The following is a 54,065-nucleotide window of genomic DNA, read 5'->3' as shown; positions in this document are numbered from 1 at the left end:
TGGTCATGAGTTCCCGCAGGGCCGCCGTACCGGTCCGCGCCGGCACGACGAACAGGCTCCCGCGGAGACCGCCCGGCCGCCCGCACTGGACCTCCTGGGCGGCGGCCTCGATCTCGCACCGGCCGAGCAGGTAGTCGGCGAGCGAGGGGCCGGGGCCCAGCCGGAAGAGCAGGTCCAGGGTGGGCGACTGGATGTCCGTGTCGATCACCCCCACCCGGCGTCCCTCGCCCGCGAGGAGCAGGGCCAGGTTCGCCAGTACCGAGGACTTTCCGGTACCGCCGCGGTACGAGTGCACCACGATGGTCAGGGTCATCAGGCCACGACCTGGCGATCGGCGCCGCCCGCGTGCGGCCCCCGCGCCGCGCGTGGCCGGTGCAGGGCCAGCATGGTGACGTCGTCGTGCTGTTCGGCTGTTCCCGTGTGTTCGCGTACGGCCGTGTCCATCCGGTCGACCACCTCCCTGCCGCTGACCGGGGGGCCGGACAGCAGCTCCAGCATCCGCTCGTCGCCGAGGAAGCTGCCGCTGGGGCAGCGCGCCTCGGGCACTCCGTCGGTGAACACGAAGAGCGTGTCACCCGGGTTCAACTGGGCGTAGCCGAGCGTGTACACACAGTCCGGGAGCACCCCGACGGCGGGGCCGGTGACCTCCAGGGTGCGCGGCTCTCCCCCGTCCGCGTCCAGCAGCAGAGGCGGATTGTGGCCGCCGTTGATGTAGACGAGGGATCCGGTGAGCGGGTCGAGCACCCCGAAGAAGAGGGTGGCGAAGTAGCCCTGCCGCAGGTGGTTGCGGGTCAGGTAGCCGTTGGTCGCGGTGACCGCGTTGAGCAGCGGTGTGGCACCCACCACGGGGATGCGCCGGCTGTTGCCGGTGCGGCCGGCGGCCACCAGGTGCTGGAGGCCGCTGTTCTCGGCGGTGTGCCGCAGCAGGGAGCGGATGAGCGCCATGAAGAGCGCGGCTCCGACCCCCTTGTCGCAGACGTCGGCGACGACGAAGGCCAGGCGCCGGCCGCGGGAGAGCTCGAAGACGTCGTAGAAGTCCCCGGCGACCTGCCGGGCGGGCCGGAAGCACACGTCGATCTCCCAGCCTTCGGGGACCGGCAGCGATTCCGGCAGGAACCCGGCCTGGATCTCGCGCCCGATCTCCAGTTCCTTCTCGTAGCCCATCAGTTCGGCGCGGGCGTCGGCTTCGCGCAGGGTGCGGCCGAGTCCGGCACGCTCCGAGCAGCTGTGCAGCCGGGCCCCGACGAGGGCGGGCAGGAAGGGCGGTACGAGGTAGTCGTGGCCGATCCGGACGTGTTCCTCCAGGGCGGCGAACTCCGTCACGGTCCAGACGACCACGATGGGTGCCCCGCCCCAGCGGCGCAGTCTGCGTACGACGGTCCGTACGGACTCCCCGTCGGCCTGGGCCGGGGCGAGCAGTACGTCCGCTTCGGGCAGCTCCTCCAGTGGGCCGGCCAGTAGGTCGGCCAGCGTGCGCGGGACGAGTTCCGCGCCCATCTCCTCCAGCGCTCCAAGGAGTTCGAGGGGTGGTGGCGGATACTCGTCGAGGATGATCACGGTCGTGGAGGGCATGGGTCCGTCCCCTCAGCCATCACAGTCAGCGTGCTGATGTTGCGGCCGTCCCTGCGTACGTAGTCGAACTCGTCCACGCTGGTCAGTGCGAGGTGGATGCCGAGTCCGCCGATCCGCCGCCGCTCGGGAGCGGTGTGCGGCTCGGGCGGCAGTCGCCCCTGGACGGGGTCGAAGGCCGGTGCGCGGTCCTCTATGGAGATCTGCACCCGGCCCGGCCCGGAGCGGCCCCGGACGGTGATCCGTCCGTCGCCGCCCCGGTACCCGTGCATCACGATGTTGGTGGCCAGCTCGTCCACGGCCAGCCGGATCCGGTACGAGGCGCCCTTGCCCAGGCCCGCCCCGCCGGCCAGCCGCAGGACCAGCGCGGCGATGTCGCCCAATGCCCCCAGGGTGGCGGGTACTTCCAGCTCGGCGGACATCCTCGCCGTCTTGACCGCCTCGTCCATCGGACTCAGTCGTCGGTGAGCACGATGCTGCGGTCGAGACCGGCCGTCCGGATGGTCCGGGAGACGGGCTCGATGGCGCCGACCACCTTGATGGTGACGTGCTCCCCCACCTTCTGCTGGGCGAAGACCAGGGAGCGCAGTCCGGCGCTGGCCATGTAGCCGACCCCGGCCATGCGGATCTCGACGGTGCTGGTGCCGTGACCGGCGGCCTTCTCGATGGTCTGGTGGAAGTCCGGCGCGGTCTTGGCGTCCAGTTCGCCTTCCAGCTCGATCACGGTGGTGTCGCCCTCGATGCTCAGGGACACGGAAAGCGGCATGTCAGGTCTCCTTCGGTACGTGGGCTGGAGCGCGGGCTAGAGCTCGGTGTCGGGCGTACGGCCGACCAGGATCACGACCGAGCGCGGGCCGATCAGGTACTTGCCGGCGTTCTCCAGTTCGAGTTCGGCACCGGGGGTGCGGATGTCGTACGGGGCCTCGGCCCCGGTGTCCGCGAACAGGTGCCAGCTGCGGCCGCCCGGGAGGGCGGGCAGTTCGAGGTCGTGCGCTTCCCAGTGGGAGTTCATGGCCGCGTACACCACGTCGTCGTCACCGGTGCCGCAGCGGGCCACCGCCAGCAGCCGGCTCTCCGCCGACCAGTCGGGCTGCCAGGCCCGCTCCCCGTGCCAGCTGATGTCGGGCAGCCCGAGGGTGTCGCGGAGCTGTCCGGTGGGGTGGGAGGTGGAGCGCAGTTCGCGGTGGCGCTTGCGGAAGGCGATCATCTCCCGCGTGAACCGGAGCAGTTCGGAGTTCTCGTCGACCTGGCTCCAGTCGAACCAGGACAGTTCGTTGTCCTGGCAGTACGTGTTGTTGTTGCCCTGCTGGGTGCGCGCCACCTCGTCGCCGGACAGCAGCATCGGGATGCCCTGACTGGTGAAGAGGATGGCCAGGGCGTTCTTCATCTGGCGCAGCCGCAGAGCGTTGACCCCGGGATCCTCGGTCGGCCCCTCGGCCCCGCAGTTCCAGCTCGCGTTGTCGTTGCCGCCGTCGTTGTTGCCCTCGCCGTTGGCCTCGTTGTGCTTGTCGTTGTACGAGACCAGGTCGGCCAGGCTGAAACCGTCGTGCGCGGTGAGGAAGTTGACCGACGCCGACGTCCCGCGGCTGGAGTACAGGTCGGGCGAGCCGGCGAGCCGGGTGGCGAGCTCCCCGGTGACCCCGGGGTCACCCTTGAGGAAGCTGCGCACGGTGTCGCGGTACTTGCCGTTCCACTCCGCCCAGCGGCCGTACGCCGGGAAGTTGCCGACCTCGTAGAGGCCGCCGGCGTCCCAGGCCTCGGCGATGAGCTTGGTGTGCCGCAGCACCGGGTCGTAGGCGAGCAGTTCCAGCAGCGGCGGGTTGGGCAGCGGGGTGCCGTCCGCGGAGCGGCCGAGGATGGCCGCGAGGTCGAACCGGAACCCGTCGATGTGGTAGTCGGCTACCCAGTGGCGCAGGCAGTCGAGCACGAAGTTGCGCACGACGGGGTGGTTGCAGTTGACGGTGTTGCCGGTGCCGCTGAAGTTGAAGTAGTACCCCTCGGGCGTGAGCATGTAGTACGTGGCGTTGTCGAGCCCCTTGAAGGAGATGGTGGGGCCCTGCTCGTTGCCCTCGGCCGTGTGGTTGAAGACGACGTCGAGGATGACCTCGATGCCGGCCGCGTGCAGGTCCTTGATCAGGGTGCGGAACTCGTCGCCCTGCATGCCGTACCGTCCGGTGGCCGCGTAGCCGGCCTTGGGGGCGAAGAAGGAGACGGTGTTGTAGCCCCAGTAGTCGAAGAGCTGCTCGCCCGTCTCCGGGTTGGTGCGCGGGTTGTCGCTCTCGTCGAACTCGAACACCGGCAGCAGTTCGATGCAGTTGATCCCGAGCTCCTTCAGGTACGGGATCTTCTCCCGCAGCCCCGCGAAGGTGCCGGGGGCGGTGACCTGCGAGGAGGGGTGCCGGGTGAAGCCGCGCACGTGGGTCTCGTACACGACGAGGTCCTCGGCGGGGATCCCCAGCGGAGTGTCGTCGCCCCAGTCGAAGTCCTGGAGGCAGACGCGGGAGCGGTACTGGTAGCCGCGGCTGCGGTCCGGCTCCACGCCCCACACGTCCCGTCCGGCGATCAGCCGGGCGTACGGGTCGGAGAGCACCTGGCGGGCGTCGAAGCGGTGCCCGGTGACGGGGTCGTAGGGTCCGTCGGCCCGGTACCCGTACTCGATGTTCTCGTGGTCGAGGCCGAAGACCGTCATGGCGAAGACGCTGCCGGTGCGGAATTCCTGGGGGAACTCCAGCTCGGCCATCGGCTCGGGCTCTCCGCGCTTGTAGATGACCAGGGTCATGGAGGTGGCCTGGTCGGAGAAGACGGAGAAGCTGACCCCGCCGGGGACCACGTTGGCCCCGAAGGGGAACGGTTTGCCGGCGCGGACGCGGTACCCGCCCACCTCGTGGGTCGGGTACGCGTCGACGCGCAGCACCTGTTCGGACGAGGACTCGCTCATCGCGCGGCCCTGACGGCGGGCTTCGCGGCGGTCTTGGCGGCTTTGGCGGCGGCCGCCTCGGCCTCGCCGGTGGAGAAGAAGTCGAGGAATCCGGTGGCCGACATGACGAACCGGACTTCCTCGCTCACCCCGTAGAGGGTGACGGCGACCCCGGCGTGCTGGGCCTCGCGGTAGACGACGAGCAGCGTGCGCAGCCCGGCGCTGGAGACGTAGGTGACGGCCGTCAGGTCGATGCGCAGCGGCCGGCCCTCGCGAACCAGCGGCAGCAGTGTCTGCAGCAGCGATCCGGAGGTCTCACTGTTGATCTCGCCGATGGCGACGAGCACGGTGCCCGTCTTGTTGCGGCGTTCCTTCACGTTCAGGGTCATTGCTTTCCCCTCTGAGTGGGGCGCCCCCGTTGAGCGCTACTGGGCGGTCGGGCGCAGCCGGACCTTGACCTTGACCCGGCCCTGGACGTCGGGCAGCCGGACGGTGAGTCCGTCGGCGTCGAAGTCCGTGTACGGCTTCTCGTCGATCTCGACGGACGCGATCCGCACCGAGCCGGCGGGGAGCAGGTCGGGCGAGACGCGCAGCACGCGATCGGGCAGGTTCGTCGGGTCGGGCTGGAAGTGGAAGTCCATCTCCCGGCCGTTGATGAGCAGGTTGTTGTAGACGGCGGACAGGTAGCAGAGCTCCGCCGAGTGGTACATGGACATCGAGTGGCTGCCCTTGAGCCGCTCGGTCCCCAGCAGGTACGGCGTACCGCTGGCGAGCACGTTGAAGTAGACGGCGCCCTCGTCGTGGTCGAGGAAGAAGGTGTTGTAGAAGGCCTGGGCCTGCCGGGCCTCGCGCAGGTTGGCGTCGCCGCCGACGGTGCCGTTCAGGATGAGGTAGGCGAGGATCGCCTGCTCCTGCTGCCACCAGGCCTTGCGGTCGTGCCAGGCGAAACGATACGTCTCCTCGTCCCCCGACTTGACGCGCTCGACCACGTCGTACCAGCCGCCGCGCTGCACGTCGCTGCCGACGGCCGGCATGATCTCGCCGATCTTGCGGGCGAGCTCCTCGTAGGCCGGCTTGGCCTTCAGCGAGTTCATCCGCATCAGGTTCCAGGCGATCTTGAGGTTGTGTCCGACGACGGCACGGTTCTGCTGCCAGCTGTGCGCGGTGTCGTGGGACCAGTCGCGGAAGAAGCGCTCCTGGACGAAGGGGCTGTTCTTGTAGTCCGGGAACTTGTCCGCGATCGTGTCGAAGGTGTACTCGAGGAAGTCCGCGTAGCGCTGCTCCCCGGTCGCCAGGTACAGGTTGATCAGGTACGCGGGCGCGTGGTCGCCGACCGAGTTCCAGTTCTTGCGCTCCGCGTTCTCCCCGAGGGACTCGTGGTCGGCGCTGAAGAGGATCGGGTCGATGTGCGAGTAGTAGCCGCCCTGCTCCGGGTCCTTGAAGAACTTGTCGAACAGCCGGATGGTGGCGTCGGCGTCGTTCTTGATCCGGATGTCGCCGGTGACCCGGTAGGTCTGGATCGGGCCGGCCAGCGCGTAGATCTGCTCGTACATCGGGATCGCGTCGTAGTCGTCGGAGAACTCCGAGGTGAACAGCTTGCGTTCGCTGTCCCCGTCGACGCTGATGCCGTGGTACCAGAAGACCACGTCCTCCTCGCTGTCCACGACGCGCATGTGCTTGCGCAGGTACTCGGTGCCGCGCTCGGCGACCTCCAGGTACTCGTCCTTGCCGGTCAGCAGGTAGGCGGAGGCCATGCCGTAGACCAGGCGGGAGATCGTGTCGGTCTCCTGGACGTGGCTGGCGGTCTTGTCACCGCCGAGCCGGATCTCGGTGCGGTACTCGGTGAAGTCCACCGGCCCGTCGCCGAACTGCGCCCGCTTGTAGAAGTCGGCCAGCGACTCGATCTGCTTGATCCACCAGCTGGGCTCCTCGAAGCGGTAGTCCTCGGCCCCGCGGCCCAGGAACACCAGGCGCTTGGCCTCGAAGCGGCCGCCCCGCTCGGGGTAGTGCACCCCGTAGACGTAGAGGAACCGTCCCGGCGAGAGCATCTCGTCGATGTGCCCGGAGGCGTCGATGTACGGCTCGTCCAGGTTGCGGACCAGCTCGGCGCTGGGGTCCCCGGCCAGGGAGACGTCGAACTCGCGGCCGTCCGAGGTCTTCAGCCGCAGCAGCCTGGACCCGGAGTCGAAGCGGCCGACGTAGCCGGCGATCGTGTCGGAGAAGGAGAAGCTCACGGCGTCCGCCATGTCATACACCGTCCTTGTCGTGGTGGGAGCCCATCGGCGAACGGTCGTCCTCGTGGCCGTGCTCGTCCTCGTGGCCCTGCTCGTCCTCGAATCCCTGGCTGACCTCGACGATCACCCCGTCGGGATCGCGGACCCACACGGTCCGCCACCCGCAGATGAAGTCGTCGAAGTCCAGTGGCCCCAGGGTCACTTCGGCCGCGTCGCCGAGCGTGGCCAGAAAGGCGTCCACGCTGTCGGTCTGGAAGGCGAGGTGGCGCATCCGGCCCGGCGCCGCCGGACCGTCGTGGTACTCCCGGGCGGGCGGCTCGGTGCCCGCCGCGAAGAGCTCCAGGTACACGTCCCCCTGGCGGAGGAAGATGATCCGGGCGTCCCCGAGGTCGACCACCCGGGCCCGGGTGAAGCCGAAGTACCGGGTGTAGAAGTCCTCGGTGGTCTTCTGGTCGGCGCAGTTCAGTCCCACGTGCGACCAGACCATCGGGGCCATCAGGCCGTGCCCCGCGCGCCCGGTGCGCCCCCTGTGCCGCGGGCGCCCCGCGCACCCCGGTCGGCGGCGATCAGCTCGATGATCCGGCGGGCGAACAGGTGGTGGTGGGCCCCGGTGCGTCCGGTGACCAGGTCGCCGTCGACCACCACGTCCTCGTCCACGTACTCGCCGCCCATGTTCCGGACGTCGCCGATGAGGTTGTTGTGACAGACGACCTTGCGGCCGCGCACCTTGTCCGGGATCGAGGCGGCCAGCCACATGCCGTGGCAGATGATCCCCTTGAGGACCGTGGGCTCCTCGAAGGCGCGGCGCAGCAGATCCGTCGCCGGCGCCAGGACGTCCACGTCCTCCGTGTACCGCAGCCGGTCGGCCACCATGCCCGAGGGCACGATGATCGCCGCGTACCGGCGCAGTTCCTCGTCGCTCAGCCCCTCCAGGGACTGTGTCGCGGTGAACGGCGCCCGGTACTCGTGCCCGGAGAAGGTGATGGAGTCGTTGCCCCACAGCCGGGTCAGGAAGTCGACCTCGGCGCCCTCCTCCGCGAACCGGCGGCCGTAGTAGAAGATCTCCGGCTCGTAGAAGTCGCTCTCGACCAGGACCGCGATCCGGGTTCCGGTCAGCGCACCCTCGCGCAGGACCACGTCAGACACGGGACACCCCCTTCAGGAAGTCCGCCGCGCGCTCGGCGATCATCGCGATGGCGGTGTGGCAGTTGCCCGACGGGACGGCGGGCATCACGCTCGCGTCGACGACGCGCAGGTTCCGTACGCCGTGCACCCGCAGCTCGGGGTCGACGACGGAGAGGTCGTCGATGCCCATGCGGCAGGAGCCGGCCTGGTGGTGGTAGCTCTCCGACTTCTGCTTCACGAAGGTGCGCAGGTCCTCGTCGGACACGTGGCCGGGTCCGGGCTGGAGCTCCTGCTTGTACCAGGGCGAGAAGGCGGAGGTCGCGAAGAGCTCCCGGGCGGTCTTGACGCCCTGGACCATCCGCTCCAGGTCCCAGCGGTCGCCCAGGTAGTTCGGGTTGATCAGCGGGTGGGCCAGCGGATCGGCGCTCGCCAGCCTGATCCAGCCCCGCGAGACGGGACGGACGACCCCGGGCAGGATGGACACCGTGTTCGGGTGGTCCCGGCCGACGATCACGTCGAACGGCACGTGCACGAAGGCGATCTGCAGGTCCGGCGCCGGCAGCCCCGGCCGGGACGAGAGGAACAGCGCGCTCTCCGACAGGTTCTGTGCGGGCGGCGGCAGTTCCTGGGTGACCTCGGCCATCAGCCCGGTCAGGACGTGGTTGTGGAAGTTCTCCCCGACCCCGGGCAGGGCGGCGACGGCCCCGATGCCGTGCTCGCGCAGCTGCTCGGGGTGCCCGATCCCGGAGAGCAGCAGCAGCTTCGGCGATTCGATCGCCCCGGCGGCCACGATCACCTCCCGGCGGGCCCGGACGGTGTGCAGCCCGGGCGCGGCCGCCGCACTGTGGCCGTCGCGCACGGTCCGTCCCGGGCCGTCGCTGTCCGAAAGCGTGGCGGGGGCCTGGAGCTGGACGTACTCCACACCCGTGCAGGTGTCCCCGTCGAAGAGCAGCCGGGTGCTCTGCGCACTGGTGCGCAGGGTCAGGTTGGAGCGGTCGAGGGCCGGCTCCAGATAGGCGGCGAGGACGCCCTGGCGGCGGCCGTCGGCCACGTCGATGTGGTGCCAGCCGGTGCCGAAGAGCCCGCGCCGCGGCCCGTCGGTGTTGAAGTCGGCGATCTCCTCGTGGCCGAGCTCGACGGCGGCGTCGATGAAGGCGCGGGAGACCGGGTTGGGGCCGTGCCGCCCGGCGTGGGTGATCCGCTGCGGCCCGCGGGTGCCGGTGCTCGGCGCGGTGGCGTCCTCCTGGCCCTCCAGCAGCGAGAAGTAGGGCAGTACGTCCTCGTGCGCCCAGCCGGCCGCGCCCTGGTAGGCCCAGTTGTCGAAGTCCGAGGCGTGGCCCCGGATGTGCATCATGATGTAGAGGTTGCTGCTGCCGCCGGGGGCCTTGCCGCGCGGTTCGTACGTGCGGCGGCCGTCCAGACCGGGCTGCGGGACGCTGGTGTAGCCCCAGTCGACGGGCCCGCCGAGCAGCTTGTACCAAGAGGACGGATCGTCCACCTCGGGAGGGATGCGGCCCGCTCCCGCCTCCAGGACCAGGACGGTGACGTCCGGGTCCTCGGAGAGGCGGTTCGCGAGGACACTGCCGGCGGTGCCGGATCCCACGACGATGTAGTCGTACTCATCCACTGCCATCGCGCGCCCCCTCAGCCCTGGCCGAGCACCTGGAAGGGAACCGTGTCGTGGTAGTTCGCCATGTAGGCGATCTTTCCGTCCACGATCCGGAAGAAGTTCATGACCTCGGCCTCGATCTCCTCCCCGGAGGGGGTGACCGCGGTCAGGTGGGAGACGGCCGCGGCCTTCTCACCGTCGACGAGGAAGTGCACGGGCTCGTTGCGGAAGACCCGGTACATGGTCCCCATGCCCTTCATCATCGACCGGAGCAGTTCCAGGCCCTCGATGTGGCCGGCGAGCTGCTCGTCCATGACCTGGTCCTCGGCGAACAGGTCGCACCAGCTGTCCCAGTCACCGGCGTTGGCGTACTCGTAGTACTTCTGCAAGATCTGCCGCGCGTCCATGGCGCTCATCCCCCTACTGGTCCCTGCGGGTTCCGTCCGGGGCGAAGGGCGCCCAGAACTGGCTGAAGGCGGTGGCCGTGTCGCCGAAGAGGCCGTCGTGGCCCTCGACGATCCGGCCGTCGCGCCAGCGCATGAAGTGGAAGACCGGGTAGTCCATCCGCTCGTACGGGGAGCCGCTCGACGCTTCGGCGCCGTCGCGCACGGCGACGTTGCGGCAGACGTCCGCGCTGCAGTCCTCGCCGACGAGGACCGCTTCGATGTCCATGCGGAAGGTGCCGCCCGTGAGCTTGTGGGTCTGTCCCATCAGTTCGAGGAAGGCGTCCAGGCTCTCGTACCAGCCGGCGAGCGGGTGGTTGCCGGGGACCTGCCAGCGCAGGTCCTCCGCGTAGTACTCCAGGATCCTGGCCCGGTCGCCGGAGCCGAGGGCGCGGTACGCCGCCTCGACCCGCTCCCGTGTCACTTCGGTCATCGTCGCTTCTCCTTCGGCGCTCAGAGGGAGGCGGAACCGGGCATGGGCGCCAGTTCGTTGACGGTGTACTGCCGGATCAGCGGCCCGTCGGGGCCGGCCACCACGGTCCAGGTCTGGTCGGCATCGAAGCCCAGCCACACGCTGCGGGCGGCCGGCGGGTCCCAGATCTTGGCCTGCCAGTTGACGAGGACCCGGACGACCGCCCGGTCGCCCTCGATGACGGGCTCCACCTTCGTGACCGTGTGCACCTCGTCGAAGAAGCGGTTCGTGACCGCCTCGTACCAGCGGCCGAAGCCCTGGTGGCCGAGGAAGGTGTCCTCCGGGACCTTGAACTCCAGGTCCTCGGTGATCAGGGCCAGCACCTGGTCCGGCCGGACGTGCTGGTCCAGGGCCACGTACCACTTCTCGGCGAAGACGCGGATCGCGTCCTCGGTCAGCCGCTCGGCGGGCATGCGGTCTCCTCCTGTCTGTCCGTGCTCTGCGTGGGGTCCGTGCGGGTGTGGTGCGTCGGATCCGGCCGGGTCAGATCTGGATGTCCACGAGGAACGGCCCGGGGTGGGCGAGCATCCGGCCCACCGCGGCGACCGCCTCGTCGGGCTTCTCCACCCGCATCCCGCCCGCCCCGAGCGACCGGGCCAGGGCGGCGAAGTCGATCTCGGGGTGCGAGAGGTCGAAGGAGCCCGGGAAACCGTGCTGCGGGATCTCCCGCTCCCGCCAGTACTGGGCGATGTTGTCGTCCAGCAGCCGGTACTTGCGGTTGTTGCAGACCACGAACTTGGCCTCGATGCCGTGCCGGGCCGCGGTCCACAGTGCCTGGTAGGTGTACATCGAGCCGCCGTCGCCGGCGAAACCGACGACCAGCCGCTCCGGACGGGCCAGCTTGACGCCGACCGCGCCCGGGAAGCCCACGCCCAGCGAGCCGCCCCGGGTGAGGTGGTAGTCGCCCGGCCGCTCCGGCGGCAGGTACCGGGTGACCAGCGGGGAAGTGGTCAGCGCCTCGTCGAAGACGATCAGGTCCCCGCCCGTGCGCTCGGCCAGGGTCCGCAGGAAGACCGCCATCGGCGAACCGGCCGCCTCTTCGGAGGCCTTGGCCTCCTGCTCGGCCTGGTCCGCCCGCACCCGCTCCCGGGTCCGCGCGTCCAGCCTCCCGGCCGCCGCCGCCCGCTGCGCGGGGGTGAGCACGTGTTCCAGTACGCCGGCCAGCGCGCGCAGCGCCTGCCGGGGATCGGCGGCGAGCCCGAGGTCCACCGGATGGTTCTTCGCGATCTCGTAGGCGTTCAGGTCGATGTGCACGACCCGTGCACCGGCCCTGAAGGGGCTCTCCAGCTCCGGGAACACCTCGGGGAAGACGTAGGTGCCGACGATCAGCACCCCGTCCGCGTCCCCGATCAGCTCCTTGCTGTGCGGGCCGAACATGTGGCCCGTCTGACCGCGGCGCAGCGGGTGCGAGGCCGCGATGTTCACCTCGGAGGAGTCGACCTCGTACACGTCGGCGCCGAGCAGCTCGGCGACGGCGACGAGTTCGCGCTGCGCCCCGGAGAGCGAGACCCCGTCCCCGACGAGGACGACCGGCCGTTCCGCGGAGGCCAGCAGCTCGGCCGCCCGTCCCACCGAGGCGGCCGAGGGGGCCACGTCCGTGAGGGGCACCGTGGCGGGCAGGACGAGCTCGGAGTTGAGCTCGTCCAGCACGTCCATCGGCAGCGCCACGAACACCGGTCCGCGCGGCGGGGTCAGGGCGATCTTCACCGCCCGGCGGATGGTGCGCAGCACGGAGTGCCGGTCGGTGACCCGGGTCGCGTACTTGGTCACCGGCTTCGCCATCGCCACCAGGTCGGACGCCATCTGCGCGTCCATGGCGTCGTAGCGCACCCCGGCGTCACCGGCGACGACGACGAGCGGGGTGTGGCCGCGCAGCGACTGGTAGAGCATGCCGATGCCGTTGCCCAGCCCCACCCCGGAGTGGAGCTGGAGCAGGGCGGCCCCGCCGGTGGCCCGGGCGTAGCCGTCGGCGATGCCGGCGGCCACCGTCTCCTGGAGGGCGAGGACGTAGTGGAAGTCCTCCGCCGCGTCGACCGCGTCGAGGAATCCCTGTTCCACCGTCCCCGGATTTCCGAACATGACGTTCAGGCCGTCGGCCTTGAACTGGTCGATCAGCCTTTCCCGTCCGGGAGTGGCTCCAGAACTCATCGAACTCCCCCTCCTTTTCGTACCGTCGTGCCGGAGTTACCGGAATTACCAGCCGTACCGGGTGAGACCGTTCTCCAGGACTTCCACGATCTTCTGCCCCGTGAGATACGAGTCGGGGGTCGAACGACCGGTCACGAACGGGAAGTCGACGATCACCGAAAGGGGATGGCCGAAATTCCCGTGGTACGCGCCGCGCGGCCCGGTCGCATCGCGCAGGATGTACTCCAGCGGATACGGCGGCGGCCCCATGTTGAAATCGGTGCCGAGGAATCCGGTGCCGTCCTTGTAGTCGTACTCCTTGCAGTGGCCGGTCACGTGCTTGCCCCAGATGATGCTGCGGCGGTCGCCCCAGTCCCGGGCGAAGGCCAGGCAGGCGACGCCGTAGCACTCGGCCGCGACGACCTTGCCCGCGTTCTTGAAGGCGAGGATCAGGGCGTGCACGCGCTCGTTGTTGGCGAGGTCCACGATCGGACCGCTGCCGCCCACGATGAGCACGGCATCGAAACCGGCGATGTCGGCCTGGAGCTTGTCCAGATCGCGGTGGTACTGCTCCAGCTTGGGCAGATAGGCCGAGTCGCTCGTGTACGGGCGCTCGGGGGCCCACGCTTCGATGTCGAGGGGGGAGTCGAGCCGGCTCGACTGCTCGAACTCCCGGCCCAGCCGGGCGTTCTCCTCGGTGGTGACCGAGCGTCCCAGCGGAGGATCGATGTAGTTCGCGTCGAGGCTCGGCGGGAGAGCGTGGGCACGCTTTCCGGTCGGCGTGGCGAATACGACTTCATAGCCCTGCTCGTCGAACTGCGATACGGGGCCGATCAGTTCCTCGGCCCAGTAACCGTGTTCGGAGACAATGACCAGAATCTTTCTGCTCACGGATTCCTCCAGGCGCCGCCTGTTGTCGTTGGCGTCCCCCACACTGGCCGTGCCCGGGGTTCCCGTCAAAGCGCTGGTGTGCGACTTCGTGAGGTAGTCGCCCAGGTCATGGGGGCACCTCAGGAAGTCGTCCGGCGATGTCATGAAGTAGCTTCCGGACTACCTGACTTCGGCCGAATCCCTGAACCGCCGCCGGGGCCCCGCCTTATGGTCTGGACGCGCCGGAATCACGGGCGCGCTGCAATCACGGGCGCGAAGCGCGGATGCGCGAGAGAGGGACGGGGACGATGACGATGGACCTGTTGTGCACCCACATCGAGTCGATACGTCCGGTGAAACCCGGTACCGAGGGCTGCGAGGAGTGCCTCGTCTCCGGTGACACCTGGGTGCACCTGCGGATGTGCCTGAGCTGCGGGCACGTCGGCTGCTGCGATTCCTCGAAGAACCGTCACGCCACCAGGCACTACGGGACCACCGCGCACCCCATCGCGGCCTCCCACGAGCCCGGCGAGGACTGGGCCTGGTGCTACGCCGACAAGCTGATGCTGGACCCGGCGTGAGCGCGGCCCCGGAGAGCGCCGCGGCCGCGGGCACCGTGCCCACGACCAGCACGCCCACGAGCAGCACCCCCACCGGTCCCCCTGCCGGCACCGCGCCCACGAGCACCGCCACCGCGACCGCCGAGGCCGCGGCGCGGGCGGAGAACCGCAAGCCCGTCATCCTGGCCGTGGACGACGACCCGCAGGTGCTGCGCGCCGTCCGCCGCGACCTGCGCAGCGCGTACGGCGACCGCTACCGGGTGCTCGGCGCCTCCTCGGCGGCCGACGCGCTCAAGATCCTGGACTCCCTCGACGAGCGCGGCCACGACCCGGCGCTCTTCCTCGTCGACCAGCGGATGCCGGACGTCACCGGGGTCGAGTTCCTGCTGGAGGCCGTCAGCCGCTTCCCCGACGCCCGGCGCGTGCTCCTCACCGCGTACGCCGAGACGGACGCGGCGATCACCGCCATCAACCGGGTCCGCCTGGACTACTACCTGCTCAAGCCCTGGGACCCGCCGCACGAGCGGCTCTTCCCGGTCCTGGACGACCTCCTGTCCGACTGGCTCGCCACCTACCGCCCCGCGTACGACGGGATCATCGTCGCGGGCCACCTGGTCTCCCCCGGCACCCACGCCGTCCGGGACTTCTTCACCCGCAACGGCCAGCCCTTCCGCTTCCTCAACGTCGAGCGGGACCCCGAGGCGCTGACCGTGATCGCCGCCGCCCAGCCCGACGCCGCCCTGCCCCTGGTCCGCTTCCCCGACGGGTCGGTGCTCTCCGCCCCGACGGACACGCAGCTCGCCCAGCGCCTGGGACTGGCCACCACCGCCTCGCGCCCGCACTACGAGTGCGTCATCGTCGGCGCGGGCCCGGCGGGCCTCGCGGCCGGCGTCTACTCCGCCTCCGAGGGCCTGTCCACGCTCATGCTGGACTCCCGCGCCCCGGGCGGCCAGGCTGGCACCTCCAGCCTGATCGAGAACTACCTCGGCTTCCCCTCGGGCCTCTCCGGCGGCGACCTGACCCGCCGCGCCACCATCCAGGCCTCCCGCTTCGGAGCCGAGATCCTGCACCCGGTGGAGGTGATCTCGCTGACCCGCGACGACCCGGCGAAGATCCTGACCCTGGCGGACGGCACGGAGATCAGCGCCGAGACGGTGCTCCTGGCGACCGGGGTCTCGTACAACCGCCTGGACGCCCCCGGCGCGGACCGCTTCGAGGGCGCCGGGCTCTACTACGGCGCGGCGACCACGGAGAGCTCTGCCTGCATCTCGCAGCACGTGTTCATCGTGGGCGGGGCCAACTCGGCCGGCCAGGCCGCCGTGCACTTCGCCAAGTACGCCGCCCGGGTCACCATCCTGGTCCGCGCGGCCTCGCTCGACGACAGCATGTCCCGCTACCTGATCGACGAGATCGAGCGCACCCCCAACATCGAGGTACGGATCCGCACGACGGTCGTCAGCCTGCACGGCGAGGACCACCTCGAACGCCTGACCCTCCACGACTCCGGGACCGGCGAGGACAAGGAGATCCCGGCCCGCTTCATGTTCACCTTCATCGGCGCCCGCCCGCACACGGGGTGGCTGGCCGGGGTGGTCGAGCGGGACGAGTACGGCTTCGTCCTCACCGGCTCGGACCTGATCTCCAACGGCGGCGAACTCCCGGCGGAGTGGAGCCTGGAGCGCGCCCCGTACCCGCTGGAGACCAGCGTCCCCGGGGTCTTCGCGGCGGGGGACGTACGGGCCCACTCGGTCAAACGGGTCGCCTCGGGCGTGGGCGAGGGAGCCATGGCGGTCTCCCTGATCCACCGGTACCGCTCGATGGGCTGAGAGCGAACATCCCGCCGGCCCGCTTGCGATCAAGGACGGGCCGGACGCACCGTTGATTACATGATTACATCCGAGCAGAACGAAGAGCTCCGCACCTGGTTCGCCGAGCACCTGCCGGTGGACGTCTACACCTCGCTCCTCTCGGTCACGGTCGACCGGGAGGAGATCACCGTCGTCGGCGCGATCCCCGAGAACGAATCGGTCGCCGCCTTCCGCGAGCGCACCCGCGAACAGCGCATGGAAGTCGCCCGGGAGGCGGAGGAGCTCTACCGCCGCAAGGTGTCCTGGGCCGCCCGGTCGGGCGAGGAGCAGACCCTCTTCACCCACCTCGCCGTCCCCGTCATGACCCGCCTGCGCCAGCCCGAGCGCCAGGTCCTCGACACCCTGGTCGCGGGCGGCGTCGCCCGCAGCCGCGCCGACGCCCTGGCCTGGTGCGTCCGCCTGGTCGGACGCAACACCGACACCTGGCTGACGGACCTGCGCGAGTCCCTGGACCGGGTCCAGCAGGTCCGCGCGGAGGGTCCGGACCTCGCCGACTCCCAGAAGTCCGGGTCATAACGGCGAAAGATCTCCCCGCGCCCGCAAGATCGCGCAAGCCTGGCACGGACCACCGGCGATCAACGCCCGACCCCAGGGAGAGGCCCGCACCATGACCACCACCGTCGAATACATCCGCTACCGGATCGCATTGGACGACCAGCCGGCCTTCGAAGAGGCGTACGTCAGGGCCTCCGAGGCCCTGGCCGCCTCGCCGGAGTGCATCGACTACGAACTCGCCCGCTGTGAGGAGGAGCCCGAGCGCTACATCCTCCGCATCCGCTGGACCTCGATCGACGCCCACCTGAACGGATTCCGCAAGGGCGAGCACTTCCCCGCGTTCTTCAGCGCGATCCGCCCGTACGTCACGGCCATCGAGGAAATGCAGCACTACCTCGTCACCAAGGTGGCCGGCCCCGGAAAGGCTTCCACCCCGTCATGAGCACCACACCGGACACCACGCCCACCATCTACGAATGGATGGGCGGCGCGGAGGCGATGAACCGCCTCACGGACGTCTTCTACGCCCGAGCCCTGCAGGACGAGATCCTCGCCCCGGTCTTCGCGGGCATGGACTCCGAGCACCCCCAGCACGTCGCGGTCTGGCTGGCGGAGGTCTTCGGCGGCCCGAAGCAGTACACCGCCGCCCACGGCGGCCACCAGCACATGGCCACCAAGCACCTGGGCCGCGGCATCACCGAACAGCAGCGCCGCCGCTGGGTGGACCTCCTGACGGACACGGCCGACGAGGTGGGCCTCCCCACGGACCCGGAGTTCCGCGCGGTCTTCGCGTACTACATCGAATGGGGCACCCGCATGGCCCTGATCTACTCGGGCCCCAACCCACCCCCGGTGGACGCGGCCGACATCCCGGTCTGGTCCTGGGGCCAAACCCCACCCTGGATCCCGAAGTCCTGACCCAACCCCCCGGCGGAGCCCCACGGCTCCGCCGGGCAGATCCAGCCTCGCCGGCGTCTGAGCTGCGGGGTACGGGGCAGAGCCCCGAATCCTTCAGCCCCGCCGCGCCATCCGACCCCGCCGGGTCACATTCAGCCCCGCCGGCGCTTGAGGCGCGGGGTACGGGGCGGAGCCCCGGCAGCCGGACCCGGGCCGGACTCGGCGAGCAGCACCGTCAGCCCGGGCCCATCGCCCTCGGACTCGGCCCGCCAGAAATCGACGGCCTCCTCCAGGATCTCGCTCAACGTCTCCCAGTCCGCAGGCCGAGCCTCCGCGTACCCACGCCACGAGGTCACCGCCAGCAGCCGCCCCGGCGCAGCAGGCAACCACGACAGATCCCGCAGCGCATCGGCCAGCGCATCCCAGTTCCCCCCGACCCACGGCGGCAGCCCCAGCGCGCCGCCACACCGCCGCATCAGCTCCGCCTTGCTCCGTACGCCGTCCAGATCCAGCCGTACGGTCGCCCAGCCGGCGGCCTCGGCCGCTTCGAGCGCGGGGGCCAGGGGCCGCGGGTCCAAGGTCATCGGAGAACCGCCTTGAAGGTCTCGTAGTGGTCGTCCGTGTAGAAGAACTCCCCGCCCCCACCGGTCACGATCCGCCGGGCCCCACGGTCCCGCTCACCGGGCGTCTTCACGGTGAACTCGTGGTAGTAGCCACGCTTCTTCTGCGGCAGGACCTTCTCGAAATTGCCGAAGACGGTCCCGTCCTGCCGGTACTGGTACGGCCCGCCCTTGTCGATCAGCGCAAGCACGTCCCGGGCCTGCTGCGGCAATGCCGAGGCCCGTACCGTCGCCATCCCCTTCGCCCATCCGGGCGTCGGCACAGCGGAACTCGCCGCCCCGCTCGGGGCAACGTCAACGCGGGAGCCGGCGCTCGCGCCCGTACTGGCGGCCGCGGCAGGCGCGGGTTTCTTCCCGCTGCAACCCACCGCACCGACCAGCGACGCGCAGAGGAACACGGCCCCCAGCACACGCAGCAACGATCGGGGCACGTTCCGAAAGATCATGCACCGATCGTGCCAAATATCCGATTCGCCCGCGAATCGCGCGATGGCTTCAGAGGGCGGCCATCTTGGTGTACGGACTCAGGATGCGCTTGCGGACCTCAGGCCCGAATTCAACGAGGACAGCGATCCCCTCCTCAACGGCGACGACACGGCCGAGGCCGTGCTCATCGTGAGTAACCCGGTCGCCCACGCTGAAGTGCCGGAGCGGCGCTTCCACGGGGGCCTTGAACGGGCTGGACGGCAGGTGGCGGCGAGGTACTGCGGACTTTGTCATTGCACCCAGTATGCGCCCAGCAGGCCGCCCAACGGTCCGCCGTTCGGATCTCAATTACGGCACCATCCGCATCGGCGAACATCGCGTGCCCGCGTTTGACCGGCATTCGTCCGGACAATCGGACCAATCCGAACAATCACTCGTCGGGGTCGGCCCGCTCCAGCGCCGGCCGCAAACCGGGCTCCGATTCGGTCAGCAGGTAGTCCGCGACGGCAGTGTCGGTGACCAGACTCGTCACGAGCCCCGAGCGCAGCACCGCCCCGATCGCGGACGCCTTGCGCAGCCCGCCGGCGATGGCCACGACCTCGGGGATCCGGCGCAGCCGGTCCGCCTCCACGGTGATGCACCGCTCGCCGAGGTCCCGCCCGACCCGACGCCCCTGGGCGTCGAAGAGGTGGGCGGACATTTCGGCGGCGACGCCCAGCGAGGCGTAGTGCGCCCGCTCCTCGTCGCTCAGCATGTCGTGGACGGTCGAGATGCCCGGCTCCCAGGACCCGATGGAGACGGCGGCGACCGTCACCTTGTCGAAGTACTCGAAGGCCCGCGCGATCCCCGTCTGGTTCCGCAGGGCGGCCGCGGTGGCCGGATCGGGCAGCAGCATCGGCGCGTAGATCGGGTGCGCGTCCCCGCCCGACACCTGCGCGGCCCTGCGGACGGCCTCCACGGACCCGCGCTCGGCCGTACCGGCGTCGTACACGCCCGTCAGCTGGACGACGGTGCAGGGGGGAAGCCGGTGCAGGGACGCCGCCATGTGGATGGTCGACCGCCCCCACGCGAGGCCGAGCACGTCCCCCTCGTTGACGAGCTCACCCAGCAGATCGGCGGCTACGGCACCCAGGTTCTCCGGGTCCGGCGCGTCCTCGGTGGCATCCGCGGGGGACTCCACGACCACGGCGTGCCGCAGCCCGTACCGGGCGCGCAGCGCGTCGGACCGCTCCGCGTCCAGCTCGGCCGGCACGCGGATCTCGATGCGTACGAGGTCGCGCTCCAGGGCGGTCTCCAGGACCCGGGCCACCTTGAAGCGGCTCACGCCGAACTCCTCGGCGATCTGGATCTTGGACTTCCCCTCCAGGTAGAAGCGGCGCGCCATGGCCGCCGCCTGCACCAGCTCCGCGGGTCCCATCCGCAGGGCTGACCGTCCCGCCGACATTGCAGACACCGCGTTCTCCTCACTGCTGTTCACACCATCGTGTTCACACTCTCGACTCGCCGTTCATCCTGTCAGATCCGACGGCCGTTGATCAGCCTGGACAGCTCCCGTTCATCGAGCTGTTCACCAAGCCTTGCTTCAGTGGTTGCAAGCCCAGGGCGCGGCGGCGATCGCCGCACCCGCCTGGTCACGCAGCGTGCGTACGGCTGCCGCCGGATCGACCGCTCCGTAGACCGCGCTGCCCGCCACGAACACGTCCGCACCGGCCTCCGCACACCGCTCGATGGTCGTGGCGGAGACCCCTCCGTCGACCTGCAGCCACAGCTCGAGACCGTGCTTGGAGATCAGCTCCCGGGTCCGGCGGATCTTGGGCAGCATGATGTCGAGGAAGGGCTGACCGCCGAAGCCGGGCTCCACGGTCATGATCAACAGCATGTCGAGCTCGGGAAGGATGTCCTCGTACTGCTCGATCGGCGTCGCGGGCTTCAGCGCCATGGACGCCCGCGCCCCCTTGGCCCGGATCTCCCGCGCGAGCCGCACGGGCGCGGCGGCGGCCTCGGCGTGGAAGGTCACGGAGCCGGCACCGGCCTCGATGTACTGGGGGGCCCAGCGGTCGGGGTCCTCGATCATGAGGTGCAGATCGAGCGGGATGTCCGTGGCCCGGCTCAGCGACTCCACGATCGGCACGCCGAGGGTGAGGTTCGGGACGAAGTGGTTGTCCATGACGTCGACATGCAGCCAGTCGGCCCCCTGAACGGCCTTCGCCTCCTCGGCGAGCCGGGCGAAGTCGGCGGACAAGATGCTGGGATTGATCTGAACGGCCATGCCCCAAGCGTGCCATGCCGCCAGCGCCTTCCGGCCACTACCCCGGAACTGGGGCCGTAGGGCGGGATCGGGGTGTGGGGGTGGGGGTGTGGGGGTGGGGGTGTGGGGGTGGGTGGTTGGCCGGCTTGTGCTGCGGGTGTGGTGGTGGCTTTGACAGGGGTTCGGGGGGCGTCCCGGTAGTCCAGTGTTCTTTCGGCGTGGGCCGGTCCCTCAAGGGCGCTCCCTGCGGTCGCGTCGCTACGCGATGGCCTTCGGCCACCCTTGACCGACCGACCCACGCCGAAAAGCCACAAGACTTCCGGGATCCCCCCGGGGAACGGCCGGGAGGGAGGTGAGGGGAGGAGCGGCCTCGTCTGAGATGCGCAGCCCCCTTGTGTCAGGGGGCAACTGTGTACGGCCCCGGCAGGACCGTGACCTCGGCCGGAACGGACGCGCGGGGCGATCGGAGCATCCAGGGCCGGGCGCCTGGACACCCTTCCCGTGACCGTCGACCGCCACCACGAGCGAGAGGACGACGGGAAGGGCTTCAGGGTCGGTGGGCGCGACAGATCGCTACACACTCCCACTCGGCTAAGCGACTACCGACCGTCCGTGGCTGAGAGATGCACGGGTGACCGCGATCTATTGGGTTGCCGCCGGACGGCGCGGTCGGATAGGAAACTCGCATGCTAAAGGGCAACACGGTTGGGCTCAGGGCCCGGCACGAGGACGACATCCCGATCCTGCATGCCGGACTTCACGACGACGTCGTCACGGCTTCGCGGGCTACTGGTCACCCGTGGCGGCCGCTCATGGCCGGCTCGGAGGCCCTGTCGTTCATGGTGGACGACAAGGAGCAGGGGCACGTTCCGTTCTCCGTGGTGGACCTGGAGAGCGGCGCGCTGATCGGCACCGCGACGCTCTGGGGCATCGACAACCACAATCGGTCCGCGCACGTCGGACTCGGGCTGTTGCCCTCTGCCAGGGGCAAGAGCCACAGCACCGACGTGGTCGCGGTCCTGTGCCACTACGGCTTCGTCGTACGCGGTCTGCACCGGCTGCAGATCGAGACGCTGGCGGACAACATCGCGATGATCCGCGCCACCGAACGCAACGGCTTCGTCCGCGAGGGCGTGCTGCGCTCCTCGGCTTGGGTGATGGGTGAGTTTCTGGACGAAGTCCTGTTCGGTCTCCTGGCCCAGGACTGGAAGCCCGCCCCGAAGGTCTAGGACGGTTGGCGCGTAGCCTGGTGATCATGGGGGACTGGGAGATGCGGCCGGCTTCGGCGGGGGACGTCGAGGCGGTGGCCGAGCTGAGGGCCGTGGTGCTGAGGGCGGATCTGGAGCGGCTCGGGCGGTACGACGAGCAGCGGGTGCGGCAGCGGCTGCGGGACGGGTTCGAGCCTGCGCACACCTGGGTGATCGAGGTGGGCGGTACGTTCGCCGGCTGCGTGTCGCTGCGGCCGGCCGAGGACGCCCACTGGCTGGAGCACTTTTACCTGGCCCCGCATCTGCAGGGCAGAGGGATCGGCGGGGCCGTCCTGCGTGGCCTGCTGGAGCAGCGCGACCGCAACGGCACCAGGGTGCGGCTGAATGTGCTGCAGGGCAGTGCGGCCCGGGGGTTGTACGAGCGGCACGGGTTCAGACTTGAGGTCGAGGATCCGGTGGACGTGTTCATGGTGCGCGAACCGGTCTCGACCGTGCATCTCAACTGATCCGGGACGCCCCATGGCTGCGGCGGTGGATCTGCAGAGTTGCGACGACCGCCACGCCGAGGGTGATGTGCATCAGGGACAGGGCTGCGACGGTGCCTCCGTCGGCGCCGGACGACAACGGGCCGGCAGCCGACAGCAGGGCCAGCCCGCCGCCCACGTACTGCGCGATCCGCAGGAAGACCGGCTTCCACAGGGCCAGCAGGAAGGCGGCGCCCGTCCCGACGGCCAACGGGACGACGGAGGCGCCGATGACACCCCCGACGGTGATCGGGTGCTCTGTGGCGCCGTTGACGATGACGAGCGGTGCACCGGCCAGCTTGGCGACGGCAAGAACGATCAGATTGACCACGACCGCACCGATCGCGCCGATGGCCAGCGCCTTCCACCAGGCGAGGCCGGATGTGGTGGGCACAGAGGTGGCAACGGCACTGCTAGACATGGGACTTCCTCCAGCACATGAAGTGTTGTTGCGCTGCCCTACGGCCAGCGTCATACGAGGAAGCCTCCAACCTCAACTCCACTTGAGGTCAAGCCCTGTTCGCCCTGGATCAGCCACGGACGGCCGGTAGTCGCTTAGCCGAGCGGGAGTGTGTAGCGATCTGTCGCGCCCACCGACCCTGAAGCCCTTCCCGTCGTCCTTGCGCTCGTGGTGGCGGTCGACGGTCTCGGGAAGGGTGTCCAGACGCCCGCCCCTGGATGCTCCGAGCCACCACCCCACCCGCAGCACAAGCCGGCCACCCCCAGCCCAGGTTCAGGGCGTGCGGCACCGGTAGCGTGGCGCGCTGTCGTCCGGCTGGTCCGGGCTCGCGAAGTGGAACGGGACTCCGAGGTGGGCCGCCAGGGCGGTGCCAGCGCGGGTGGTCGCGGCTGCGTGGGGGTCCAGGGGGCCGCGGTCGGCGCCTTCGGCTTCGAGGGCGCGGGTGCCCGTGCCCCAGTAGACGGTGGCCAGTTCGTGTTCGCCGGTCGGGTCCTCCGTCAGGGCGAGCAGCCGCACGAACCAGTCGTGGACCGTGTCCCCGTCCCAGACGGCCTCGATCGCCACCACCCGGGCCCGGATGCCGGAGGCGATGGCGGCGAGCGACTCCAGGTCGAGCGGGCAGTCGGGGGTGCGGGCCACCCGGTCGCCGAAGTGGACGTACCGGTCGGACACCAGTTTCTGGGCCTCGTAGAGCCCCACCCCCTGGGCGCGACGGGCCTCCCAGACGACGCGGACGGCGTTCATCAGGCGGTCCTGGAGGACGTACCCGTCCACCTGGCGGCGGATGCCTTCGGGGAGGTGCTCCCACAGTTCGTGCAGTTCGTGCAGTTCGTGCAGTTCGCGCAGTTCATGCAGGTCCTCGCTCATGCCGAGGCCTCCGGGACGAACAGGCTGACCTGGTAAGTCGACGGGTGCGCGAGGCGGCCGCAGAAGAGGTCGATGCGGAGCTGCGACGGGTCGGTGACCGTGCCGTCGGCCCGCAGGCGGCCGACGTACGCCCGGAGCTCCGACTCCTCGGTCGTCGAGAACAGCGGCTCCCAGCGGCCGGGGGCGTCCGCCGTCCGCTGGGTGGCTCGAATCCTGCTGCGTGTGCGTGCGCGCTTGCGTTGGCCCGGCATGGGGTCATGTTCGCCGTGGACGGCTCCCCGATGCCATCGGGTTTCGACCGGCCGGGGTGTCACCTCGCCCCGGCCCCCGCTACAGGTACTGCCCGAACCCGTCCAGGATCCGCAGGATCTCCGCCTCTCCCTCCGAGGGGAGCTGGAGGACGACCTCCTCGATGCCGAGGTCGGCGTAGTGGGACATCTTCCCGGGGGTCGGCTGGACGGCGTACGGGACCACCTGGAGGGACTTCGGGTCGCGGCCGGCGGCCTCCCAGACCTGGCGCAGGGCCGGGAGGGCCTCCGTCAAGCCGCCGCCGCCGATCGGGAGCCAGCCGTCGCCGTGGTCGGCGATGGCTGCGAACAGCTTCGGGCCGGCTTGGCCGCCGATCAGGGTGCGCGGGCCGTACAGGGGGACGCCCGGGGCGAGTTCCCGCGGGGACTGGGCGGGCTTGGGGTGGGCCGAGCTGGCCTGGACGGAGGAGAACTGGCCCACGTACGCCGTGGGGTGCGGGGACCACAGGCTCCGCATCAGGGCCATGCGGTCGCGGACCAGTTCGCGGCGGGTGCGCCACTCGACTCCGTGGTCGGCGGCCTCCTCGACGTTCCAGCCGTAGCCGATGCCGAGGGTCACGCGGCCGCCGGACAGGTGGTCCAGCGTGGCGACCTGCTTCGCGAGGTCGATGGGGTCGTGCTGGGCGACGAGGGTGATGCCGGTGCCGAGTTGGAGCCGCTCGGTGACGGCGGAGGCCTGGCCGAGGGCCACGAAGGGGTCCAGGGTGCGGCCGTACATCTCCGGGAGCTCGCCGCCCATCGGGGCCGGGGTGACGCGGCTGACCGGGATGTGGGTGTGCTCGGGCAGGTAGAGGCCGGAGAAGCCGCGCTCCTCCAGGGCCCGGGCGAGGGGTACGGGAGCGATGGTGCGGTCGGTGAGGAAGACGGTCGTGGCGATCCGCATGTGCGCTGACACCTCCGTGGTGTGGGGAGGGCCAAAGTAAGGCTTCGCGCGTGCGGAGGGCAGGGGCGTGCGTCGGCCATGGCCGGGGGCGGGTACGGAGCGGAGCCGGGGGGCGGGCGGTTCCCCGGTGTCGGCTCCGGCGGCAGCCCGGTGACGGCCCCGGTGTCGGCCCGTGGTGTCAGCCCCGCGGCCCCCGGTGTCAGCCCCGCGGGTACCGGGTCAGCCAGGCGGTGGAGGTGGCCGTCGGGCCGTGGAGGGCGGGGCCCTGGGTCATCTCCAAGGCGAAGTCGTCGGCGAGTTCCAGGACCGTGGCGCGGCCTTCGAGGCCCGCGAGCCAGGCCGCCGGAAGGGCCGTTTCGCCGTGCTGTGCGCCGAGCAGGGAGCCGCACAGGGTGCCGGTGGCCGCGGAGTCGCCGCCGTGGTTCACCGCGAGGCGCAGGCCGTGCGCCACGTTCTCGGCGACGAGGGCGCAGTACACGGCGATGGCGAGGACCTCCTCGGCCTGGCGGCCGTGGCCGGGGGACAGGCCCTCGATCGTCTGCGGCGAGGGGACGCCCGTGGTGACGGCGCCGAGCGCGCGCTGCAGGGCGTCCGTGACGGGCTGGTGGCCGGGGCGGACGCCGAGCAGGCCCAGCGCGCGCTGGACGGCCGAGTCGAGGGATTCGCCGCGGGTCAGACCGTGGACGATGACCGCGTGGGCGCCGGCCGACAGGTAGGCGGTGGGGTGTCCGTGGCTCTGCGCGGCGCATTCGACGGCGAGTTGCAGGACCAGCGCCGGTTCCCAGCCGACCAGCAGCCCGAAGGGCGCGGAACGGGTGGCGGCGGCCGGGTCCAGGGCGGTCGGGTTCTTCGGCTGGGCGAGCGTGCCGAGGACTCCGTCGGCGAAGCCGGTCAGGCAGGAGCGGTCGGGGGAGCGGCGGGTGTACAGCCATTCCTCCTGCGCGAGCCAGCCGTTGTCCTCGCGGCGCTCGTCGGGGCCCCAGTCGTGCTGGGTGAGGGCCCAGCGGAGGTACGCGCGGTGCACGTCGGTCGGCGGGTGCCAGGCGCCGGTGTCCCGGCGCACGTGGGCCCGTATCAGGCCGTCCACGGTGAACAGGCCGAGCTGGGTGGCGGCGGTGACCTTCGCGCGGGGGGCCGGCTCGGTCAGGCCGGACGGGCCGTGGGCCTGGAGGAGTTCGGGGAGGGACAGGGCGGCGACGGGTGCGCCGAGGGCGTCGCCGATGGCCGAGCCGAGGAGGGTTCCTCTGACGCGGCTACGGAAGTCCTGCTGCTCGGTGCGGCCCCAGAGGCCGGTGGTGACGGCGGCGCGGCCTGTGGCTCCGCCGGTGGGTGCGGGGGGCGACTGGAGGGGCTGGAGGGGCTGGGCTGCCCCGGGCCTGCTCTGTTGCTCCCCGGACGTTTCCGTCGCCGTGTCCATTTCGATCCCCCCGGACTCCCGCGCGTGCTCTGGCGGGCACTGTAGTGGACAGTACCGATCGGGTCCGGAAGTAGTCGGTCATGCGGGCCTCAGGGGGATGGGGAACGGCTGGATTCCGCCGGTCCCCTTCCTGACGCGGGCTTCGCCCCGCTGCACCGGACTCCGCCCCGAGCGGGATGTGTTCCCTCGCCGGCCAGGCGGGTGGCACGTTTTGACAGTCGACTTGCACCCGGCCGGTTTCGGCCATGCCGTGTTCACATTGCGTTATTCGCAGGCCAAGAGTCTCGGGGGCATGAAGAAGGCACTGCTCGCCGCGACCGTCGTCGCCTCCACGCTCACCGTCGCCGTCGTCGCGGCCCCCGCCGCCTCCGCCTCCGGGTGGGACCTCCCCTGGGGCGGCCGGCACCACGGCAACTCCTCCGTTCCCTTCACCGAGGCCACCGTCACCGCCGGTGCCGACGGCGCGTACACCCTGAAGTGGAACGCCAGGGGCACAAAGCGCGTCGAGATCAGGGCGAACGGCAAGGTTGTCGCCAAGGGCGGCGCCCAGGGCGAGGCCGTGGTGGGCGGGCTGCCCGCCGCCGACCGGCAGTGGTTCGACTTCGAGCCCGAGCGCGGTGAGGGCCTGCGCCTGGCCGACCGGCTGATCAAGCTGGAGGGCACCACCAACTTCCGTGACGCGGGCGGCTACCGCACCACGAACGGCCAGTGGGTCAAGATGGGCGAGATCTACCGCTCCGACGCCCTCAACAAGCTCACCGAGAACGACCTCGCCAAGCTCCAGCGCCTGCGCGTCAAGACGGTCTTCGACCTCCGCATGGAGAGCGAGCGCACCACGGACGCGGACAAGGTCCCGGCCGGCGCGCGCTACGTCGTCGCCGACGTCTTCGCGGGCTCCGGCTCCTTCCAGACCATGCCCAAGACCCCCGACGAGGCCGTCAAGGCCATGGTCGACGCCGAGAAGGCCATGGTCAGCGGGGAGGGCGGGAAGAAGGCCTACACGCAGGTCTTCGAAGGCATCGAGCGCGACCGCAACCGCTCCGTCCTGTTCCACTGCACCGCGGGCAAGGACCGTACGGGCTGGGCGAACGCCTCCCTGCTGACCGCCCTCGGCGTGCCGAGCGAGACCGTGATGGCCGACTACCTGGCCAGCAACGACTACCGCAAGGCCGCCAACGACGCGATCCTCTCGCACCTGCCGGCCTCGCACGCCGCCGTCTACAAGCCGCTGCTCGACGTGCGCCCCGAGTACCTCAACGCCGGGTACGACGAGGTCACCGCAAAGTTCGGCAGCTTCGACGCCTACCTCGAGGACGGCCTCGGCATCGACGGCCGCGAGCTGAAGCAGCTGAAGAAGGACCTTCTGGTCGGCTGATCGGCCACCGGGCGAACCTCGACGTGCGGGCCCTGCCGGGCTGTTCCCCGGCCGGGCCCGCACGCGTTCACCACACCCGTCAGTCCAGGACCGGCAGCAGCTCCGGCAGGTGGCCGTCCGAGGCGCGGGCCGCGGCCTGGCGTTCCTCGGGGACCTCGCCGTAGAGGGTCGTACGGGCCTTCGCGGGACGGCCGGCCGCCTGGGCGACGCCGATCAGGTCCTGGACGGACTTGTACGAGCCGTAACCGGAGCCCGCCATCCGGGAGATGGTCTCCTCCATCAAGGTTCCGCCGAGGTCGTTGGCGCCCGAGCGCAGCATCTCCGCCGCGCCCTCCGAGCCCAGCTTCACCCAGCTGGTCTGGATGTTGGTGATGTGCGGGTGGAGCAGGAGGCGGGCCATGGCCGTCACCGCGCGGTTGTCGCGCACCGTCGGGCCGGGGCGGGCGATGCCCGCCAGGTAGACGGGGGCGTTGGTGTGGATGAAGGGAAGCGTCACGAACTCCGTGAAGCCCTCGACGCCCTTCGCGTGTGCGTCCTGCTGGATGCGGGCCAGCGTGCGGAAGTGGCCCAGCCAGTGCCGGGGCTGGTCCACGTGGCCGTACATCATGGTGGACGAGGAGCGGATGCCGAGCTCGTGCGCCGTCGAGACGACGTCGATCCAGTCAGCCGCGGGCAGCTTGCCCTTGGTGAGGACCCAGCGGACCTCGTCGTCCAGGATCTCCGCCGCCGTGCCCGGGATCGAGTCGAGGCCGGCCTCCTTGGCCGCCGTCAGCCAGTCCCGTACCGACATCCCCGTGCGCGTGGCCCCGTTGACCACCTCCATCGGGGAGAAGGCGTGCACGTGCATGCCGGGCACGCGCTCCTTCACGGCCCGCGCGATGTCGAAGTAGGCCGTGCCGGGCAGGTCCGGGTGGATGCCGCCCTGCATGCACACCTCGACCGCGCCCACGTCCCAGGCCTGGGCGGCCCGGTCGGCGACCTGGTCGAGGGAGAGGGTGTACGCGTCCGCGTCGGTGCGGCGCTGCGCGAAGGCGCAGAAGCGGCAGCCGGTGTAACAGACGTTGGTGAAGTTGATGTTGCGGGTCACGATGTACGTGACGTCCTCGCCCACGACCGATTTGCGCAGGTCGTCCGCGATCCGGCAGAGGGCGTCCAGCGCGGGCCCGTCCGCGTGCAGCAGGGCGAGCGCCTGCTCGTCGGTGAGCTTCGTCGGGTCGTCGGCGGCCTGCGCGAGCGCCGCCCGTACGTCCGTGTCGATGCGCTCGGGATCGGGGACCATGCCCGGGGCCGCGGCCTCGCGCAGGGCCTCCCAGTCGCCGTAGACCTCGTCGAAGTCGTCGCGGCGGTCGCCGGTACGGCCCTGCGTGTCGATGGTGGTGTGCAGGTCGGTGCGGCCGTAGGCGGTGAAGCCCTCGTCCGGCTCCTGCCACGGCCGGCCCTCGACCTTCGCGGACTCGTCCGCGAGCCCGCTCTCCGCGTCGGCCAGCGCGCGTACGTGGGGCAGCAGGCGCGGGTCCAGCCAGGGTTCGCCGCGCCGGAGGAACTCCGGATAGATCGTGAGGCGTTCGCGGAGCTCGAAGCCGGCGGCGGCGGTGCGCTCGGCCAGCTCCTCGATGTGCGGCCAGGGGCGCTCGGGGTTCACGTGGTCGGGGGTGAGCGGGGAGACGCCGCCCCAGTCGTCGATGCCTGCGCCGATGAGCAGCGCGTACTCGGAGTCCACCAGGTTCGGCGGCGCCTGGATGCGGGCGCTCGGGCCGAGGAGGTGGCGGGCCACGGCGATCGCCGCCGCGAGTTCCTCCAGCTCCGCGTCGGGCATGCCGCGCATGGCCGTGTCGGGCTTGGCCCGGAAGTTCTGGACGATGACTTCCTGGATGCCGTGGTAGCTGCGCTGGATCCGGCGCAGCTCGAAGAAGGCGTCCGCGCGCTCCTCGTAGGACTCGCCGATGCCGATCAGCACGCCCGTGGTGAAGGGGACGTTGGAGCGTCCGGCGTCTTCGAGCACGCGCAGCCGGACGGCCGGTTCCTTGTCGGGGGAGCCGTGGTGGGGGCCGCCGGGCTCGGACCACAGCCGGGTGGCGGTGGTCTCCAGCATCATCCCCATCGACGGGGCCACCGGCTTGAGGCGCTGGAGGTCCGACCAGGACAGCACTCCGGGGTTCAGGTGCGGGAGGAGGCCGGTCTCCTCCAGGACGCGGATGGCCATGGCGCGCACGTAGGCGAGGGTGTCGTCGTAGCCGTGCGCGTCGAGCCACTCGCGGGCCTCGGGCCAGCGGTCCTCGGGCCGGTCGCCGAGCGTGAACAGGGCTTCCTTGCAGCCCATGGCCGCGCCCTGGCGGGCTATGTCGAGGACCTCGTCGGGGGAGAGGTACATGCCGTGGCCCTCACGGCGGAGCTTGCCGGGGACCGTGACGAAGGTGCAGTAGTGGCACTTGTCGCGGCACAGGCGGGTGAGGGGGATGAAGACCTTGCGCGAGTACGTGATGACGCCGGGCCGGCCGGCGGCTTCGAGTCCGGAGTCCCGCACCCGGGCGGCGGAAGCGGCGAGGTCCTTCAGGGCCTCGCCGCGCGCCTGCAGGAGTACGGCCGCCTCGGTCGCGTCGAGCGCGACGCCGTCGCGGGCGCGGCGGAGCGCGCGGCGCATCGAGTTCTCGGTCGGAGCGTCACTCGGAGTGGTCATGGCCCGAGCATACGATCCGCTCGCGCGCGCACGGAGGGGCTCATCGCATCAGCTCCCCGGCGTTGACCAGCAGGGACTGGCCGGTTATCGCCCGTGCCCGGTCGGAGGCGAGGAAGGCGGCGGCGTCGGCGACGTCCCCGTCGGTGGCGAGGTCCGGCAGCGCCATGCGGTCGGTGAGCCGTGCGTGCACCTCGGCCTCCGGCACGCCTTCGGTGTGCGCGGTGAAGGTGACGAAGGCCTGGACCGGGGGACCCCACATCCAGCCGGGGAGCACGGTGTTCACGCGGATGCGGTGCGGGCCGAGTTCGCGGGCCATGGAGTACATCGCGGAGGTCAGCGCGCCCTTGGAGGCGGCGTAGGCGGCCTGCTGCACCTCGTTGGGGGAGGCGATGGCGGACTGGGTGCCGATGATGACGACGGAGCCGCCGGCGCGCTTCAGCGCGGGCAGGCAGGCGCGGGTCATGCGCAGGGTGCCGAGCAGGTTCACGTCGAGGATCTGCTGCCAGGTGCCGAAGTCGGCGTCCTCCAGCCCCCCGAAGTACGAATCCCAGGCGGCGACGTGCACGACGGCGTCGACCCCGCCGAACCGCTCCTCGGCGAGGGCGGCGAGGGCCTCGCACTGGCGCTCGTCGGAGATGTCGGTCGGCAGGTACGCGGTGTGCGTGCCGTCGGGGTCGATCTCGGCGGCGGCCTTGGCGAGGTTGGCCTCGGTCCGCGCCCCGAGCACGGCGTTGCCGCCGTCGCGGACGACGGTGGCGGCGACCTGGTGGCCTAGGCCGGCGCCTACGCCGGAGACGATGACGGTCTTGCCTTGCAGCAGCAGCGACATGGTGCGGGCCTCCTGGGCGACGCCGGCCTGTATCTGACGGGCCGTCAGGCTACGGCGCGGGGCGCGGGGAGGGAAGGGGTCGGGACCCCGCCGCGGGTGCGTGTGGCGCCGGGGCCGGCGCCGGGGCTGGGGCCGGGTCAGGCCCCGTGCGCCTGCGCGGCGTCGCTGCCGGGGACCAGCTCCCGGACCCCCGCTCCTCAAACGCCGGAGGGGCTGCATGTGCCGCCGGAGGCAATCCAGCGCCGCCGGCGTTTGAGGACCGGGGTCCGGGGCGGAGCCCCGAGGGGTCCGGGCGCAGCCCGGGACCCCGTTCCCGGCCCGTCCGGCGTTTGAGGACCGGGTCAGGGCAGAGCCCTGGGAACGGTGGAAGGGCGGGTAGGGGACTGCGCCCCCGCGGGCCGACCGGGCGGCTACGCGGCCAGGCGGCGGAGGCCCTCCGCGATCTCGTCCGCCGTGTGCGTCGTGAACGACAGCCGCAGGGTCCGGGGGTCCGGGGACCGGGCGTAGAAGGGGGCCCCGGGGACGAAGGCGACCCCCCGGGAGGTGGCTGCGCGGAGCAGGGCCGTCGCGTCGTGGCCCTCGGGAAGGCGGGCCCAGACGAACATGCCGCCCTCCGGGCGGTTCCACGTGGAGCCCGCCGGGAGCGCGGCGGCCAGGCCCGACAGGAGCGCGTCGCGCCGGATCCGGTAGGCACCCCGGACCCGGGCCACGTGCGCGTCCAGATCCGCCGTCCGCAGGTACTCCGCCGCCGCCAGCTGGTCCACCGTCGAGGTGTGCAGGTCCGCCGCCTGCTTCGCGAGCACCGCCCCGCGCAGCAGCGCGGCCGGGGCGCGCAGCCAGCCGAGCCGGAGCCCGGGGGCCATCACCTTCGAGAAGCTGCCGAGCAGCGCGGTGCGGTCCTCGGCCCCCGGGTGCGCGGCGAGCCAGGGGACGTTGTGGCCCTCGTAGCGCAGGTCTCCGTACGGGTCGTCCTCCAGCAGCCACAGTCCGAGGCGGGCCGCGAGCGATGCGATCTCCGCGCGGCGGGCGGCGGGAAGGGTGCGGCCGGTCGGGTTCTGGAAGGTGGGGATCGTGTAGAGGAGTTTGGGGCGTTCGCGGGCCACGATCTCGGCCAGCGCGTCCGGGAGGATGCCCTCCTCGTCGCACGGCACGGGGATGACACGGGCGCCGGCGAGCGCGAATCCCTGGAGGGCGGCCAGGTAGGTGGGGTTCTCGACGAGCACCGCGTCGCCCGGCTCGATCAGCGCGGTCGTGATCAGGCCGAGCCCCTGCTGCGATCCGGTGGTGATCAGCAGGTCGTCCCCGGTGGTCGCCAGTCCCCGCCGGTCGAACCGGGCCGCCACGGCCGCGCGCAGTTCCGGGGCGCCCTCGGTGGTCGAGTACTGGAGGGCGCGGTGGGCGGACCGGGCGAAGGCGGAGTCGTACGCGGCCCGCAGGGCCTCGGCGTCGAAGAGTTCGGGCGCGGGCAGGCCGCCGGCGAAGGAGATCATCCCGGGCTGGGCGGTGACGGCGAGGATCTCGCGCACGGCGGACGGGGCGGTCGTACGGATGCGGGCGGCGAAGGGCGGCGGCGGAGCGGAGGTGAGCACGCCGCCGGACGCGACTGCGGCTGCGGGCGGGGAGGCGGGCGCTGAAGCGGGCACGGGGGCGGGCACGGGGGCGGGCACGGGGGCTCCTTCGGGAGGCGGGTGCGCGCATCGTAGCGGCGGGAAGGTGTAGATGGCACCTATGTATCGGATGCTGAACGTCCCACCGAACGCCCCCCAGGGGCTCCCCATCTGACGTCGCATCAGCTAGACCGTCTCCCATGACAGCAGACGAGCGGAACACCCGGGCCGACGACTACGCCGAGCTCGCCTCGGTCGGCCCCTACGGAGTCCACCCCGGCCACGCGCTGATCACCATGGTCGAGCCGCACCCGGGCCACGAGTTCGCGTACAACCGCTGGTACGAGGACGACCACTACTACGCCGGCGCCATGGCCATGCCCTGGATGTACGCCGGCCGCCGCTGGGTCGCCACCCGCGACCTCCAGGAGCTGCGCTACCCGGAGAAGTCGGCCGTCGCCCAGCCCGTGACCGCCGGGTGCTACATCTCCACGTACTGGGTCACCGAGGGCCGCTACGACGAGCACATGAAGTGGACCGTCGGCATCAACAAGCGCCTCAACCGCGACGGCCGCGTCTACCAGGACCGCACCCACGTCTTCACCGCGTTCCAGGACCACGAGGCCACCGTCTACCGGGACGGCGCCGCAGGCCCCCGGGACTTCCACGCCCTCGACCATCCGTACGGCGGGCTCGTCGTCCAGGTCGTCGACTCGGAGGGCCCGGAGCAGCGGGCCGAGCTGCTGGAGTGGCTGCGCTCGCGCGCCCTGCCGAAGCGGCTGGCCGGTTCGCCGGCCGCGATGGTCACGGTCTTCCGGCCGACGCCGCTGCCCGGGGACCGGATGACGTACGTGAAGCAGGTGGAGGGGGTCGACACCCGACTGACCCTGCTGTGGTTCCTGGAAGCCGACCCGCGCAGCTGCTGGGACCGGTTCCAGGGGCTGGACGCGGAGGTCGCGGAGTCGGGGCTGGGGCGGGTGGAGCTGGTGGCGCCCTTCATCCCGACGGTGCCGGGGACGGACCGGTACGTCGATCGACTGAGGTAGTCCGGGAGGAGTCGGGGAGGTCCTTCCGGACATGGCCGAGCCCCCTCGGCAGACGACGGCGGGCCGGTCGAGAGGGCTCCAGTCAGTGGTGCAGGTGGTGCTGGTCGTGCGTGTGGTGCTGGTCGTGCAGGTGCTGCTGGTTGTGCCGGCCGTACGGGCCGTGCTGCTCGTACGGGTCGTGCGGTGGAGCTGGTGGCGCTTGTCGTGTGACGGAGGGCTGGGAGGGTCGCCTGGACGTTCAGGCGAGGCGCCCCAGGCGGCCCTCGGTCACCTCGGCGACGAACGAGGTCCAGGAGCCGGGCGCGAAGGTGAGGGACGGGCCGTCCTGCACCTTCGAGTCACGGACCGCGATGGCCTCCATGACGGGGGACTTGACCTCGACGCAGGCGCCGTTGGCGGAGTACGAGGACTTGGTCCAGTTTTCCGTTGCACCTTGACGAATAGCCATGTTTCTCTCCGGTTCAGCGAGTGGTTCCGGTGTCATGTCGGCCATTGCTCCGGCTGACGTGATCGACGCTACCCGCAGCTCCCGGTGCGTGAAGGAAGCGTTCACCCGACCGAGTGGCATATTCCATTCAGGTCTTCTGCGCCCGGGGAGTGACGGTGTACCGTACCGGCCTTTTCGTCGGACCTCATTTCCCCTTGCCCGCGAAGTCCTCGATGATCTGCGCGATGAACTGCCTCGTCTGGTCCACATTGTGGGCCTGTGCGCGCAGATGTTCGTACATCACGCTGTATTTCTGGACGTCGTTGGCCTTCTCCAGGTACAGGTCGCTCGTCACGCCTTCGATGTAGACCACCGTCGAGTCCGAGGCGTCCGGGAATTCCAGAATGGCGTACTGGCCGTTGACGCCCGGGTGGGCTCCCATCGAGAAGGGCATCACCTGGACGGTCACATGCGGCTTCTCCGACTGCTCTATCAGGAACTCCAGCTGCCGGATCATGAGCTGCGCATCGCCCACGTGCCGCCGCAGGGCGGCCTCGTCGATGACCGCCCACAGGCGCAGCGGCCCGATCTCGGGATTGCTGTTCTCGGTCTCGGAGAGCCGCTTCTGGCGGTGCATCCGGACCTGGACGCGCTTCTCCACGTCGACGGGAGCCGTCTCCGGCCACGCGCCGCGGACCAGCGACTGGGCGTACTCCGGGGTCTGGAGCAGGCCCGGGATCACCAGGGGTTCGTAGGTGCGCAGGCTGGCGGCGTCCGTCTCCAGGCCGATGTAGACGCTGTACGGGATGTCGCCGAAGGCGTGCCACCAGCCCTGCTGGCGGGAATCCTTGGCCATTTGCATGAGGGAGTCGACGAGCCGCCTGTCTTCGACCTCGTAGACGTCGCACAGATCGCGGACGTCGCGCTGACTGATGGAACGGCGGCCGTTCTCCAGCCGGCTGATCTTCGACTGGGAGACGAGCAGGCGTTCCGCGACCTGCTCGGCCGTCATGCCTTTGTCCTCGCGCAGTTTGCGCAACTCCATGCCCAGTCGGCGGCGTCGGACGGTGGGATTGACATTGGACGCCACGTGAACGGCACCTCCGCCTTCTTCTGTTGCTGTCTCTTTGCTGTCTCTCTGCGTGTCTGCTGGTGAGCAGACTGCCACCGAAGCGTGTGGCCTCGCTGGGGAACGGGCGGGAAAAGCAAACGCGCGGGGCGACGGGGCCGGCGTACCGGCTACGTCGCCCCGCGCGCAGGCGGTTGCGATTACTGCTGTCGTGCGTGCCCTACGGGCCCCGCCGGTGGATCAGTGCGCGGCCGCGCGGGCCATCGCACCGGTCCGGCGCGGCTGCAGCGGAACGGCTGCCGCCGTTGCCCTGGCGGGCTGGGCCGGTGCCCGGTCGCGGCGCGGCTGCTGGGCCACGCCGTTCTGGACGTCCATGACGGCGTGAGCCACCAGTCCGCCCATCGGGTCGTGCCGGATCAGGTCCCGGAGCCGGGACCTGGACGACCGCCCCTCGTTGCCGGGGTACAGGTGCTTGCCGAGTCCGACCGCGTGGGCCAGTGCGGCAAGCGCCGCGGTCCGCGGGTCCGGCGGTACACCGGTGCGGATCGCACTGTCCAGCCGGCCTCGGATCTCCCGGCTGATCGCTGTGTCGGTCGCTTGGTAGCGAGTCGTCGGCAGCACCCCGCACATCTGGCCCGCGACGGCATGAACCATGCCGCAACGCTCCAGGTGAGCGAGGTAAATCTGACGGAGCCCCAGTCGGGGTCCGCCGATCCAGTGGACCGCCCGAACCGGGCTGCCGCGCCTGCGCAGCAGTTCCAGTGCGGAGTCCAGAGTCGGATCTCCTGTCGGCCGTGGCATCACCACGGCGATACGATCCCCATCAGGGGCTATCCGTCCTGCCAGAGCCAGCTCCACTAGCTGTGCCCCGGCCAGGCCGAGGTCGAGCGACTGCGGCTGCGCCGTGGTACCCGTGGCCGGGTCCAAGGCGAGCAGCAAAAGCTCCTCCGGAATCGTTCTGCGGCTCTTGCCCATCCATGCCTCCCCGCGTGGATGAGTGACAGGGTGACGCCTCTCACATTCATCTGTCGAGAGTGCCTGGCCGCTTTGTGGGGGAACCGTCAGCTATGTCGTTCTCGTCTAGCACGGGGGCGATGCCCCCTAGACGGGACACTGTTAGACATTCGGACAGCCGGACGTGAAGGCGATCGAGGAGGAACTGGTGGCGGGCGAGTCCCCCGACAAGTCGGTTGATGAAGGAACGTCGGGGACGACGGAGTCGTCCGAGGGGCGTGACCCGAGGGCTTCGCTGTTCCGCCCGAGGGACTCGGAGGACGGGTCCGCGGATCCGCTGCGCGACGCGGTGGCCGCGTGGGTGGCCACGGAGGAGCCCTCGCCCTCCGGGGATGAGCCGTCCGACGCGCCGACCGCGGATCCGGTTGCCGCTGCGGCGGGTTCGGCTCCGGGTTCGGCTCCTGACTCCTCTTCGGGGTCCGAGGGCGGCGAGTCCGCTGCCGGCGGGTCGGTCGAGAGCGAGCGCACGGCGGTGTTCCGCACCGTGACGCCCCCGCCTTCCGATTCCGCTTCTGTGCGTGCGGATGCCTCGGGCACCTCGGGTGCTCGGGTCGCAGCCGCGTCCCCGGATGGTGGGAGCGCGGCCGAGTCCCGTACCGCGACACCTCCGACAGCCGCCGACCGGCCCGCATCTTCTGGTTCCGCTTCCACGTCCGACCCCTCGGTCGCGCCCGCGGGTTCCGCTGGTCACGAGGGGGGTGACCGTACGACCTCGTTCCGTACGGCAACGCCTGCGGCCGGTACGGGCCGCCTATCCGCGGATTCCGGTTCGGGCTCCGACCGGGCGCGCGGCACCTCGGTCGCGCCCGCGGCGGACGCCGGCCCGGTCGACAGCGAGCGCACCGCGGTGTTCCGTACGGTCACTCCGCCGTCGGCTGCCACCGGTCGCCCGTCGGATTCCGCTTCGGCGCGGGCCGACGAACCCGCGCCCTCCGATGAGCCCGCCGACAGCGAGCGCACGGCAGTGTTCCGCACGACGAGCGCCCCCACTTCGGACACCCCGCCCGCCTCCGGCACTCCGGCCTCGGGCACGTCGGCGTCGCCCCCGGACCCGTCCGCCTCGGGCACGGCGGCCTCCGGTACCTCCGGCGCCGGGGCCTCCGGTGCCTCGGCCTCGGGCACGTCCGCCTCGGGTGGGTCGTCCTCGGGTGCTTCGGCCTCTGGTGCTGCGGCTTCCGGCGCTGCGGCTTCCGGTGCCTCCGGCTCGGGCGCTGGGGCGTCCTGTGCTTCGGCCCCGGGTGCATCCGCCTCTGGTGCGGCGGCTTCCGGTACCTCCGCCTCGGGTGCTTCGGCCTCCGGTGCCTCCGCCTCGGACCCGTCCGCCCCCGGCGCTTCCGCCTCGGGCCCGTCCGGCTCCGGCGCTCCCGGCTCGGGTGCTTCGGGTCGGGGGCAGGGCCCGGCCACTCCGGCCTCGGGCACCCGAGGACCTTCGGCCGCCCCGGCGGCGCCGGGTAGCCCGGCCTCTTCGGCCCCCCGGGCCTCCGCGAGTGCCCCGGCTACTTCGCCCGCCTCTGCTGCTCCGGGAACTTCGGGAGCCTCAGGCACCCCGGCGGCTCCGGCCCCCAAGGACTCCGGGAACGCTCCGGGCAACCAGACGCCCCGCGGCGGCCAGGTGCCCCCGGCGGCTCCGGGCGCCTCGGGCACCTCGGCCGCGCCGGGAACGCGGGGCCCCTCGGGCGACCAAGCGGGCTCCGGCGGGCAGACGCCTCCTCCGCGTGCGCCGGTCGGGTCCGGTGATCCGCGCACCCGCGGCGGCGCTGGAAGCGGTGAGCCCGTCGACAGTGAGCGGACCGCCGTGTTCCGGGCGGTGAAGCCCGGCTCCGGCCCCGGCACGGGGTCCGCTCCGGGCGGCCAGGCGGAGGACAGCGAGCGGACGGCGGTGTTCCGGGCGGTCAAGCCCCCGGCTCCGGCCACTCCTGCCACCCCGGCCACTCCGGCCGGCGGGGAAGCCTCCGACAGCGAGCGGACCGCCGTGTTCCGGGCCATCAAGCCCGACACCGCCACCCCGGGCGCGAGCGGCCCCGGCACGGCCCGGCAGGGCAACGGCGCCACCGGCGGGGACCGGGCGAGCACCTTCGTACCGCTGCGGAGCGACGACGTACCCGCGCGACCCGCCCCGGGCGCGCCCCCCGCCCCCGGGACTCCGAGGGGCGCGGCCGGCGCGGCGCAGGCGCAGGCTCCGGGCCGGACTCCGGTGCCCGCCGGGGTGCGGACCCCCGTGACGCACGAGTCCCCGGAGCGGACCACGCAGCAGCCGCTGCCGCCCAAGCCGCCGCTCGACATGCTGGCGGACCTCACCAACAACCCGCCCCCGCCGCCGAGCGCGGCCCGCACCGCCGTACGCCGGTTCAAGATCTACGCGCCGATCCTGGTGCTCCTCGCGGTGATCCTCGGAATCGTCCAGCTCGTGCGCCCGCTGCCCACGCCGACGCTGAAGGTGACCGCGAACACCTCGTACACCTTCGAGGGCGGCGCTCCGAACCTGCCGTGGCCGAAGGAGGGCCAGGCGGCCATGGCCGCGGCCGGCCTCGGCCCGGTCGGCAGCTTCGGCGAGCAGAAGCCCGTGGCGATCGGCAGTGTCGCCAAGGCCATGACCGCCTACGTCATCCTCAAGGACTTCCCCATGAAGAAGGGGGAGAAGGGTCAGATGATCCCCGTCGACAGGACGGCGGTCGAGGACGGCAAGAAGGAGACCGAGGGCGAGTCCACGGTCAACAACCTGAAGGAGGGCGACAAGATCTCCCAGGAGGACGCCCTCAACGCGATCATGATCCCGTCCGCCAACAACGTCGCGCGCCTGCTCGCGCGCTGGGACGGCGGGCAGGAGGCGTTCGTCAAGAAGATGAACGACACCGCCAGGGAACTCGGCATGACCAACACCACGTACACGGACCCCTCGGGTCTGGACGCGACCACGGTCAGCACCGCCGAGGACCAGGTCAAGCTCGGCCTCAAGATCGTCGAGATGCCGGAGCTGATCGCGATCACCAAGAAGCCGTACTGGATCGACCCGTCGGGCAAGAAGTGGCGGAACTACAACGACCTGGTGCCGTACAACGGCTCGCTCGGCATCAAGACAGGCTCCACCACCAAGGCCGGCGGAAACCTGCTCTTCGCCGCCCACAAGGAGGTCGGCAAGACCGACCAGCTGATCGTCGGAGCGGTCCTCGGCCAGCACGGCGTGCCGATCCTCGGCACCGCGATCGAGGCGAGCAAGGACATCATGATCGCCACGCAGAAGATGCTGAAGGCCGCGTCCGTCGTCAAGAAGGGTGCCGTCGTCGGCTACGTGGACGACGGACTCGGCACCCGGGTCCCGGTCGTGGCAACCGCCGACGTCGACGCGGTCGGCTGGCCGACCCTCACCATCTCCACCAAGCTGGCGGACGGAGCCGGCAAGCTCCCGCAGACCGCCAAGGCGGGCTCGGAGATCGGCGTGCTGACCGTCGGCGAGGGCGCCAGCCAGGTGAAGGTGCCGGTGGCGCTGCAGAGCGACCTCGTCGCACCGGGCATCGGCAAGAAGCTGACGCGCGTCGGCTGAGGCGCGGGCCGGGCGCCGGCCGACCGCCGACGCGTCGGCCGACGCCGCGCACGAGCGCGAGCGCGGAGCGGGTCCGGCGCCCCGGGGCAACCCGGGGGCGCCGGACCGCGTCTACGAACCGAGGGACGCACCCGAGGTGACCGGAGTGGGGAGTACGTCGGCGTGACCACCGCTGAGCGGCAGGAACAGGGCCGGGAACGGGTCCGGGACGAGGCTCCGCCCGGAGCGCCCGGAGCGCTGGGAGAGTCCGAAGCCCCGGGCCCGCAGGCCGGCCACGGGCCGGTCCGCCGTGCCCACCGCCGTGCCCTCGGCTGGGCCCGCCGGCACCCCGTGGCCGTGGCCACCGCGCTGGCCGGGCTGCTGCACCTGATCTGGTTCTTCGCCGTGGCCAACAGCGGCGGCGACCTGGCCGCGCAGGACGCCTGGGCGGAGTTCGTGGGCCGCCATCCGGACTCGGCGTACAACCTGGCCTGGTACGGCGGCATGCACCCGGTCTCGTACAGCGTGGTCTCGCCGTACGTGATGCACGTGCTCGGCGTCCGCACCACGATGATGATCGCCGGAACGGTCTCGGCCGGGCTGCTCGCGATGATCCTGACCCGCTGCCGAGGTGCCGTCCGCGAGCCCCTGTGGCCCGCCCTGGCCGGGGTGTACGGGCTCCTGTGCAACGCCGTGTCGGGTCGCGTCACCTTCGGTCTCGGCGCGATGTTCGCCCTCGGGGCCGTCGCCGCCGTCTTCTGCTGGCCCCGCAAATGGGCCGAGCGACGCTGGGCGAAGGCCGCCGTGGCGGCTCCGCTCGCGGCGATCGCCACCGCCTCCAGCCCGGTAGCCGGACTGTTCCTCGGGGTGATCGCGGCCGCGCTGTTCCTGAACGCCCGGCGCCCGGGCGCGTACGCCCTCGGCCTGGCCCCTGCCGCGGTGGTCGGACTGTCGTCCTGGCTGTTCCCCTTCTCGGGGACCCAGCCGATCAAGCTGATCTCGGCGGCGCTGCCGTTCGCGTGCGCGCTGGCCGCGCTGTTCCTCGTACCGAAGAGCTGGAAAACGGTCCGGACCGCGTCCGCGATCTACGCCCTCGGGGTGGCGCTGACCTGGGCGATCGACTCCCAGGTCGGTTCGAACGTGACCCGGCTGGCGATGCTGTTCGGCGCAGTGGTGCTGCTCGCGGCCCTCCCGTACGAGGCCCCGCGCACGCGCCGCTGGTACGGGCTGATCCTCGCCCTCACCGGGGTGACCGCGTGGATCACCGTCAACAGCGTCACCGACATCGTCCGCACCACCCCGCTGGCCTCCTGGAGCCGGGAACTGGCCCCGCTGGTGGACCAGCTCCAGAAGGCGGGCGCCGACCGGGGCCGCGTCGAGGTGGTCCCGGCCAGCAGCCACCGCGAGTCCTCCGCCTTCCCCGCGTACGTGAACCTCGCGCGCGGCTGGAACCGGCAGGCCGATCTGGAGCGCAACCCGGTCTTCTACGACGACACCCTGACCCCCGACAGCTACCGCGAATGGCTGGACCGCTGGGCCGTGCACTACGTGGTGCTGCCCGCCGACAAACCCGATGAGGGCGGGCGGGACGAGGCGAAGCTGGTGCGCGAGGGGCTTCCGTACCTCCAGCAGGTGTGGGGCGACGCGAACTGGCAGCTCTTCAAGGTCACGGACCCGACGAACCTGGTCGCCGGCCCCGCGACGGTGGTGCGGGCCGGCGCCGACCAGCTGGTCATCGACGTGAAGCAGGCCGGCCGGGTGATGGTGCGCATCCCGCACTCCCCGTGGCTGGGACTGGTGGACGGTGCGGGCAAGCCGGTGGAGCCGCCGCAGGAGACGGAGGCCTCCAAGGCCGCGGGGAAGGCGACGCCGAAGGGCACGGTCGCCGAGCCGAAGGTCTACGCGAACACGGCCGGGTGCCTGTTCAAGGCGGCCTCGGACGGTAGCGGGGACGAGTGGACGGAGCTGCTGGCCCCGGCGCCGGGGGAGTACCGGATCGCGGCGAAGTACCAGCTCCCGCGGGGCACCCCGTGTCCGGACGAGCTGCTCTACGAGGTGCTGGGGCCACCGGAGCGCCCGGCTCCGCCGCGTCCCTGACCGTCCCTGACCGACCTTGATCGACCATTCTTTACGTCCGGTCCGGGTGCGTTGGGCCCTTTATATGCATACGATCCCAGTAGTCCGATTGGGTGCCCCGAGTCTTTTTAGGGAGTGACGACGGGATGAGCAAAGAGCAGAAGCAGGACTTCCAGACGGCTGTCGCGAAGGCCGAGGAAGCGACCAACCTGCCCCGCGCCGTGCAACACGCGCACGGCTTCTCCGGTCCGGTCCGGAGCAAGGTCAAGGGCGGAGCGCACACGAAGGCGGAACTCAAGCGGGCCGGGACCCCGCAGGGCGACCGCATCGGCGAGCGCAGCAGGGGCCTCAGCTGAGGAGGGGCCCGAAGTCCGAGCCCTGATGTCATGACGTGGTGAGGTTGCCCTTCCGGCTCAGGCCGGAAGGGCTTTCGTCTGCCCCTTGACCGCTTCCTTCACCACTTCGCGGGGAGGCGTCCGGCCGGCTGTTACATCCCCGACGGATGACCCAGACATGACCCTCGTAACGTCGGGGTCGTCGCCACCGCAGGTGACGCCGACCCGAGGGAAACACTCATGCGCGCCACTGTCCGTACCGCCGCCGTCGCGGCGCTCGCCACCCTCACCGCGTGCGGGACCCTCACCGCGTGCGGCACCGGCACCGGTACCGGCAGCGGTGCCGGGCTGCCGCCGGACCCCAAGGTGGGCAGCACGGCGGCCCCCACCCCCGCGGGCGAGGCCGCGCCCGCTCTCCCGGGGTCGAAGCCGACCGGGATGAAGATCGACGCGGCGGGCGTGGACGCGAAGAAGATGGTCGACCTCACGGTGGACCCGGCCACGGGCGAGCTCGGCGTGCCGAACGCGGACACCGACGCGGACAACCCGGGCTGGTGGACCCAGGGCGTGACCCCGGGCGAGAAGGGGGCGGCCGTCCTCGTCGCGCACTTCGACACGAAGTACGGGCCCGCGGTGATGAAGAACGTCAAGAAGATCAAGCTCGGCGACCTGATCGAGGTGCCGCGCGAGGACGGGAAGACGGCAAGGTTCAAGATCCGCGAGATCGAGGACGTGGCCAAGAAGGACTTCCCGACCGACAAGGTCTACGGGGAAACCAACCGCCCCGAACTGCGCCTGCTGACCTGCGGCGGCGAGATCAAGAACGGCCACCGCACGAACAACGTGATCCTCTACGCCGACCTGACGGCCTGACCCACCCGGAGCCCCGCCACAAGGCCATCGCCCTGCGGGTATGCGGAAGGGCCCGATCGGCGCGTGCCGGTCGGGCCCTGTTCGCTGTTCGGGTGGCGGCGTGCGCCGGCCTGCCGGTCAGGCGGTGACGGGGGTGCCGAGCATCGCGGAGGCTCGCTGGAGCGGGCTGAGTACGCGTGTGGCGACGGCGGCCCGGGGAATGCTGCTGCCGCGGCAGGTGAAGCCGAGCTGGGTCATGGCGCGGAGGACTTCGCCGGCGCTGAAGTCGCGGCGGTCCTGGCGGGTGAGGACCTGGCCGACCTGCTTCACGGGGTAGGTGCGGCGGCCGATGATCACAGAATCACCGATGACCTGCTCGGGCTTGATGTCCTTCATGGACTCCAGGACGCCGCTCTTGGTCAAGTCGAACGGGAAGCGGGCGATGACACAGCGCATGATGCCTCACAGGGAGAAGAGGGGAACGGTCCGGCCACCCTGAGGTGGTTCAGCGGGCGAGGGCGAGGACGCCCAGAGCGCTGCCTTGTTCATCGACGACGGGCAGGGCGGCGAGCTTGCGGTAGCGCATCGCGTGCTCGGCCTCGGCCATCGTGGTCATGGGCGAGGCGAACGGCCCACGGTCGCCGAGGACATCGCGCAGCCGGAGCCGGTCGGTGTACGCGGCGCTGTCGCGGACGGTGCTGAGCCGCTCCCGCGTGATCAGCCCGGTGCAGAGGCCGTCCTCGTCGCAGACGAGCAGATGGTCCGCGCGGGAACTGGCCGTGACGGCCAGGGCCACCTCGACGGTCATGTCGTCGCAGACCTGCGGACCGGCCGCTTCCATGGCGTCGTCCACCGTCCTGCGGACGAGGTCGACGTGCGGGGAGCGGGGCTGCATCTGGACCAGCGTCAAAATCTGCCTCCTGCAGAGATGGGTCAGTTTCCGGATCACGTGGATGCTCAGGCCGCCGCATCAAAGGCGGACTGCCGCGCGCTGGCGCGCCGTGCGGCCGAGGCGGGCCCGCGGCGGCCGCGGGAGGCCGTACTGCGCTTGGCGCGTTCGACGACCGGCGCGGTGATGGTGACCGGGATGCCGGAGGGTGCTTGGGCGCCGGTGATGCGGTGCAGGGCCTCGTCGCCGGAGCGGACCTGGGTGGTCTGCGGGCTGATCCCGGCGGCTTGCATGAGGCGGGTCATGTCGCGGCGCTGGTTGGGGGTGACCAGGGTGACGACGCTGCCGGACTCGCCTGCGCGGGCGGTGCGGCCGCCGCGGTGGAGGTAGTCCTTGGGGTCGGTCGGCGGGTCCACGTTGACGACCAGGTCGAGGTTGTCGACGTGGATGCCACGGGCCGCGACGTTCGTCGCCACGAGCACGCTGACGTGCCCGGACTTGAACTGCGTGAGGGTACGGGTCCGCTGCGGCTGCGACTTCCCGCCGTGCAGCGCCGCGGCGCGCACCCCGTTGCTCAGCAGGTGCTCGGTCAGCCTGTCCACGCCGTGCTTGGTGTCCAGGAACATGATCACGCGGCCCTCGCGGGCGGCGATCTCGGTCGTGGCGGCCTGCTTGTCGAAGTTCTGCACGTGCAGGACGTGGTGCTCCATCGTGGTCACCGCGCCCTGCGAGGGGTCGACGGAGTGCACGACGGGGTCGGTCAGGTAGCGGCGGACCAGCAGGTCGACGTTGCGGTCGAGGGTGGCGGAGAACAGCATCCGCTGGCCCTCGGGACGCACCTGGTCGAGGAGCGCGGTGACCTGCGGCATGAAGCCCATGTCCGCCATCTGGTCGGCCTCGTCGAGGACGGTGATCGCGACCTGGTTCAGCCGGCAGTCACCACGGTCGATGAGGTCCTTGAGCCGGCCGGGCGTGGCAACGACCACTTCGGCCCCGGCGCGCAGCGCCTGTGCCTGCCGGTAGATGGGCATGCCGCCCACCACGGTGGCCAGGCGCAGCTTGACCGCCCGGGCGTACGGGGTGAGCGCGGCCGTGACCTGCTGGGCGAGTTCGCGCGTCGGTACGAGGACCAGTGCGAGCGGCTGGCCCGACTCGGCGCTCTGGCCGGCCGTACGGGCCAGCAGGGCGAGGCCGAAGGCGAGGGTCTTGCCCGAGCCGGTGCGGCCGCGTCCCAGGACGTCGCGGCCCGCGAGGGTGTTGGGCAGCGTGGCCGCCTGGATCGGGAACGGCGTGGCCATGCCCTCACGGGTGAGCGTGGCGAGCAGCTGGGCCGGCATGGCCAGGTCGGCGAACGCCTCGACAGCGGGCAGCGCGGGAGTGATCGTCTTCGGCGGCGCGAACTCGCCCTGCACCGCAGCGGGCCGACGACCGTAGCCGCCCGAGCGGCTCGGGGCTCCGGAGCGGCCCTGGGGTGATGAGCCGAAGCGGCTGCCCCGGCCCGAACCGGAGCCGGATCCGGCGCCGAAAGCCGGGCCGCCGGTGTGGCTGCGGGAGCGAGAAGAGCGCTCGTTCGTACGTGTGGGGTTCATGCGGAACCTTCCTTGATACGGCACGCATCAAGGAATTCCCGCAGCGTATGAGCGGCGCAGGGAATTGCGAGAACGGGCCGAATGGAATGTGAAAGCAGATCTGGCAGACAGGGAATCTGTACGGGCTCAGACGCTGGAAAAAGGTGGCGCCATGCGGGCGCGGCAACCAAAAACAATCCACTCGGGTTCGGCTCCGAAAGGGCCGGTCGGCCGAGTGTCTCCACGATCGATACCGCGGGTGAACCCACCGCGGGAAATGCGTGCAGCTGGGGCCCGCACCCCGAGGGATGCGGGCCCCAGCTGCAGAATGCGTGTCAGCGCTTAGGCGGGAACGATGTTCTCGGCCGTCGGGCCCTTCTGGCCCTGCGCGATGTCGAAGGTGACCTTCTGGCCCTCGTTCAGCTCGCGGAAGCCCTGGGTGGCGATGTTCGAGTAGTGGGCGAACACGTCAGCGCCGCCACCGTCCTGCTCGATGAAGCCAAAACCCTTTTCCGCGTTGAACCACTTCACGGTACCAGCAGCCATGTCATATCTCCTTTGGGGCAATACATCGGCGACTGCACTGTGCGGACGCCGTGTCGCCGCGATGATGCCCCGCCCGGCAAAAGACCGGGAAATACAAAGCGCTTCCAGTGGAACGAATTCCGGCTGGAGGCGCTTGAAGTTCTTGGGTACCAAAACTGCAACCGAGATCGACAGTAGCACGCTGCAGCGGCCTGTGTGCGGCAAATATTTCCGGCCGCCGTGTTGCGGTAGAAACTCTCCCCACTGGATCCATTAAATTCTCAGACCGTGGCGACAGATATTGATTCGCCCTGACCGCAGTGTTTTTTGGTTGTTCGCCGCCGACTGCAGGAGGTGGCGGCGAAGTCGGCTGGTGGAGACGTGGTCGGGACAGGCTCCGACGTTGCGGACCGTGGGAGGGTCCTCGCGCTGACGAAGTCCTGTACGGCAGCGCACGCGCCTCGGGAGGGGCTCGACCACCGGCGCCACTGGCGGTTCGGAGCCGCGACAGCGGCCGCCCCGGCGGGCGCGATCGCGCGCAGGCTTTGCCCGCCGGGGCGCGGTGGAGAATAGAATCGACTTCCATGTCGAAGCCTGACGAGCTGCTCGTGAACGTCGCCGCCCTGGTGGAGTCCGGGCAGAGCAACCAGATGTCCCTGACCGTGGTCACCGGCGGTGCTGTCATCACCGGCCGGCTCGCCCCCGAAGCCGTGTGGAGAGAACGGGTGTCGGAGGTGCTGACGGATTCCGCCCGCCTGAGCGAGTTCTCCGCCATCTTCACTGCCACGACACCCGCGGAGGGGCCGCCCACACATCTGCACTTCCATGTGGCGCGGATCCTGCAGGGAACCGTGGGCATCCCGGAGACGGGCGGGATGTACCGCATCTCGATCAAGGACGTCAGCGCCTGGACCGTGGGCGACTTCAGCTACTCCGACGGCTGACCCGCGACTACGGCGAGAACCCGCCCGCAGGACTGAGGGCCCGACCGGTGCATCGGGTCGGGCCTTCACCGCCGTAGGGGAGTACCGGATCAGGCGGCGAGCTGGGGTCGGCGCAGTTCCGCCTGGCCGAAGAGGAGGGCGTAGCCACCGGTACGTCCGCTCACGCAAACGGCCCCGGACGCGGAGTCCGGGGCCGAATAGAGCGCCTCACTGGGGAGAAACCCCAGGTCAGCGGCTTACAGGTTGTGCCCTCGGCAGGATTCGAACCTGCGACACCCGCTTTAGGAGAGCGGTGCTCTATCCCCTGAGCTACGAAGGCGGGCCCTGCGTGAACGTGGCTGGATGCTCTGCGTGAGAGCCCGGCTCGCCTCGGCAAGGTCCTGGGCTGCCACAAGGGCAGCCCAGGGACAGGGTAGCGGATCAGTGGGGGGCTTCGCGGCTCGGTTCTCGGGGGACGGGGTGAGGCCTTCCCAGGTCGCGCTGGTGGCGTTCCGGGTGAGGAGGAGGCGGGGCGAGGGAGGCGGTCGTCACCCGGGCGGGTCGGCCTTGAGGGAGGCGTTGACCAACGCGTCGACGTGGGCCTCGACGGTGTCGACCAGCTCCCGTGCGGCGCGTTCGGCCGGGGTCAGCAGCAGGCCGAGTTCCGTGCAGGCGAGGACCACGCCGTCGACGCCGTCGGCGCACAGCCGGGCCCGCAGGTCGCGGAACGCCGCTGCGCCCGGGGCGCTGACGGTGCCCAGGCACAGCTCCTCGTAGATGAGGCGGTCGATCAGCGCCTGGTCCCCGGGGGCGGGCAGTACCGGTTCGATGCCCCGGGCGGTCAGGGCGCGCGCGAACTGGCCGCCCTCGGCGGTGAAGCGGGTCCCCAGCACCGCGGCGCGGGTGATGCCGCGCCCGCGGGCGGCCTCCGCCGTCACCTCCACGATGTCGATCAGCGGCAGGCTGCCGGCGGCCCGTACGGCGTCGGCCACCCGGTGCATGGTGTTGCAGGCGATCGCCAGCAGGTCCGCGCCCGCCGCCTCCAGCCGTCGGGCTCCGAGGGCGAGCAGCTCTCCCGCTCCCTGCCAGTCCTCGGCCAACTGCCGCTCTTCCACTTCGGCATAGTCCTGGGACCAGATCACGATGCGCGCGGAGTGCGAACCGCCGAGTCGGCCGGCGACCGCCTCGTTGATCGCCCGGTAGTAGGTGATCGTGGAGGGCCAGCTCATGCCGCCGAGCAGGCCGATGACTGCGGGCTCCCGCCGGGATTCGACGGACGTCATGCGGCAGCACCCCTGAGCCGGGCGAACGCGCCGGGTTCGATCGAGGAGAAGCCGCGGTCGTCCCCGCACGGCATCGCGTGCCGTCGCAGTTGGTCACGCAGGTCCTCGATGACCGGCGAGGTGTGGCCCGACAACTGCCCGGTGCGCAGCTCGAACAGGGCGACCGGGCCGTCGGGCCGCACCGTGGCACCGCTGTCGGTCAGCGTGATGATCGCGAGGGCCTCTCCCTCGGGCGGGGCGGCCGGCGGGGCGGCGGGCCCGTCGGCGCCGGGGGCGAGCAAGAGCACCCGGGTGCGGTGGGAGCCGTCCGGCAGGCTGACGGTCAGTCCGGCCAGGGCGTCGGGGCACTCCTGCCACTGGACCCGGCACCCCTTCCAGTCGAGCTCGGTGCGCCAGGCGCGCAGCACCTCCAGGACGGCGTCATGAGCCTGCCGGTCGGCTACGGGGCTCAGGTCGAGCTGTCGCTTCACCCGGGCGGGAACTCCGCCCGCCAGCACGCCGGCGGGAATCGGGGCGGTGACGACCGAGCCGGCCGCCACCACGGTGCCGTCCCCGATGTGGGCGCCGGGCAGCAGGGTGACGTGGTAGCCGAGCCAGACGTCGCGTCCGATGCGGACCGGGGCGTAGGCGGGTTGGGTGCCGTTGAGGGGGCCGTGCCCGAAGTGGTAGCCGTGTGTCCAGACGGCCAGGTAGGACCCGGTGCCGACGCCGTCGCCGACCGTGATCTCGTGGTTCGCGTTCAGGATGGTGTGCTGGCCGATCGTCACCCGGTTGCCGATCTCGACCCGGGCGGTGGAGGTCGTCGTCCCGCCGTAGCCGACGCGTGCGCCGTCGCCGAAGTAGAACAGCCGTCCGGCGACGAAGTCACGGCACAGCACCTGCGCGTCAGGGCCGATGCGCGCGGCAGCGCCGAGCACGAAGCGCTCGGCGACCAGCACCCGGACCCGGGGGCCGACCTCCGAGCCGGCGCCGACGTGCAGTGCTGCGGCGCGCAGATCGGCGCCGTCCCCGATGGTCGTCCGGTCGCCCAGCACCACGTCGTCACCCACGATGGTGGCGCCGGCGCCGATGCTGACGCCTTCGCCGACGGTCAGCCGCCGGGCATGGATACGGACTCCAGGGCCTGCCGTGCAGGAGTCCGGGAGGCTCGTGAGCGGGACGACGGGGATGGGCGGGGTCAGCGGCAGGGTGTCGGGCGGGGGAGTGGGGCTCATCTCAGATCCAGCTTTCAGGGAGGTCCAGGAACACGCGCCGGGCGGCGAGGCGGGCGACTTCGGGATCGCGGCCGACGAGGCCCGCGCGCGCTGCGGTCACCGTCGCCTCGTCGGGCCTGGCGAGGTCGCGGAGATAGGACCAGCCGTCGGTGAACTCGCGGGCGAACTTCTCGTCGGGCCAGCGCGGCCCGTCGTCGCCGAGGAGCGGATTGACGGTCAGCGGGCGTCCGGGCAGCGGGCCGGTGAGCCGTCCGGGCACCGGGTCGGTGGGCTTCCCGGGCGCCGCCGGCGAGCCGGTCGTGCGGCAGGCGAAGGCCAGTGCCGCCACCTCGCGCAACCCCTCGGCGCTCTGCGGGGACGCCGCTCTCCCGTCGAGCGCCGCGGTGGTGAGTGCGGCGTCGTCGTAGCAGAGGTCCGGGTCCACGGTGGCGGTGTAGCCGTCGGTGGGCAGCGGCAGCCCTGCGGAGAAGTTGTCGTGGGAGGCGTTGTGGACGTGCCCCAGCAGCACCGGTCCGGTGCCGCCGATCCGCAGCAGCTCGTCCAGGACGTGCTTCTTGTCGCGGAAGTAGTGGAAGCTGTCGTGGCTCAGGGCGACTTCGGCCGAGCCGTCGGCGATCGGGAAGGAACCCTCGGCGTCGAAGCAGACCAGGTGGGCCTGGGGAGCGACGAAGACCCGGGCGAGCCATAGATGGGAGAACACCAGGTCGGATCCGATCGCGGGCCCCGAGCGCTCCAGCCAGGTGCGCAGGAAGTGGCCCGCCCCGCAACCGACTTCGAAGAGGGTGCCGCCGGCCGGAGCGTGCTCCTCCAGCAGGGCGAGCCCGCTCAGATAGGTCGGCTGGCACCAGCGGTGCAGGAAGTAGGGGGCGAGGCCGCCGTAGCCGAGTGCGGCCATCGCCTCGGCGGCGGTCCCCGCGCCGTCGACCAGCGCGCGCACCGCCGCGGGGTCGGCCGGCGGGATGGTGTCGTCCTTGCGGTCGCACAGCAGCATGGCCAGCGCGCCGGGCAGGTCGCCGGCGCGGATGGCGGCGACGGCTGCGGCGCGCAGGGAGTCCCGTCCCAGGCGCAGGTAGGGGATGCCCTCCAGGCAGGGCCAGAGCGACTCGCCGTCGGTGAGGACGTACGGCTCCGCCCAGTGCAGCTCGCCGCCCGTGCTGGGGCTGCGCAGCAACGTGCGGAAGGACTCGGCCAGTTGTGCAGGTGCGGCAGGTGTGGGAGGTGTGGCAGATCGGCGGGTCATGCGCTCATCTCCGGCACGGGTGCGGGTGCGGAGGCGGGCACCGAGTAGTCGCGTCCGCCGAGCAGCGCGGAGCCCACCCGCAGGTGGGTCGCGCCGGCGGCGACGGCCGCCTCCAGGTCGCCGCTCATGCCGGCGGAGATCGCGGTGGCCTGCGGATGGTCGGCTCTCAGTCGCTCCGAGAGTTCCCTCAGCCGCTCGAATGAGGCGCGCGCCGACCGGCCCAGCGGTGGCACCGCCATGACTCCTGCCAGTTCCAGGCCGGGAGCCGATGCCAACGCCTCTGCCAACAGCGGGAGTTCGCCGGTCGGTACTCCGCCGCGGCGCGGATCCGCGTCGAGGCTGATCTGGATCAGGCAGGGGAGCGTCCGCCCGGCGGCCAGCGCCGCCCGTGAGAGCGCGGCCACCAGCGTCGGACGGTCGACGGAGTGCACGAGGTCGGCATACCGGGCCACCGACGCGGCCTTGTTGCGCTGGAGCGTGCCGACGAAGTGCCAGTGCAGCGGCTCGGCGAGGTCGGCGCAGTCCGCTGCCTTGGCCGCCGCTTCGCGGTCCTGGTTCTCGCCCGCGTGACGGACCCCGAGCCCGTGCAGCAGGCGGACGTCCGAGGCGGGCCAGGTCTTGGTGACGGCCACCACGGTGATGTCGCGCGGATCGCGGGCGCAGTCGGCCGCTGCGGCCTCGACCCGCGCGGTGACGGCCCGCAGGTTGGCGGCCAGCTCGGCTTGGCGAGCGTCGGGCTGACTGCCCGGGGAACGGTCGGCCGTTGTCGTCACGAACTCGCTTCTTCCGTAGGGAGGATGGATGCGATGGATGCGATGGATGAGAAAGGTGCGGTGGATGCGGGAGGGCTGCCGCTGCGCAGGGCGGCCAGTCGGCCGAGCGCCTCGTCGAGTACCGCCTGTTGTTTGCAGAAGGCGAACCGGACGTAGGGCCGGCCGGCTGCCGGATCCGCGTAGAACACCTGGTTGGGGACGGCCGCCACCCCGCAGCGGGCGGGCAGCGAGCGGCAGAAGGCCAGGCCGTCGGCCTCCCCGAGCGGGCGGATGTCGGCCGTCACGAAGTACGTGCCCTGCGGGACGTGGACGGCGAAGCCGATGTCCCGCAGTCCGGCGACGAACCGGTCGCGGCGCTCCCGCAACGAGTCGCGCAGGGCCGTGATCCGGACGGGCGGCAGCCTCAGGGCCTCGGCCACGGCGTGCTGGAAGGGGGTGCCGGAGCTGAACGACAGGTACTGCTTGACCGCGGTGACCGCCTCGACCAGGTCCGCGGGGCCGGTGGCCCAGCCGACCTTCCACCCGGTGAAGGAGAAGGTCTTGCCGGCCGAGCCGATGGTCAGGGTCCGCTCGGCCATGCCCGGCAGCGTCGCGATGGGCAGGTGCGGCCCCTCGTAGACCAGGTGCTCGTAGACCTCGTCGGCGATGACCAGCAGGTCGTGGGCACGGGCCGTCTCGGCGATCTGCCGCAGGGACTCCGGCGGCAGAACGGTCCCGGTCGGATTGTGCGGCGTGTTGAGGAGCAGCACCTTCGTCCGGGGAGTCACGGCCGCCCGCAGCGCGGCCGGATCGAACGTGAACGCGGGCGGGGTGAGCCGCACGGGCACCAGGGTGGCCCCGGCCAGCTCCACGCACGCGGCGTAGGAGTCGTAGTACGGCTCCAGGACGATCACCTCGTCGCCCGGCCCGACCAGGGCGAGCAGCGCCGCCGCCAGTGCCTCGGACGCGCCGGTGGTGACCACCACCTCGCGTGCGGGGTCCCACTCGATTCCGTACCAGCCGCGCTGGTGTGCGGCGATGGCCTCGCGCAGCGCGGGGAGCCCGGGCACCGGCGGGTACTGGTGGTGCCCGGCGCGCAGGGCGGCCACGGCGGAGTCGACGACGACGGACGGTCCCGGTGTGTCGGGGAAGCCCTGCCCCAGGTTGATCGCGCCGTGCAGGCCGGCGAGTTGCGACATCTGCGTGAAGACGGTGGGGCCGGCGTCGCGCAGCCGGACCCGGGCCCGGCGGGGGCCGGCCGACACGGGGACGGCCGGCATGGGTCCCGCCGTCACCGGTACGGCCGACACGGGGACGGCCGTCACGGGGACGTCCGGTGTCGGGCGGCGGCCGGAGCGGTGGTGCTCATCGCGGGTCCGCCGGGCCGTTCGGGGCGGCGGCCAGCCAGGAGGCTCCGCCCGCCCTGCGGTACACGATGTGGTCGGCCCGGGGCTGGTCCGCCCACACCCCGTGGTTGTCCAGCACCAGCAGGGGGTTCTCGCGCGGCTCGGCCAGCAGCCCCGGGTAGGGCTCGGAGCGGAACTGCGGGTGGTCGGGTACGACCAGCACGGTGGTGGCCTCCCGAAAGGCCAGCGCCAGGTCGGTGGTGGCGGTGCCGGGGCCCAGCAGCCGGTCGATCTCCTCGGCGCTGTAGAGCGGATCGTGCACGCTCACCGGGGCTCCCAGCCTGCGCAGTTCCTCGGTGATCCGCACGGTGGGGCTGAGCGTGGACACCTTGATCCCGCCCTTGTAGGCGAGCCCCAGCACCAGGACGGGGCCGCGGGCCGCGACCGCCTCGGCGACCAGGCTGCGCATCCGCATGTCCGTCTCGACGGCGTCGCTGAGCAGCGTGAGCTGTCCCGCGTCGGCGGCGCCCTTGAGCAGGTACCGGCTGGAGAGCGGGATGCAGTAGCCGCCGGTGCCGAAGCTCGGGTGGAACGTGCCGATGTTCCACTTGGTGCCGGCCAGCCGCAGCACCTCCACCATGTCCACGTGCGGATACGCGAGGCTGAGCTGGTTGGCGAGCGTGATCTCCACGTGGCGGTAGGCGTTCTCGACGCACTTGACGAGTTCGCCCTCCACGTGGCTCGGTGCGCGGTGCAGCGTGTCGCACATCAGGGAGAGGACGTCCTGGGCGGCGTCGGCCGAGCGCGCACCGATGCCGCAGTAGATCCGGTCGAGGTCCCGCAGTCCGTAGCCCTCGACCAGGAACCAGTCACGGCGCGGCGCGAGGGCGACCAGTAGATCCCGGTCGGGCACCAGACCGGCCGTGGTGATGATCGGCAGCAGCAGGTCCTCGACGGTGCCGGGCGTCAGCGTGGACTCGATGATCACCAGCGGCGGCCGGCCGGGCTGCCGGGCCGCGGTCGCGGCGGCGATCGCCGCGACGACCTCCACCAGGATGTCGGTCAGCGGCTGCGCCTCGCGTTCGGTGGGAACCGCGATGAAGTGCACCCCGACGTCGTCCTTCAGCGCCCGGGCCGGCTCCGTGGTCACCTGGGGCACCGGCCCGGCCTGCTCCGCGACGGACCTACGGCGCTCCGCGACCTGCCGGGCGTCGACGTCGTAGCCCACGACCGAGACGCCTTCGGCGCGCAGTGCCTCGACGGTGGACCAGCCGATGTGGCCCAGCCCCCAGACGCAGGCCGTCGTGCGCAGGGCCAGCAGGTCCTCGCGGTGGGTCGGGGCGAGGTCGGC

The 54,065-nt window shown here is 71.3% G+C and carries 56 protein-coding genes and 1 tRNA gene (2 of these 57 only partly in view); 14 read left to right on the top strand and 43 right to left on the bottom strand.

Translation table 11 applies throughout. The features are described 5' to 3' along the window. The 15 genes from ACFYM0_RS09030 to ACFYM0_RS08960 all read right to left on the bottom strand — a co-directional run. Positions 1 to 313, bottom strand: the start of a protein-coding gene (locus tag ACFYM0_RS09030; protein ID WP_388498325.1) for a P-loop NTPase. The gene continues 452 nt to the left of window position 1, outside the view; only the first 313 of its 765 coding nucleotides appear in the window; its start codon is at positions 311 to 313; its stop codon lies off the left edge, out of view. Further along, positions 313 to 1,572: a PP2C family protein-serine/threonine phosphatase gene (locus ACFYM0_RS09025; protein WP_388498322.1), complete on the bottom strand. Its 1,260-nt coding sequence runs from the start codon at positions 1,570 to 1,572 to the stop codon at positions 313 to 315. The genes ACFYM0_RS09030 and ACFYM0_RS09025 overlap by 1 nt, the downstream gene beginning before the upstream one ends. Continuing rightward, positions 1,554 to 2,018, bottom strand: a complete 465-nt coding sequence (locus tag ACFYM0_RS09020; RefSeq protein ID WP_327251742.1) for an anti-sigma regulatory factor — start codon at positions 2,016 to 2,018, stop codon at positions 1,554 to 1,556. The genes ACFYM0_RS09025 and ACFYM0_RS09020 overlap by 19 nt, the downstream gene beginning before the upstream one ends. A 5-nt stretch (positions 2,019 to 2,023) precedes the next feature. Next, on the bottom strand, positions 2,024 to 2,335 hold the full coding sequence (locus tag ACFYM0_RS09015; protein ID WP_327251743.1) for an STAS domain-containing protein: 312 nt from the start codon (positions 2,333 to 2,335) through the stop codon (positions 2,024 to 2,026). A 36-nt stretch (positions 2,336 to 2,371) separates the two neighbouring features. Beyond that, a complete protein-coding gene (glgX, locus tag ACFYM0_RS09010) occupies positions 2,372 to 4,507 on the bottom strand; it encodes a glycogen debranching protein GlgX (protein WP_388498318.1) in 2,136 nt (711 codons plus the stop codon). Further along, on the bottom strand, positions 4,504 to 4,875 hold the full coding sequence (locus tag ACFYM0_RS09005) for an STAS domain-containing protein (protein ID WP_388498315.1): 372 nt from the start codon (positions 4,873 to 4,875) through the stop codon (positions 4,504 to 4,506). The genes glgX and ACFYM0_RS09005 overlap by 4 nt, the downstream gene beginning before the upstream one ends. Positions 4,876 to 4,911: 36 nt before the next feature. After that, complete coding sequence (locus ACFYM0_RS09000) at positions 4,912 to 6,732, bottom strand: AGE family epimerase/isomerase (RefSeq protein WP_388498312.1); 1,821 nt, start codon at positions 6,730 to 6,732, stop codon at positions 4,912 to 4,914. Between the two features lies 1 nt (position 6,733). Next, entirely contained in the window at positions 6,734 to 7,207 is a 474-nt protein-coding gene (locus ACFYM0_RS08995) for a VOC family protein (RefSeq protein WP_388498310.1), read from the bottom strand. Positions 7,208 to 7,215: 8 nt separating this feature from the next. After that, on the bottom strand, positions 7,216 to 7,866 hold the full coding sequence (locus ACFYM0_RS08990) for a DJ-1/PfpI family protein (RefSeq protein ID WP_388498307.1): 651 nt from the start codon (positions 7,864 to 7,866) through the stop codon (positions 7,216 to 7,218). Then, positions 7,859 to 9,478: a GMC family oxidoreductase gene (locus ACFYM0_RS08985; RefSeq protein ID WP_388498304.1), complete on the bottom strand. Its 1,620-nt coding sequence runs from the start codon at positions 9,476 to 9,478 to the stop codon at positions 7,859 to 7,861. The genes ACFYM0_RS08990 and ACFYM0_RS08985 overlap by 8 nt, the downstream gene beginning before the upstream one ends. Positions 9,479 to 9,489: 11 nt before the next feature. Then, complete coding sequence (locus ACFYM0_RS08980; protein WP_388498302.1) at positions 9,490 to 9,870, bottom strand: nuclear transport factor 2 family protein; 381 nt, start codon at positions 9,868 to 9,870, stop codon at positions 9,490 to 9,492. A gap of 4 nt (positions 9,871 to 9,874) precedes the next feature. Beyond that, positions 9,875 to 10,330 (bottom strand): nuclear transport factor 2 family protein, encoded by a 456-nt coding sequence (locus ACFYM0_RS08975; protein WP_388498300.1) that lies wholly within the window; start codon positions 10,328 to 10,330, stop codon positions 9,875 to 9,877. A gap of 20 nt (positions 10,331 to 10,350) precedes the next feature. Next, on the bottom strand, positions 10,351 to 10,782 hold the full coding sequence (locus ACFYM0_RS08970) for a nuclear transport factor 2 family protein (protein ID WP_327251750.1): 432 nt from the start codon (positions 10,780 to 10,782) through the stop codon (positions 10,351 to 10,353). A gap of 70 nt (positions 10,783 to 10,852) precedes the next feature. Further along, the gene (locus tag ACFYM0_RS08965; protein WP_388498297.1) at positions 10,853 to 12,517 is read right to left on the bottom strand and encodes a thiamine pyrophosphate-binding protein; all 1,665 of its coding nucleotides are present in this window, start codon (positions 12,515 to 12,517) and stop codon (positions 10,853 to 10,855) included. 45 nt (positions 12,518 to 12,562) lie between these two features. Then, positions 12,563 to 13,387, bottom strand: coding sequence for a type 1 glutamine amidotransferase domain-containing protein (locus ACFYM0_RS08960; RefSeq protein WP_274547903.1), 825 nt, complete (start codon positions 13,385 to 13,387; stop codon positions 12,563 to 12,565). A gap of 287 nt (positions 13,388 to 13,674) precedes the next feature. On the opposite strand from ACFYM0_RS08960, the gene ACFYM0_RS08955 reads away from it, so the two are divergent. The 5 genes from ACFYM0_RS08955 (at position 13,675) to ACFYM0_RS08935 (ending at position 17,207) form a co-directional block, all read left to right on the top strand. Further along, positions 13,675 to 13,947, top strand: a complete 273-nt coding sequence (locus ACFYM0_RS08955) for a UBP-type zinc finger domain-containing protein (protein ID WP_250741351.1) — start codon at positions 13,675 to 13,677, stop codon at positions 13,945 to 13,947. A gap of 161 nt (positions 13,948 to 14,108) precedes the next feature. Next, positions 14,109 to 15,752, top strand: coding sequence for an FAD-dependent oxidoreductase (locus ACFYM0_RS08950; RefSeq protein ID WP_388498522.1), 1,644 nt, complete (start codon positions 14,109 to 14,111; stop codon positions 15,750 to 15,752). Between the two features lie 60 nt (positions 15,753 to 15,812). Beyond that, complete coding sequence (locus tag ACFYM0_RS08945; protein ID WP_388498294.1) at positions 15,813 to 16,310, top strand: hypothetical protein; 498 nt, start codon at positions 15,813 to 15,815, stop codon at positions 16,308 to 16,310. Positions 16,311 to 16,401: 91 nt separating this feature from the next. Then, positions 16,402 to 16,731: an antibiotic biosynthesis monooxygenase family protein gene (locus ACFYM0_RS08940; RefSeq protein WP_327251753.1), complete on the top strand. Its 330-nt coding sequence runs from the start codon at positions 16,402 to 16,404 to the stop codon at positions 16,729 to 16,731. Continuing rightward, entirely contained in the window at positions 16,728 to 17,207 is a 480-nt protein-coding gene (locus tag ACFYM0_RS08935) for a group II truncated hemoglobin (RefSeq protein ID WP_327251754.1), read from the top strand. The genes ACFYM0_RS08940 and ACFYM0_RS08935 overlap by 4 nt, the downstream gene beginning before the upstream one ends. Positions 17,208 to 17,338: 131 nt before the next feature. On the opposite strand, the gene ACFYM0_RS08930 is transcribed toward ACFYM0_RS08935, so the two are convergent. The 5 genes from ACFYM0_RS08930 to rpe form a co-directional block, all read right to left on the bottom strand. Continuing rightward, entirely contained in the window at positions 17,339 to 17,770 is a 432-nt protein-coding gene (locus ACFYM0_RS08930; RefSeq protein ID WP_388498291.1) for a barstar family protein, read from the bottom strand. Then, positions 17,767 to 18,252, bottom strand: coding sequence for a ribonuclease domain-containing protein (locus tag ACFYM0_RS08925; protein ID WP_388498288.1), 486 nt, complete (start codon positions 18,250 to 18,252; stop codon positions 17,767 to 17,769). The genes ACFYM0_RS08930 and ACFYM0_RS08925 overlap by 4 nt, the downstream gene beginning before the upstream one ends. Before the next feature lie 49 nt (positions 18,253 to 18,301). Further along, the gene (locus ACFYM0_RS08920) at positions 18,302 to 18,526 is read right to left on the bottom strand and encodes a hypothetical protein (RefSeq protein ID WP_112452447.1); all 225 of its coding nucleotides are present in this window, start codon (positions 18,524 to 18,526) and stop codon (positions 18,302 to 18,304) included. Between the two features lie 136 nt (positions 18,527 to 18,662). After that, the gene (locus ACFYM0_RS08915) at positions 18,663 to 19,709 is read right to left on the bottom strand and encodes a sugar-binding transcriptional regulator (RefSeq protein WP_388498286.1); all 1,047 of its coding nucleotides are present in this window, start codon (positions 19,707 to 19,709) and stop codon (positions 18,663 to 18,665) included. A 105-nt stretch (positions 19,710 to 19,814) separates the two neighbouring features. Then, positions 19,815 to 20,501 carry a ribulose-phosphate 3-epimerase gene (gene rpe / locus ACFYM0_RS08910; RefSeq protein ID WP_327251757.1) on the bottom strand — a complete coding sequence of 229 codons (687 nt, stop codon included), beginning with the start codon at positions 20,499 to 20,501 and terminating at the stop codon, positions 19,815 to 19,817. Between the two features lie 665 nt (positions 20,502 to 21,166). Between rpe and ACFYM0_RS08905 the strand changes: the two genes are divergently transcribed. Continuing rightward, a complete protein-coding gene (locus ACFYM0_RS08905) occupies positions 21,167 to 21,709 on the top strand; it encodes a GNAT family N-acetyltransferase (RefSeq protein WP_388498283.1) in 543 nt (180 codons plus the stop codon). Positions 21,710 to 21,735: 26 nt separating this feature from the next. After that, positions 21,736 to 22,194, top strand: a complete 459-nt coding sequence (locus tag ACFYM0_RS08900; RefSeq protein ID WP_388498281.1) for a GNAT family N-acetyltransferase — start codon at positions 21,736 to 21,738, stop codon at positions 22,192 to 22,194. Here ACFYM0_RS08900 and ACFYM0_RS08895 read toward each other — a convergent pair. From ACFYM0_RS08895 to ACFYM0_RS08875, 5 genes are all read right to left on the bottom strand, one after another. Beyond that, a complete protein-coding gene (locus ACFYM0_RS08895; protein ID WP_388498278.1) occupies positions 22,187 to 22,633 on the bottom strand; it encodes a DUF6069 family protein in 447 nt (148 codons plus the stop codon). The genes ACFYM0_RS08900 and ACFYM0_RS08895 overlap by 8 nt on opposite strands. Before the next feature lie 312 nt (positions 22,634 to 22,945). Continuing rightward, entirely contained in the window at positions 22,946 to 23,539 is a 594-nt protein-coding gene (locus ACFYM0_RS08890; RefSeq protein ID WP_388498277.1) for a hypothetical protein, read from the bottom strand. Further along, on the bottom strand, positions 23,536 to 23,790 hold the full coding sequence (locus tag ACFYM0_RS08885; RefSeq protein ID WP_388498276.1) for a hypothetical protein: 255 nt from the start codon (positions 23,788 to 23,790) through the stop codon (positions 23,536 to 23,538). The genes ACFYM0_RS08890 and ACFYM0_RS08885 overlap by 4 nt, the downstream gene beginning before the upstream one ends. Positions 23,791 to 23,869: 79 nt before the next feature. Continuing rightward, positions 23,870 to 24,730: a TIGR03619 family F420-dependent LLM class oxidoreductase gene (locus ACFYM0_RS08880; RefSeq protein WP_388498274.1), complete on the bottom strand. Its 861-nt coding sequence runs from the start codon at positions 24,728 to 24,730 to the stop codon at positions 23,870 to 23,872. Positions 24,731 to 24,929: 199 nt separating this feature from the next. Beyond that, the gene (locus ACFYM0_RS08875) at positions 24,930 to 26,147 is read right to left on the bottom strand and encodes an ADP-ribosylglycohydrolase family protein (RefSeq protein ID WP_388498272.1); all 1,218 of its coding nucleotides are present in this window, start codon (positions 26,145 to 26,147) and stop codon (positions 24,930 to 24,932) included. Positions 26,148 to 26,439: 292 nt separating this feature from the next. On the opposite strand from ACFYM0_RS08875, the gene ACFYM0_RS08870 reads away from it, so the two are divergent. Beyond that, complete coding sequence (locus ACFYM0_RS08870; RefSeq protein ID WP_388498270.1) at positions 26,440 to 27,522, top strand: tyrosine-protein phosphatase; 1,083 nt, start codon at positions 26,440 to 26,442, stop codon at positions 27,520 to 27,522. 79 nt (positions 27,523 to 27,601) lie between these two features. On the opposite strand, the gene ACFYM0_RS08865 is transcribed toward ACFYM0_RS08870, so the two are convergent. The 3 genes from ACFYM0_RS08865 to ACFYM0_RS08855 form a co-directional block, all read right to left on the bottom strand. Continuing rightward, on the bottom strand, positions 27,602 to 30,199 hold the full coding sequence (locus ACFYM0_RS08865) for a bifunctional FO biosynthesis protein CofGH (RefSeq protein ID WP_388498269.1): 2,598 nt from the start codon (positions 30,197 to 30,199) through the stop codon (positions 27,602 to 27,604). Between the two features lie 40 nt (positions 30,200 to 30,239). Then, complete coding sequence (locus ACFYM0_RS08860; RefSeq protein WP_388498268.1) at positions 30,240 to 31,028, bottom strand: SDR family oxidoreductase; 789 nt, start codon at positions 31,026 to 31,028, stop codon at positions 30,240 to 30,242. A gap of 410 nt (positions 31,029 to 31,438) precedes the next feature. Beyond that, positions 31,439 to 32,617, bottom strand: coding sequence for a PLP-dependent aminotransferase family protein (locus ACFYM0_RS08855; protein ID WP_388498519.1), 1,179 nt, complete (start codon positions 32,615 to 32,617; stop codon positions 31,439 to 31,441). Positions 32,618 to 32,835: 218 nt separating this feature from the next. Between ACFYM0_RS08855 and ACFYM0_RS08850 the strand changes: the two genes are divergently transcribed. Next, positions 32,836 to 33,681 (top strand): hypothetical protein, encoded by an 846-nt coding sequence (locus ACFYM0_RS08850; RefSeq protein ID WP_388498266.1) that lies wholly within the window; start codon positions 32,836 to 32,838, stop codon positions 33,679 to 33,681. A 238-nt stretch (positions 33,682 to 33,919) separates the two neighbouring features. Here the strand turns inward: ACFYM0_RS08850 and ACFYM0_RS08845 are convergent, their stop codons facing one another. The 4 genes from ACFYM0_RS08845 to ACFYM0_RS08830 all read right to left on the bottom strand — a co-directional run bounded on the left by ACFYM0_RS08845 (position 33,920) and on the right by ACFYM0_RS08830 (position 37,313). Further along, positions 33,920 to 34,129, bottom strand: a complete 210-nt coding sequence (locus ACFYM0_RS08845) for a DUF397 domain-containing protein (protein WP_243341874.1) — start codon at positions 34,127 to 34,129, stop codon at positions 33,920 to 33,922. A 184-nt stretch (positions 34,130 to 34,313) separates the two neighbouring features. Continuing rightward, the gene (locus tag ACFYM0_RS08840) at positions 34,314 to 35,198 is read right to left on the bottom strand and encodes a helix-turn-helix domain-containing protein (RefSeq protein WP_388498263.1); all 885 of its coding nucleotides are present in this window, start codon (positions 35,196 to 35,198) and stop codon (positions 34,314 to 34,316) included. 219 nt (positions 35,199 to 35,417) lie between these two features. Further along, entirely contained in the window at positions 35,418 to 36,152 is a 735-nt protein-coding gene (locus tag ACFYM0_RS08835; protein ID WP_327253293.1) for a GPP34 family phosphoprotein, read from the bottom strand. A 726-nt stretch (positions 36,153 to 36,878) separates the two neighbouring features. After that, on the bottom strand, positions 36,879 to 37,313 hold the full coding sequence (locus ACFYM0_RS08830; protein WP_388498260.1) for a hypothetical protein: 435 nt from the start codon (positions 37,311 to 37,313) through the stop codon (positions 36,879 to 36,881). 673 nt (positions 37,314 to 37,986) lie between these two features. Between ACFYM0_RS08830 and ACFYM0_RS08825 the strand changes: the two genes are divergently transcribed. The 4 genes from ACFYM0_RS08825 to ACFYM0_RS08810 all read left to right on the top strand — a co-directional run bounded on the left by ACFYM0_RS08825 (position 37,987) and on the right by ACFYM0_RS08810 (position 42,995). Beyond that, complete coding sequence (locus tag ACFYM0_RS08825; protein WP_388498257.1) at positions 37,987 to 39,732, top strand: D-alanyl-D-alanine carboxypeptidase family protein; 1,746 nt, start codon at positions 37,987 to 37,989, stop codon at positions 39,730 to 39,732. Positions 39,733 to 39,894: 162 nt separating this feature from the next. Continuing rightward, positions 39,895 to 41,808 carry an MFS transporter gene (locus tag ACFYM0_RS08820; protein ID WP_388498255.1) on the top strand — a complete coding sequence of 638 codons (1,914 nt, stop codon included), beginning with the start codon at positions 39,895 to 39,897 and terminating at the stop codon, positions 41,806 to 41,808. 125 nt (positions 41,809 to 41,933) lie between these two features. Then, positions 41,934 to 42,143, top strand: coding sequence for a hypothetical protein (locus tag ACFYM0_RS08815; RefSeq protein ID WP_388498253.1), 210 nt, complete (start codon positions 41,934 to 41,936; stop codon positions 42,141 to 42,143). Between the two features lie 219 nt (positions 42,144 to 42,362). Further along, positions 42,363 to 42,995 carry a sortase domain-bontaining protein gene (locus ACFYM0_RS08810; protein WP_388498251.1) on the top strand — a complete coding sequence of 211 codons (633 nt, stop codon included), beginning with the start codon at positions 42,363 to 42,365 and terminating at the stop codon, positions 42,993 to 42,995. Positions 42,996 to 43,112: 117 nt separating this feature from the next. On the opposite strand, the gene ACFYM0_RS08805 is transcribed toward ACFYM0_RS08810, so the two are convergent. From ACFYM0_RS08805 to ACFYM0_RS08790, 4 genes are all read right to left on the bottom strand, one after another. Next, complete coding sequence (locus ACFYM0_RS08805) at positions 43,113 to 43,430, bottom strand: SCO5918 family protein (protein ID WP_388498250.1); 318 nt, start codon at positions 43,428 to 43,430, stop codon at positions 43,113 to 43,115. Positions 43,431 to 43,479: 49 nt separating this feature from the next. Beyond that, entirely contained in the window at positions 43,480 to 43,884 is a 405-nt protein-coding gene (locus tag ACFYM0_RS08800; RefSeq protein ID WP_388498249.1) for a CBS domain-containing protein, read from the bottom strand. Positions 43,885 to 43,931: 47 nt separating this feature from the next. Beyond that, a complete protein-coding gene (locus tag ACFYM0_RS08795) occupies positions 43,932 to 45,452 on the bottom strand; it encodes a DEAD/DEAH box helicase (protein ID WP_388498246.1) in 1,521 nt (506 codons plus the stop codon). 321 nt (positions 45,453 to 45,773) lie between these two features. Beyond that, complete coding sequence (locus tag ACFYM0_RS08790) at positions 45,774 to 45,977, bottom strand: cold-shock protein (protein ID WP_388498244.1); 204 nt, start codon at positions 45,975 to 45,977, stop codon at positions 45,774 to 45,776. A 563-nt stretch (positions 45,978 to 46,540) separates the two neighbouring features. Here ACFYM0_RS08790 and ACFYM0_RS08785 point away from each other — a divergent pair. After that, positions 46,541 to 46,900, top strand: a complete 360-nt coding sequence (locus tag ACFYM0_RS08785) for a hypothetical protein (protein WP_388498241.1) — start codon at positions 46,541 to 46,543, stop codon at positions 46,898 to 46,900. Between the two features lie 246 nt (positions 46,901 to 47,146). On the opposite strand, the gene ACFYM0_RS08780 is transcribed toward ACFYM0_RS08785, so the two are convergent. The 7 genes from ACFYM0_RS08780 to ACFYM0_RS08750 all read right to left on the bottom strand — a co-directional run. Next, positions 47,147 to 47,219, bottom strand: a tRNA-Arg gene (locus ACFYM0_RS08780). Between the two features lie 208 nt (positions 47,220 to 47,427). Then, positions 47,428 to 48,162 carry an aspartate/glutamate racemase family protein gene (locus ACFYM0_RS08775; RefSeq protein ID WP_388498240.1) on the bottom strand — a complete coding sequence of 245 codons (735 nt, stop codon included), beginning with the start codon at positions 48,160 to 48,162 and terminating at the stop codon, positions 47,428 to 47,430. Further along, positions 48,159 to 49,376, bottom strand: coding sequence for a DapH/DapD/GlmU-related protein (locus ACFYM0_RS08770; RefSeq protein WP_388498237.1), 1,218 nt, complete (start codon positions 49,374 to 49,376; stop codon positions 48,159 to 48,161). Before ACFYM0_RS08770 ends, ACFYM0_RS08775 begins: the two co-directional genes overlap by 4 nt. A 1-nt stretch (position 49,377) precedes the next feature. Beyond that, positions 49,378 to 50,616 carry a class I SAM-dependent methyltransferase gene (locus ACFYM0_RS08765; protein WP_388498235.1) on the bottom strand — a complete coding sequence of 413 codons (1,239 nt, stop codon included), beginning with the start codon at positions 50,614 to 50,616 and terminating at the stop codon, positions 49,378 to 49,380. Next, a complete protein-coding gene (locus ACFYM0_RS08760) occupies positions 50,613 to 51,389 on the bottom strand; it encodes a YggS family pyridoxal phosphate-dependent enzyme (protein ID WP_388498232.1) in 777 nt (258 codons plus the stop codon). Before ACFYM0_RS08760 ends, ACFYM0_RS08765 begins: the two co-directional genes overlap by 4 nt. Next, on the bottom strand, positions 51,386 to 52,648 hold the full coding sequence (locus tag ACFYM0_RS08755) for a pyridoxal phosphate-dependent aminotransferase (protein WP_388498517.1): 1,263 nt from the start codon (positions 52,646 to 52,648) through the stop codon (positions 51,386 to 51,388). The genes ACFYM0_RS08760 and ACFYM0_RS08755 overlap by 4 nt, the downstream gene beginning before the upstream one ends. A gap of 85 nt (positions 52,649 to 52,733) precedes the next feature. After that, positions 52,734 to 54,065, bottom strand: the 3' portion of a protein-coding gene (locus tag ACFYM0_RS08750; RefSeq protein WP_388498231.1) for a UDP binding domain-containing protein. 57 nt of this gene lie beyond the right edge of the window; 1,332 of the gene's 1,389 nt are visible here — the last part of the coding sequence; its start codon lies off the right edge, out of view; it ends in the stop codon at positions 52,734 to 52,736.

The organism is Streptomyces sp. NPDC006487, assembly GCF_042870555.1.
Lineage (GTDB): Bacteria > Actinomycetota > Actinomycetes > Streptomycetales > Streptomycetaceae > Streptomyces.
The sequence above is the reverse complement of the archived record's forward strand: the minus strand, read 5'-3'. Positions and strand labels throughout refer to the sequence as shown.

Excerpts from the sequence above, each read along its gene's own strand:
- ACFYM0_RS09025 (WP_388498322.1), bottom strand. The coding sequence starts at position 1,572 with ATGCCCTCCACGACCGTGATCATCCTCGACGAGTATCCGCCACCACCC.
- ACFYM0_RS09020 (WP_327251742.1), bottom strand. The coding sequence starts at position 2,018 with ATGGACGAGGCGGTCAAGACGGCGAGGATGTCCGCCGAGCTGGAAGTA.
- ACFYM0_RS09015 (WP_327251743.1), bottom strand. The coding sequence starts at position 2,335 with ATGCCGCTTTCCGTGTCCCTGAGCATCGAGGGCGACACCACCGTGATC.
- glgX (WP_388498318.1), bottom strand. The coding sequence starts at position 4,507 with ATGAGCGAGTCCTCGTCCGAACAGGTGCTGCGCGTCGACGCGTACCCG.
- ACFYM0_RS09005 (WP_388498315.1), bottom strand. The coding sequence starts at position 4,875 with ATGACCCTGAACGTGAAGGAACGCCGCAACAAGACGGGCACCGTGCTC.
- ACFYM0_RS09000 (WP_388498312.1), bottom strand. The coding sequence starts at position 6,732 with ATGGCGGACGCCGTGAGCTTCTCCTTCTCCGACACGATCGCCGGCTAC.
- ACFYM0_RS08995 (WP_388498310.1), bottom strand. The coding sequence starts at position 7,207 with ATGGTCTGGTCGCACGTGGGACTGAACTGCGCCGACCAGAAGACCACC.
- ACFYM0_RS08985 (WP_388498304.1), bottom strand. The coding sequence starts at position 9,478 with ATGGCAGTGGATGAGTACGACTACATCGTCGTGGGATCCGGCACCGCC.
- ACFYM0_RS08980 (WP_388498302.1), bottom strand. The coding sequence starts at position 9,870 with ATGAGCGCCATGGACGCGCGGCAGATCTTGCAGAAGTACTACGAGTAC.
- ACFYM0_RS08975 (WP_388498300.1), bottom strand. The coding sequence starts at position 10,330 with ATGACCGAAGTGACACGGGAGCGGGTCGAGGCGGCGTACCGCGCCCTC.
- ACFYM0_RS08970 (WP_327251750.1), bottom strand. The coding sequence starts at position 10,782 with ATGCCCGCCGAGCGGCTGACCGAGGACGCGATCCGCGTCTTCGCCGAG.
- ACFYM0_RS08965 (WP_388498297.1), bottom strand. The coding sequence starts at position 12,517 with ATGAGTTCTGGAGCCACTCCCGGACGGGAAAGGCTGATCGACCAGTTC.
- ACFYM0_RS08955 (WP_250741351.1), top strand. The coding sequence starts at position 13,675 with ATGACGATGGACCTGTTGTGCACCCACATCGAGTCGATACGTCCGGTG.
- ACFYM0_RS08945 (WP_388498294.1), top strand. The coding sequence starts at position 15,813 with ATGATTACATCCGAGCAGAACGAAGAGCTCCGCACCTGGTTCGCCGAG.
- ACFYM0_RS08940 (WP_327251753.1), top strand. The coding sequence starts at position 16,402 with ATGACCACCACCGTCGAATACATCCGCTACCGGATCGCATTGGACGAC.
- ACFYM0_RS08935 (WP_327251754.1), top strand. The coding sequence starts at position 16,728 with ATGAGCACCACACCGGACACCACGCCCACCATCTACGAATGGATGGGC.
- ACFYM0_RS08930 (WP_388498291.1), bottom strand. The coding sequence starts at position 17,770 with ATGACCTTGGACCCGCGGCCCCTGGCCCCCGCGCTCGAAGCGGCCGAG.
- ACFYM0_RS08925 (WP_388498288.1), bottom strand. The coding sequence starts at position 18,252 with ATGATCTTTCGGAACGTGCCCCGATCGTTGCTGCGTGTGCTGGGGGCC.
- ACFYM0_RS08920 (WP_112452447.1), bottom strand. The coding sequence starts at position 18,526 with ATGACAAAGTCCGCAGTACCTCGCCGCCACCTGCCGTCCAGCCCGTTC.
- rpe (WP_327251757.1), bottom strand. The coding sequence starts at position 20,501 with ATGGCCGTTCAGATCAATCCCAGCATCTTGTCCGCCGACTTCGCCCGG.
- ACFYM0_RS08905 (WP_388498283.1), top strand. The coding sequence starts at position 21,167 with ATGCTAAAGGGCAACACGGTTGGGCTCAGGGCCCGGCACGAGGACGAC.
- ACFYM0_RS08900 (WP_388498281.1), top strand. The coding sequence starts at position 21,736 with ATGGGGGACTGGGAGATGCGGCCGGCTTCGGCGGGGGACGTCGAGGCG.
- ACFYM0_RS08895 (WP_388498278.1), bottom strand. The coding sequence starts at position 22,633 with ATGTCTAGCAGTGCCGTTGCCACCTCTGTGCCCACCACATCCGGCCTC.
- ACFYM0_RS08890 (WP_388498277.1), bottom strand. The coding sequence starts at position 23,539 with ATGAGCGAGGACCTGCATGAACTGCGCGAACTGCACGAACTGCACGAA.
- ACFYM0_RS08885 (WP_388498276.1), bottom strand. The coding sequence starts at position 23,790 with ATGCCGGGCCAACGCAAGCGCGCACGCACACGCAGCAGGATTCGAGCC.
- ACFYM0_RS08880 (WP_388498274.1), bottom strand. The coding sequence starts at position 24,730 with ATGCGGATCGCCACGACCGTCTTCCTCACCGACCGCACCATCGCTCCC.
- ACFYM0_RS08875 (WP_388498272.1), bottom strand. The coding sequence starts at position 26,147 with ATGGACACGGCGACGGAAACGTCCGGGGAGCAACAGAGCAGGCCCGGG.
- ACFYM0_RS08870 (WP_388498270.1), top strand. The coding sequence starts at position 26,440 with ATGAAGAAGGCACTGCTCGCCGCGACCGTCGTCGCCTCCACGCTCACC.
- ACFYM0_RS08865 (WP_388498269.1), bottom strand. The coding sequence starts at position 30,199 with ATGACCACTCCGAGTGACGCTCCGACCGAGAACTCGATGCGCCGCGCG.
- ACFYM0_RS08860 (WP_388498268.1), bottom strand. The coding sequence starts at position 31,028 with ATGTCGCTGCTGCTGCAAGGCAAGACCGTCATCGTCTCCGGCGTAGGC.
- ACFYM0_RS08850 (WP_388498266.1), top strand. The coding sequence starts at position 32,836 with ATGACAGCAGACGAGCGGAACACCCGGGCCGACGACTACGCCGAGCTC.
- ACFYM0_RS08845 (WP_243341874.1), bottom strand. The coding sequence starts at position 34,129 with ATGGCTATTCGTCAAGGTGCAACGGAAAACTGGACCAAGTCCTCGTAC.
- ACFYM0_RS08835 (WP_327253293.1), bottom strand. The coding sequence starts at position 36,152 with ATGGGCAAGAGCCGCAGAACGATTCCGGAGGAGCTTTTGCTGCTCGCC.
- ACFYM0_RS08815 (WP_388498253.1), top strand. The coding sequence starts at position 41,934 with ATGAGCAAAGAGCAGAAGCAGGACTTCCAGACGGCTGTCGCGAAGGCC.
- ACFYM0_RS08810 (WP_388498251.1), top strand. The coding sequence starts at position 42,363 with ATGCGCGCCACTGTCCGTACCGCCGCCGTCGCGGCGCTCGCCACCCTC.
- ACFYM0_RS08805 (WP_388498250.1), bottom strand. The coding sequence starts at position 43,430 with ATGCGCTGTGTCATCGCCCGCTTCCCGTTCGACTTGACCAAGAGCGGC.
- ACFYM0_RS08795 (WP_388498246.1), bottom strand. The coding sequence starts at position 45,452 with ATGAACCCCACACGTACGAACGAGCGCTCTTCTCGCTCCCGCAGCCAC.
- ACFYM0_RS08790 (WP_388498244.1), bottom strand. The coding sequence starts at position 45,977 with ATGGCTGCTGGTACCGTGAAGTGGTTCAACGCGGAAAAGGGTTTTGGC.
- ACFYM0_RS08785 (WP_388498241.1), top strand. The coding sequence starts at position 46,541 with ATGTCGAAGCCTGACGAGCTGCTCGTGAACGTCGCCGCCCTGGTGGAG.
- ACFYM0_RS08775 (WP_388498240.1), bottom strand. The coding sequence starts at position 48,162 with ATGACGTCCGTCGAATCCCGGCGGGAGCCCGCAGTCATCGGCCTGCTC.
- ACFYM0_RS08770 (WP_388498237.1), bottom strand. The coding sequence starts at position 49,376 with ATGAGCCCCACTCCCCCGCCCGACACCCTGCCGCTGACCCCGCCCATC.
- ACFYM0_RS08765 (WP_388498235.1), bottom strand. The coding sequence starts at position 50,616 with ATGACCCGCCGATCTGCCACACCTCCCACACCTGCCGCACCTGCACAA.
- ACFYM0_RS08755 (WP_388498517.1), bottom strand. The coding sequence starts at position 52,648 with ATGCCGGCCGTCCCCGTGTCGGCCGGCCCCCGCCGGGCCCGGGTCCGG.